The following is a 57,671-nucleotide window of genomic DNA, read 5'->3' on the forward strand; positions in this document are numbered from 1 at the left end:
CGGCCTGACACTGCCTTCCTTCGTTGAGCTTGGCTTCTCATAGCGATGACAAGCGTAACTTCGCCTGCCTTGCTTTTGAAGCACGTCACACTCCAAGACGTAAAGCGCAGAGCTGAGCCGATGTGGATGATTACTGCTCCCTGGGGAGGTCGATTGCGATGTGACAGGCTTCTGGAGAAGCCTTCTACGTTCTCAACCGCCCGTGCTCTTCTGCGCCCTCAGTTCGACGTCGGCTCCACCTTCACATCCGTCACGGAGGGAAGGCCGGCGCCCTTGTCCGTGGCAGGCTTCTTGGCGGCATGAGCAGACTCTTTGCGTGCCTTCCACCATTCAAACACAATCGGCAGGATGGACACCACGATGATGAGGATGATCGTCGCTTCGAAGTTCTTTTTGATGATGGGAATGTTCCCCAAAAAGAAGCCCGCGAGCGTGAGGCTCACCACCCACACAATCGCACCCATGATGTTGAAATAGGCAAAGGAGGCATACCGCATGCGGCCGATGCCAGCCACGAAGGGAGCGAACGTACGCACGATGGGCACGAAGCGCGCGAGCACGATGGCCTTGCCACCATGCTTTTCATAGAAAGCCTGTGCCTTCAGCAGGTAGTCCTTACGAAGGAAGAGGCCGTTGTCCTTGGTGAACACCGCCGGGCCCATGCGCCGGCCAATGGCGTAGTTCACCGCATCGCCCAGGATGCCCGCCACGCACATGAGGGGAATCACATACCAGAGGTTCAGTTCATTGCCGATGGCTTCATTCGCAGCTACGGCGCCCACGGCGAAAAGGAGGGAGTCACCGGGCAGGAAAGGAGTCACGACCAGGCCGGTCTCGCAGAAAATGATGAGGAACAGCAGACCATAGATCCACACGCCATGCTGACGGATGAAGTCCGGCAGGCTCTCATCGAGATGCATGACGAAGTGGAGGAAGTCCTTGATCATTTCCATAGGCGGGGCGGACTCTACACCCTGAGGGAGGGTGGGAAACTGAAAATTGCGTCGCTCAAACCCTCTGGCTGAAGGCCGTCAGGACGGGCTCAAACTCCTCGTGCCGGTCCGGGTGGTACTGGTGGCACTGAAAGCCCAATTTCCTGCCCGTCTGGATGTTGTCCGGCAGGTCATCGATGTAGAGCGTGCGCTCTGGCTCCAGGCCGAAGGTCTTGATGGCCTCCTGAAAGATGGGTTCGTGAGGCTTCATGCACCGGGCCTCATGGGAATAGATGCCCCCTGCAAAAAGCCCGAACACGTCGAATTTCTCAAACAGCCATGTCTTGTGCAGGCCGCTGGTGTTGGAGAGCAGGTAGAGCGGTACCTGTCCTGTGAGCTGCTTCACCCGCGCGATCATCGGCTCATTCGCCGTGAAGATGTCGCCCCAGATTTCCACGAACTCCGCACGCGTCCCGCGGAATCCAATGCGCTTCACGCTTTGTGCGATGAAGTCGTCATCCGCAATGCGTCCGCTCTCCAGGGCATCCTTGAAGGGAGCGAGCAGAGCCAGCACCTCCTGACTGGTTGCGTCACTCTGCGCGGCGAATTTCTGGGCGGCGTGCGTGAAGTCGAAACGTACCAGCACGTTACCGATGTCGAAGAGCAGGGCCTGCGGCATGTCGTTGCTAAAATTCAAGCGGGTCGGGAATGGTCCAGCACCACATGCGCGATGCGCATGGCCGCGTCCGGCATGCTGTGGGCGAGCATGTTCGCTTTCATGCGGCGGGCTTCGGCGCGGTTGTGCTCCAGCATCTTCGCCGCTTCACGGCCTGTCTCCTCGGGAGTGCGCGTGGTCACCCCGCAGCCGTGGCTGGTGAGCAGTTCCGCATTTCCCTCCTCCTGACCAGGTACTACATAGTCGATGATGGCCGGGCAGGTGGCCGCGAGTGATTCATGCAGGATGGCACCCCCTGCCTTGCAAATCACGAAGTCATGCGTCTGCAGCAGCTTGGGAATCTGGTTCGTCCATCCCATGACTTCGATGTCCGCCTTTGGCAGGGAATCAGTGAAGCTGCGTACCACGTGGTGCAGGCGCGAGGCATGCTTGCCCACCGGCAGCGTCAGCCTCACTCCGGCAGCGACGAGCGGTCGCAGGGATTCGAGCGTTCTGGCGACGTGAGCTACTCCGGTGGAGGGCAGGTACAGCATGCGCCCGTGGGCGGAAATGCACTCTTCCGGCTTCGGTGGTGTCAGGAAATCCAGGCTGACTGGAAAACCGGTGATGTGAACCTTCTCCGGTTCCGCGCCCAGTTTCACTGCACTGTCCTTGGAGGCCTCATCAGCCACGCAGTAGCCATCACTGGGGGCGATCAGCCACAGGGGATGGATGCTGATGGAGTCCGTGACCACCGTGTACACCGGCGGCACACGGTGCCCCATGGTCTTGATCTGCCCCAGCAGCTTCGAGTAAATGGGGTAGGTGCAGACGATGGCACGCGGCTGGTGCTTCTTCAGCAGTTCCCCGATGGCATTGCGCAGTCCGGCGGTGATGTCCGGTTTGCTGTCAAATTTCATCCCGCCACTGTTCCGGTAGAACCACGCCCATGCCTTTGGAGCACGTGTGATCAGCATCTGGTAGTTCTGCTTCATCAGGGGCGCGAAGACTGGATGCGCCTCATCAAAGACATCCACCACCAGGTGTTCTTCCTGGGGAGCGAGACGTTCCAGCGCGTTGCGCACATTGCGCGCCGCCGTGTTGTGTCCGTCGCCGAAGCCTGCCGTGAGTAGAAGTATCACCGTGAGTAAGGGAAATAGCCGTGCCGCAGAAGAGTGCGAAGGAAAAATGACAAATTAGACACGGCTCCCCAGTCCCTCCCTAAATCGGGATGAATCTTGTCATGAATCGGTTTTGGCTTGTGTCTTCCCGGTCAGAATCTTGAATCAGGCATGGTCATCGGCATCACGGGAGCATCGGGATTCATTGGCAAGGCGCTGGCCCTCGCGGCGAAGGAGCGCGGGCACAAGGTCGTGGCCTTCACCAGAAAGAAGAACGGTGGCCTGCCCAATTTCGATGAGACCCGCGTGATTGTACCCACGGGGGATAAACCCGCGCTCGACCCCTCCGGTCTCGATGCCCTTGTGCACCTCGCCGGCGAGAGCGTGTACGGCTACTGGACTACCGCGAAAAAGCAGCGCATCCGTGACAGCCGTGTGGACCTCACCCGCCGCGTGGTGGATGCGCTCCAGGCTTGCAAAGAGGACGGCCCCAAGGTCTTCCTCTGCGCCAGTGGCACCGGAGCCTATGGTGACCGGGGCGATGAAATCCTCACCGAGTCTTCCAAGCGCGGCTGGGGATTTCTCGCGGATGTCTGTGCGGAATGGGAACGTGAAGCTGCCCGTGCGGCCACCTTTGGCACGCGTGTCGTGTATCTGCGCACTGGCATGGTGCTGGGGCAGGGTGGAGGTGCATGGCCAGTCCTGCGCCGTGTCTTCAGCCTGCGCTTGGGTTCCCGGCTGGGTGATGGCCGGCAGTGGGTGCCCTGGATTCACCTTGATGATGAGGTGGGCCTCATCCTCGAGGCCATCGAAAACCTTGGCTACAGCGGCCCGGTGAACCTCGCAGCGCCCAATCCGGTGACGAATGCGGAGATGACCCGTACCATCGCGAACCTGCTGAATACCTCCACCTTCATCCCCGTGCCCGGATTCGCCTTGAAGCTGGTGATGGGAGAGTTCGGCAGCGTGGCGCTGGAGAGTGCCCGGGCGAAGCCTGAGGTAGCCTTGAAGAATGGCTACGAGTTCAAGTACACCGACCTCGAGCACGCTCTCGCCATGTGCGTCTGAGGAAGTAGTCCGCAGAGCCTCGGCGGCCGCGCGTCTCGTGAGCATACTGCCGGGAGAAGGCAGAGGCGTTGATAAAACGGACCATCCAGGTGCTGTCGTATTCTGGGTATTGCGAATGCGATACCAGCACTCACCCACCGCCGAGGCTCGGCGGACTACTTTCTTCAGGTTGCCCGCATGCACATTTTCGTGTTCGATGGAGCCGTCATCCGCCTGACCCACCCGTCAGCTTCCTTTCTCCCGCATGTCCGCCGCCCAGACCACCATTGGCCTCGTCTATGATTTCGATCAGACGCTCAGCCCCGGCTACATGACGGATGACGTCGTTTTCCCGAATTACGGCATCAGCGTCGAGCAGTTCTGGAAGCGTAGCCAGGCACTCGTGGACAAAGAGGGCTACGACAATGAGCTCGCCTACCTGAAGACCATGCTGGACCTGCTCACGCCGGACCGGCCTACCAATGCTGAGCTGCGTGCACTGGGTCCGAAGCTGCGCCTCTACCCCGGTCTCCCTGAGATGTTCACCGAGCTGGAGGCCCTGCTTGGTCCCGACCATCGGGCTCTGGGCGTGCGCCTGGAGCATTACATCATCAGCTCAGGACTTCGCGAATTACTGGAGGGCAGTGTGCTCCGTCCGCATGTGAAGGCCGTGTTCGGTTGTGAGTTCGCGCAGGATCGCGAGGGCCGCATCAGCTTCCCGAAGCGCGTCATCGGCCATACCACGAAGACGCAATTCCTCTTCCGCATCAACAAGGGCATGCTGGAGCCGCATGAGGATGTGAATGATCACATGCCCTCAGACATGCGCCCCATCCCCTTCCAGCACATGATCTATCTGGGAGATGGCCCCACGGATGTGCCGTGCTTCACCCTCATGCGCCGGTACGGTGGCAATGCCATCGCTGTCTACAGCCCGGGAGACAATACCCGGAAGAGCTTCCGCAAATGCTGGCAGCTCAGCGCGCACGCGGATCGCGTGAAACACATCGCGCCTGCTGATTACCGCGCCGGGAGCCATCTGCGCCTCATGCTGGAGGAAATGATCTCCGAAATCGCCGATGGCATCGTGCGCCGGAAACGTGCGGAGGTAGACAGCTCCATGGTGAGTGCGCCGGGGTTTTAGAGCCCTGAGAGCATGCGACCCGTGCATTCAGCAACGCAGCGCCGGCTTTGTTGCAAAATGCGGTCATTCTGAAGCTAAAGCATGCCTCATGAGTTCCTCTTGCAGTGACAATCAACTTGCGAGAATCCCCCCTTCATATCATCCTGAAGGCTGGGCGTAGCTGGCGTAAGCCGCACGCTTAATCCCCCTTCCTTACAACCCCCAATGCCAAGCCTTCGCAAGCTGGGCGGCTTCATGTCGCTCGCAGGATCTTTGTTGTTTTCCATAACCAGCGTTTCCACGCTGACGGCGCAGACAAATACCTATACCGGCGCTACAAGCGCTTGGAGTGTGGGTACCAATTGGAGCTTGGGCGAGCCAACGGCAGCGCATGATGTGGTGCTTCCAGGCGTTGTTCCTGCAAGTGGAGGAACGATCACGCTTGCTGCGGGAGAGCTGGCGAACAGCCTTTCGTTTCTGAATTCTTACACGCTCACGGGCGGGAACCTCACGCTCACCACAGGAAATATCAGCGTGGATCCCACTTTCACTGGGACCATCAGTTCCGTACTGCAGGGTTCCGTGGGGCTTGCCAAGGATGGAAATGGGATCCTCGTGCTTGGGGGTGCGAATACCTTCACCGGTACGGTGAATATCAATGCCGGTACTCTCTCCATTTCAAACAACAACAACCTTGGGGCCGCCAGCAACGGCATCAATTTCACGGGAAGTGGCACCCTTGATGTCACTGCCGCAGTGACTGCCGGTCGTGCCATGTTCATCGACGCCGGCATTGTGGGCACGATGAATATCACCACGGGCGTTGTCTTCCGCATTGATGGGGTGGTCAGCGGAGGGGGCACTCTTTCGAAGAATACTTCCGGGACCCTCGTACTGGGCAATGCGGCGAACACCCTGAGCGTCATTACCAGTGCCGGTGGGAACCTCCTTCTCGAAAGCAGTGGATCGCTGGGTGATGCCTCCACCACGGTCAACATCAACGGCGGCACGATTGGTGCGGATGACAGTGGTATCAATACCTACACGGTAGGGACCTTGAACATCGGCGGGAATGTCCAGTTCGGGATCACGGCCTCAGGATTCACGGGGTCTCAGATCTTCAGCGGCACGGCGGTGGACTTGGGTGGAGCGGCCCGCACCCTGACCACCGACGAGGACGTGGTTTTCACCGGCATCGTGTCCAATGGCAGCATCGTGAAGGCGGGTGATGACTTCCTGCAGTTCAATAACAACCAAAACAGTTTCAACGGCCTGACTTTCAGCAACAACTCGTCTGTCTACCTCGGTGGCGATGATGTGCTTGGTTCAGGCATCATCACTTGGGCGGTGAGTGACGGACGTCTTCGGTCCAATGATGGCACGGCACGCATCCTGACGAACAACCTGGTTCTCAATGCCAATGCGATCTTCGGCGCAGCAAGCACCGGCAACCTGACGATTGGAAAGGTTGGTGGCACGGTGGACTTTGGGACAGGCACGCGCACCATCAACGTGGACTCGGTCACCACCACCTTCCTCAGCGCGGTGGTCAATGGCACGGGCATGAGCAAATCCGGCTCTGGCACGGCCGTGTTCCTTGCGAGCAATACCATCACGGGTAACGTCTCGATTGGTACGGGCAACATCACGGTGCGTGGTTCCACGGGCAAGCTGTCCACTGGTACGGGAGTTGTCACCGTGGGTGACAATAACGGCAATGATGAAAGCCTCACCATTGGTGATGCCGGAGACTCGCTGAGCGGCACGGTGGATCGTCTGTCGGATGGCACCACCCTCCGCTTCAATGGCAGCACTTCTGCCACGTTCAATGGTCCGGGGAATTCCATCACGGAAGTCATCGACGTACTCGATTTCGCCGCCGGCGTGGGCATCCTCACACTCAACCCTGCCGTGGGTGGTGAAATTCAGCTGAATGTCAACAATGCGACCGCCTCGCTCACCCGGTCCAACAACAACGCGATGGGCGTGATTCGTGGCACGGGACTCGGCCAGACAGGAGCGAACAGTACGCGTGTGATCTTCGCGGTCGCTCCGACCATGCTCGGCTTGGGAGGTACGGGAGCCAACACGAGCATCATCCCGTACTTGATTGGCGGTGACAGCACGACTGATGCTCCGGACACCTTCCTGACCTACGACGCTGTGAATGGAGTCAAGCCCCTGGCGGACTCGGACTACAGTGCCACGGTGACGGGCAGCCATGGCCAGAACGTCAGCGTGGGCGCCCTTGCAGAAACCATCACCGGAGATGCGTCCATCAACGCCCTGCGGTTGACGGCTGGAGGCTCGATTGCCATGAATGCTGGAGCCGATGTGGTGCTTCGTAGTGGCGCGCTCTTGTCGACGACGACCACGACCATCAGCGGACCTGGCACCCTGACCCTGGGTGAGTCTCTGGTGAATGGCACAGGACAGGGACGTCAGGGGGTGATTTTCGCCTCTGCAAATGCGACACCCATTCTCCTCACCATCAATGCCAACGTTGGTACTGCGGGTGGTTTGATCGTGGGAGACGCTGGGAGCACGGGCCACACCATCGTGCTGGGTGGAGACAACAAGATCATTGGCGGCATTGTCCTGAACGGTGGTACCCTCCGGGCAGGCAGCGCAGGAGCGCTGAATGACAACTACTTCAACGACCTGGTTCTGCGTGCCGGCAACAGCACCACGGGTGGAGCGCTTTCGACAACCCTTCAGGTGTTCGGCAACAACATCTCCGTCATCTTTGGGGGCAACGATCGTCTTCAGGGAAGCACCCGTATCCAGAACGGAGCTGCGACCGCCGGTACCATCACCATCCTGGCCAATGTGGGCAACAGCGATGGCAATGACGGGGTGCTCGAAAATGGAAGCGGTGGCGGGGTGCTGAACGTGGCGAAGCGTGGCGCCTTCCGCGTGCAACTGGAGTCGAACAATTCCTACACCGGCAGTACCGAGATATTCTCGGGCGAGCTTCGCGTGACGGGCTCTGGAGGGCGACTCAGTGGCACCACTTCGCTCAACATCCGTGGCGGCGGTAGCTTCTATACTTATAAGCAAAGCGACCAGAACGTGGATCGCGTCAACGATGGCGCTGCGGTGAACATGCACCAAGGCAGCTTCCTGGTGGACCAGAATCAAAGCGCATTCAACCTGGCAGAGACCTTGGGGGCGCTGAACATCCTCAACGGGGATAACACCATCCAGGTGGAAGCCTCTGTAGCGGCACAAACTTCGACGCTGACGTTTGCTTCGCTCAATGTTTCCTCGGGGGCCGTTGTGAACTTTACCAACGCTGCCCTGGCTGGTGACATCGGCATTGGTGAGGCGGACGACAACCGTGTGATCTTCACTGCGGACCCGGCGGTCACACTGGGCGGGATTATGGGTGGTAACGTCTACCACACGAAGAACTTCAACACCGGTACCACGCAGGACGTGGTGAACTTTGCCGGCTACGACATCGACACGGACGGCACCGGCACCGCCGATGTGGAGACAGGCGTGTATGCCTTTGCCGCCTATAATACAGGCGAGGAAAACACGTGGACCAGCACCACGGTGGCCAACCCAACTGCGGATGTGACGCTCACGGCAAGCCGGACCATCGAGGCCATTCGTCTCGGCGGTGGCATTGATATCACCATGAGCGCAGGACAGGTGCTCAACCTCACGACCGGTGGCCTGATCCACAATGGCACTGACAGCTCGATCTCCGGAGGCACACTCACGGCGGGTGGCTCTGCCGATGGCGAACTTTTCATCCGTACCGAGGACAACCTGAACACCACCACTCTCACGATTTCATCGGTCATTGCGGACAATGGAAGCGGCTCTGTGTCCCTTACAAAGACGGGTCCGGATAATCTGGTGCTCTCCGGGGCGAATACCTATACTGGACGTACCACCCTTTCCGGCGGCACAGTGAGCTTCACCGCGGACAGCGCATTCGGAACGGCTCCCACTTCCGCCACCGCCGGTCACCTGAGGTTGTACGGAGTGACGCTGGCGCAAACGGCCGACACAGGAACCATCACGATCGACGGAAACCGTGGGCTGGAGCTTGGAGGCACCACGAACATCATCAGTACTGCTGCGGGTTCAAACCTGGTGTACAACACCATGGGCATCACCAGCAATGGTGACGCCAGCCTCACACTTCAGGGCGACATTGACATGGCCATCGGTGGCAACACCACGATTGGTGGCAGTTTCACCATTCAGGACGGCGGTTCGGTCATTTCTCTGGGCGGCACGACCAATTCGATTGGCGGCAGCCTTATCGTAGGTCAGGCGCAGGGCACAACCACGTTCAACTATGGAGTGGCGGGAGGTACTCTGATCGTGGGAGCGAACAGCCCGAACACGTCGGTGCTTGAAGTGGGCACCCGCACCTCCGGCACGCTTAACACAAGCACTGGCATCCTGAACCTTGCAGGGTCCGATACCTTCATCGCCAATGTGGATCGTGTGCGCATTGGTGTGCTGACAGTGGATATCTTTCCAGACGCCGGTACCCGGGGTGTGGTGACATTTGGTACCAACGCGCATATCACGGCGGGTACTGAAGTGATCATGAGCGACAGCCAGAATGACGGGCTTCAGGGAACGCCCAGTACCATGACCTTCGGCAACGGTACGAGCAGCCTGACTTCACGGACCATCACCGTCGGTGCGCGCAAGGGGAATGCGACGATCTCCATCGCTGCAGGTGGCACCTTGAACCTGGGTGGCTTTGGAGAGCGCATGCTGGATCTCTTTATCGCGCGTCAACTCGCCACACAGACCGGCGTCACGAACAGCGGCACGCTGGACTTCTCCCAGGGCACTTTAATCGCCAGCATTGACGAGTTCGTCATCGCCGACAAATCCGGCCCCACCAGTGTGGCCGGCAGTGGTGGGGCGGGTGGTGCCACAGGTACAGTCACCTTGGGCAACAGCGCTCATAACGTGGTCGCCAATTCGCTTACCATGGCCCGCATCACGCAGGCTGCCTCGGGGGCTTTGGCTCAAGCAACGTATAACCAGGGTGGCGGCTCGACCATCATCCTGGGCAACATCCTCCTTGGTTCGCATGACGATGCGGCCAATGGCGCTGCCCGCGGCACGCTGAATATCACGGGTGGAGTCTTCACTGTGGGTGGGAACATTTTCAAGGCCGGCGCCGCCCGCAGTTCTGCCGTCATCATTGTGAATGGAGGCACACTCGACTTGCAGAACCAGGCTCATGGAGACACCACAGCGGGCACCTTCACTGGCAGCCAGCTGATCTTCCGCGCGGGCTCGATTGTCGATGGGGCATCTGTCACTCTCGATGGTGTGCGTGTGACTACCGCCACGGACGTGGGCAGCCATGAGGACGCGTTGATCCTGCGAGATGTGACGCTGGATGTGGATGTCTTCCTCACCAATGCCACCGCAGGCCTGGGGGGCATTCTCTATGAAGCCAATGGAAACGGCGCTGGCGGTATCATCAACGGGGATGTCGATTTGGGTACCGTGAGCCGTGACATCAATGTTGGAAACAGCACGGGAGCCAACGCAGACCTTACGATGGCCGGTCGCATCACCAACAGCGGCTCCATCAACAAGCAAGGCACCGGTACCTTGGTGCTCTCGAACGGAACCAACAACTACCAGGGCACCACCACCGTGAGCGCGGGGGTCCTGCAGGTGGGCCTCGCAGGTGTGGGCACCACGGGCACCGGGACCACGACCGTCACCACCACGGGCACTCTGGCGGGCACCGGCACAGTCACTGGTTCGGCGGCAACGCATGTGATTCAGGGTACGCTGCGTCCGGGTGACTTGAGCGGGGCTGGCATCGGCAATCTGAAGTTCGAAGGCAACCTCACGTTGGAAAGCACGGCGACCTCCTTCTTCCAGCTCGGCAGCCCAACGACCCCGGGCACTACCTACGACCGTATCACCGGCCTGAGCGCCAATGACACGATCATCGTGGACGGCACCATCAGTGCCGCAGAACTGAACGACAGCTTCTTTGGCGGCTACACGGGAGGAGCAGGGGATACCTGGCAGCTTCTCATGGACTGGACGACGATCAACCTCGCCGGCTTCAACGTGGGTACCAACCTGCGCACAGGCGCGGATGGCGTGAATGAGGGGGACCTGGACTTGCCGACCTTGAGTGCAGGCCTGTTCTGGGATGTCAGCAACTTCGGCAACAATGGGACGGTCAGCATTGTGCCGGAACCCGGGCGTGCGCTCCTGCTGCTGCTGGGTGTCGCTGGTCTGCTGATGCGCCGCCGTCGGCCCGGCCGACTGGCCTGAGGCCCCGACCCCCAAGAATCCATGTAAGCGGGCACTTGCACTGGCTGGCAGGTGCACTTAGGGAGTCGCGCGCCCGCCTGCCTGTGCGGCGTGCATTCCCCTGATTCTGTTTTTTCCAGTCGCTCTTTGATGTTCCAAGCCAAGCATTTTCATTTCCTCGGCATCTGTGGCACCGCCATGGGCTCCACGGCTGCCGCGCTACGCAAACAAGGCCACAAGATCACCGGCTCCGACAATGCGGTGTATCCTCCCATGTCCACCATGCTTGAGCAGTGTGGCATCGAGCTGATGAGTGGGTACAAGCCTGAGAATCTTCCTGCCGCCGCGGATGAGTATGTGGTGGGCAATGCCATTTCCCGGGGCAATCCGGAGGTGGAGGCGCTGCTGGAGCGCAAGCTTCCCTACACCTCCATGGCCGAGCTGCTCCGCCGTGAGGTGATGCAGGGCAAGCGCAACTTTGTAGTCACCGGCACGCACGGGAAGACCACCACCACCTCCATCCTCGCGTGGCTTCTGGAGGCGAATGGAAAAAATCCCGGCTACCTCATCGGTGGCGTGCCTGCGAATTTCGAAGTGGGCGCGCGATTCACGGATTCCGAGTACTTCGTCATCGAAGGGGACGAATACGACACCGCCTTCTTCGACAAGCGTTCCAAGTTCCTGCACTACCTTCCGGAGGCGGTGATTGTGAACAACATCGAGTTCGATCACGCGGACATCTTCAATACGCTGGATGACATCCTGCTCTCCTTCTCCCGTCTGCTGCGCATCGTGCCGCGCAACGGGAAGGTGTTTGTGAACGGCGACGAAGCGACCTGCCGCAGTCTCATCAAGGATTGCCCCGCGCCGATTGCCACCGTGGGCACGGGAGAGGGAAATGACATCAAGCTGCGCGTGACTGCCGGCACTCCTGAGTACACCGACTTTGAATTGAATGGTGTGCCCTTCCGCCTGCCGATGGTGGGTGAATTTAATGCACGCAATGCTGCCATGGCCGTGTGCGTGGCGAGTTTTGCAGGACTCACGGATGAAGAGATTCGCTCGGCACTCCTGACGTTCGGCGGCATCAAGAGACGCCAGACGGAGCGTGGCAAGGTGCGTGGCATCACCATCATCGATGACTTCGGGCACCATCCCACGGCCATTCGCGAGACGCTGCGTGGCCTGCGCCAGCGTTACACCGGCGCGCGTCTCTGGGCGCTTTTTGAGCCACGGTCGAATACCAGCCGTCGCAATGCCCTGCAACCTGACCTTATCGAGGCGCTCAAGGAAGCGGACGGCAGCATCGTCGCTGCGGTGAACCAGCCTGAGAAAGTTCCCCCGGGTCAGCTTCTGGATGTGGACGCCGTGGTCGCCGCCGTCTGTGCCGCAGGCCGGCAGGCCTACCACGAGCCAAACGTGGACGCCATCATCGCGCGCCTGAAGCCGCTCGCCCAAGAGGGAGATGTGGTCATCGTCTTCTCCAATGGTGGCTTCGATGGCATTCACCAGAAGCTGCTGGACAGACTGTAACCCGCGTATTGAGAGTCCATGGAACGCTGGCAGACGAACTAAAAGCACGCGCCTTCCGTATCCTCCATGGCCTCCTCCAATCCCTACGACCATCGCTCTCACGACTACCGCCTTCTGGTGAAGCGATGGAAGGCTTTCTGCAAAGACGCGAAGCTGAAGCTGCAGCCCTTTGCGTGCTCGGCGGAGGAGCACATCTACTTCATCGAAACCGCGCGTGAGCTCGCGGCGCAGGGTGAGCCGTGGATTTACATCTCCGCCGGGGTGCATGGCGATGAGTCAGCGCCACCGTGGGGACTGCTGGAGTGGGCAGAGGCACATGTGGACCTGCTGCGCAGGCATCCCTTCCTCATCTTTCCGGTGCTGAACCCCACCGGACTCATCCTGAACACGCGGGCGGACTATGCGGGCATGGACCTCAACCGGAACTTCAACCACCCCTCCGAGCCAGTCGTCGCCTCCTGGCGCAAGGTCATCAAGGGCCGGAAGCTTGCCATCGGACTCTGCCTGCATGAGGACTACGATGGACAGGGATGCTATCTCTACGAACTCAACGGCAGCAAACACATTCTGGGAGAGCGCATCCTCGCGGACACCTCCGTGTTGATCCCCAAAGACTGCCGGAAGCGTATTGATGGTCGGGCGGCCAAGGCCGGGCTCATCCGGCGAAAGGTGATACCGGAAATGACTGGCCAGCCTGAGGCGATTGTGTTGCACTTACACGGTGCCCCAATCACCCTCACGTTTGAGTCCCCCTCCGAGTTCTGCATCGTGGAGCGCATCGCGGTGCAGAAGCGGTTCATCGAATCCTCCCTGAAGCATGCGCTTGGTCTCACGTAGGACAGCCGATGTCGCCCACTGCTTCCCGCGTCTCCTTGCGGCGCTGACCCTCGCCGCGTGCATGGCCCTGTGCAGTTGTGCCATGGCCACTTCGAAAAAAACTGTGAAACCCTCTCTCGGAAAGGACACCTGGCAGAGCTACGACGGCAAGGTCATGCCGTGGAGTGACAAACCCGTCCAGGGGCAGAAGAAGCCCAAGGCCGTGGTCATTACCGTGCATGGTCTCAGCGGGGCCGCCATGGACTTCTGGATGCTGGAGGACGAGTGGCCGCGTCGCAACGTGGCTGTGTGTGGCATGCAATTGCGCGGCCAGGGGAATGACCCGGTGAAGCGCGACCGGGGAAATGTCTCCAGCGCGAAGGTGTGGCAAAAGGACCTCGTGACCTTCCACCAACTGGTGAGGGAGCGGTATCCCGGAGTGCCCGTGTTCTGGTACTCGGAAAGTCTGGGCACGCTCATCGCCCTGCACGCCATCACCAGCCAGATGCCGGATTCAAGCCAGTGGCCCGCTGGCATTGTGATGTCCTCGCCTGCTGCTGGTCTGCGGCTGCGGCCCAAGGGGCTGCGAGCCACCATGCTGAATACCGCCATTGCCACCATGCCGTTCATCCGCGTGAATCTGGAGAGACTCGGCGGTGTCAATGACAAGGACATTCGCGTGACGCACGACACCACGCATGGCGCGCAGATGGCCATCACCTCGCACTACGTGTCCCACTTCAGCCTGCGGCTTCTGGGGGAAGTCGATCTCATGATGCGCACCGTGCCCGCTGCCGCACCCCAGGTGCAGGTGCCCGTGCTCATGCTTGCCAGTCCGAATGACGTGATCGCGAGTGAAGAGCAGATTCGCGCCTTCTTCGAGATTCTTGGCAGCCATGACAAGACCATCCACTGGTATCTAGAGTCCTACCATCTGCTCCTGCACGACACACAGCGCCAACAGGTGCTGAAGGACGCGACAGAGTGGGTGGAGAGCCGGGCGGGGAGCGCGAGACCTTAGGGCGGTTTAAACAAAATCGTGGCCTTCGATCAGGGGTGACTTGCCGCACCGCGACCAGCAGTCGCAGCCGCAGCAGTACCAAGACTTACTGCCGTGGCGGATGGTTCAGGCCGTGGTTGTGGCTGCGAGCGCTGGTCGCGGTTGGGGTGGCGCGCCCCAAGACGAAAATGGCTACACTGTAACTTAAACCGCTCTAGTGTCCTGTCAGATTAGTGTTTTGAATAAGTGGCGATGGGCGTATGTTCTGGCATGGCTAGAACGGGACGTCCTGTCATCCACATCGTACTTTCGGACAGCGAGAGAGATTTTCTTGAGCTTCTTTGCCGCAAGCGGAGTGCCCCTATCACCGAGGTCAAACGTGCCAAGTCCATTTTGCTGATGGCCGAAGGGCTTGCCAACAAGGCCATCGCACGGCGTGTTGGGTTTTGTCCTGCGACTGTGGGCACCTTGCGCTCACGCTTTGACCAGGTGCGCTTGGAAGGTATCAGTGATCTGCCGCGCAGTGGACCTCCGCGCAAGATTGGGGATGATAAAGTCGAGGCGTTGATTGCAAAAACGCTCCACACCAAACCCAAGGGGGCCACGCATTGGAGCACTCGTAAGATGGCAGGCAAGATGGGCATTTCCCATGACAGTGTCTCACGCATCTGGAGAGCTTTTGGACTCAAACCCCACCGGGCCGATTCCTTCCAGATTTCCACCGATCCCCACTACGTTGACAAAGTCCGGGATGTGGTCGGGCTCTACATGAGCCCTCCGGAAAACGCTCTGGTGCTCTGTGTTGATGAGAAGAGCCAGATTCAAGCTCTTGAACGTTCCCAGCCTGTGTTGCCCATGCGCCCAGGCAAACCCGAAGGGCACACCCCGGAGTATTACCGCCATGGTACCACGTCGCTATTCGCTGCACTGGATGTAAAGAGCGGCAAGGTGATTGCAAAATGCTACCCAAGACACCGGGCCAAAGAGTTTATGGCCTTCCTTATCAACATCGAAAATCATGTCGCCGCAGAGGTCTGCGCAGGCAAGGAGGTGCACCTGATTTTGGATAACTACGCAACCCACAAATCGGCCAGTGTCATGAAGTGGCTCATCAAACGACCGCATTGGCATCTTCACTTCACGCCTACGCACGCGTCCTGGCTCAACCAAGTCGAACGCTTCTTCGCCCTGATTACCAACGAAGCGATTCGACGCGGCAACTTCCTCAGTGTGCAAAAGCTCGTTGCCGCCATCCAAAGCTACCTGGATGAACACAATGCCCAGCCTAAGCCCTTTGTTTGGACGGCAGGGGCAGACAGAATCCTCGAAAACACGGCCAACTTCTGTAAGTCAATAGTCTGACAGGACACTAGTATTTGGTAAGTAGTAGGCAGTGAGTAGTTCTGACTGTCGTCCGCACGGGCAGACCTTCTACTTACTAACTACTACTTACTTCCTGCTACGTGCCGGATGCAGGAGTTGGGCGGCCTCACATCGGCACGCCGAGCTTCTGATTCTCCACCCAGCGCACGGCGTAGCGGACCACGGCGGCACCGTTTTCCAGCTTCAGGCGGTCGCGGATGTGGGCGCGGTGCACTTCCACGGTCTTCGGGCTGATGTTCAGTGCTTCGGCGATGCCTTCGGTGCTCTTGCCTTCACCGAGGAGTTGGAAGACTTCGAATTCGCGGTCGCTCAGGCCTTGCACGCCATCGGCGGAGCGCCCGGAGGATTTGCCGGAGAAGGCGTCCATCACGTACTCACTCATCGCGGGGCTCAGGTAGCGGCCGCCATTGAGCACGGTGCGCATGGCGTGCAGCAGGGTGGCGCCGTCCGCATCCTTCATCACATAGCCACGGGCACCGGCCTTGAGCACGCGCTGGGCGTAGAAGCCCTCGTCATGCATGGAGATCACGAGGATGGCCAGGTCAGGGTAGAGCGTGAGCGCGTCCTTGATGAGTTCTAAACCGTTGCGGCCGGGCATCGAGATATCCACGGCCAGCAGATCCGGCTTGTCCTTCTCCAGCGCACGGAGGGCGTCCTGGGTATTGGAAGCGGTGCTGCAACACACGAGGTCAGGCTGGCTGTCAACGAGTTGCTGCAGGCCTTCGCGCAGCATGGTGTGGTCATCCACCATGGCGATTCGGCGTTTCTGGGTTGTCTGGTTGGCGTCTGTGGTGCTCATGGCGTGGAGGGAGTGTCAGGGTTGCAACTGGAGTGGGGAGCGATGCAGGTGGCCACAGTGCCGTCAACACCATCGCTGCGGGGCTGGATCTGGATCATGGCGCCGATCGCTGCCGCCCTGTACTTCTGAATTTTAAGGCCCATCCCCTGATTATTAGGGCCTGGCCCCTGAAAAGATTTCCCATCGTTGGTCACTTCGATGCGGACGAATTCTGCGTTCATCTCAAGCCGGACCTCAATGCTGGTCGGATTTCCGTGTCGCACGGCATTGTTCAAAAACTCCTGGCTGATACGATAAAGATGCACGGCTGCACTCGGGCTTTCCACCATCACTGAATTCGGACAATAAAAGAAGCACGGAATATCATAAAGCGATTCTGTGGCTTTGACCAGCTTGTTCATGCCCACCATAAATCCTTCCCCAATCAGGTCCACGGGGGAAAGGCCTCGGGCAATTCCCCGACAGAGCTTGGTGGATTCACTCATCAAAAAACAGATTTCCGAGGCTTGCGCGGCCAGCGGCGACTCATTGTTCTTCAAGTGGTTGGCAATGAACTCAGACTTGAACTTGATGGCGGCGAGCCGCTGACAGAGGTCATCGTGAATGTCGTTCCCGATGCGGCGGCGCTCGCGTTCGCTGATGTTCAGAATCTCCTGCTCCAGCTCTTTGCGCTCCGTCACATCCCGTGAAAGGCCAGCCATTTTGGTGAGCCCACCGCGTTCATCTCGAACGGGAAACATACGAAGCTCTACCCAGCGGATTTTGCCATCGGCCCGCCGGATGCGGAACTCGCACTGCACCTCCGGCGCACCCTCCAGCAGGGGATCGGAGACATGCCACAGGGTATCGTGGTACTCTTCAAGTACGGAGCGCTTCCATGCCTCATACGAGTCCCGCATGAGTTCCGCCGGGTCCCTGCCAAAGAGCCGGGCGTAAGCCGGACTCACGTAGACCACCTTCTTGTCCGGCGTCGTGAGGAAAAACACGTCCTCGATGTTGTCTGCAATCTGGTCGAGGCGATTGCCGCTTTCCTTGAGCACACGGAAGATTTCCGAGAACTCGTCTGTCTTGCTGTTGAAGGCAGGTTTTGCTCCGACCGCCTGGAGCAGGGTGGTGTCATCAGTCTGAAACAGGTGGTTCATGCGGCTCCGCAGGAATCGACTCAAGAGCCACCACAGGATGCCACAGCCCACCACCTGCACCGCGCCGGTAAGCAGGGCGTGCTCGAACACCAGGTCCCGTTCATGCTTGAGGGACGCAGTCAGATCGTGCTGCACGATAGCGGCGCGATGGTGGCCCTCTTCGTTCCCGGCAGGCACGGGCTGCACCGCCCACACATGGGAGCCATCCCCGTTGGAGTGGTGGGGATTCCCATCTTGCAGGGCTTTCTCCATCAAGGCAATCGCGCCATCTGGAAGCACCTGGCGATAGGGCTTGTTTGTCCATTCAGGATTGGTGCTGCAGACCAGGGAGCCATTCTCGTCAACGAACACCGCCCAGCGAACGGCTTTGAAGCTGTTCGCGATTCGGCGGTTCATCTCCTGATGATCAGGAAGTTTCAGAACAGAGGCGTCCGCCAGTACGGAGGCCACGGCGGAGGCGTCGTGCATGACGCGCTCCTCGGCCTCTGCCAGCTCACTTTGAAGGTGCAGCCATGTACTGATGCCCGTCCATAGAAGACCAAACGCCAGAACGATGAGCGGGATGGCGTGGCGGAGAGGGAGTGGAGAGCGAAGCAGGGGGAGCTTCATGGAACGGATAACACCACATCCCCCCCAATACGCAAGCAGGGATTTTCGCAATCGAAGCAGGGAATTCCAGTGCGACGGTGAGCGGTGCGATGGTAGGACGGTGCGACTGTGCCACGGTGAAAAAGTCGCGCAGGGAGAGGTGCCACTGAGCGTCCTACCTCACGAAGGCCCTATGAATTTCATTGAGCTCTTGAGCACGCCAGAGCGCCGCACTGTCCTACCGTCCCACCGTCGAACTGCTTACTGCTGCACCGGCTTCTGCCACGCGCCCTGGGTCTGCGTCTTGCGCTTGAAGATGCGATCTCCGGCGCAGACGAAGAGCCACTCATGATTGGGGCCAGCGAATTCCACGCTCACTATCTTGGCGCCCTGGAAGGGGAGGGCGACAGTTCCCGAGTGGCGCCCCGTGGCGTCGAACACCTGGATGCCCAGTTCCGAGGTCACATAGTAGCGGCCAGCTGCGTCCGTGGTGCTGCCATCGCCCAGTGCTTCACCTTTGGCGTTGTTGGGGGAGACCTGCATCGTCATGTTGGGTGCGCCACCCACGAGTTTCCCATCAGGCTGAATCTGCCAGCTCCACACGTTCTTGCCGCCGTGCTCGGAGACGGCGAGTGTGGTCTGGTCTGCTGACAAGGTGATGCCATTCGGCCGCAGCACATGGCCTTCATCTGCCACAAAGGTCTTCCCATCCGGTGCGATGCCGTGAATGCGCTTCGTGCCAGTCTCGGTGAAGTACACAAAGCCCTTCTTGGTGACGATGAGGTCATTCGGCTTCACGTCCTTCATGAGTTCCTTCACCGTGCCGTCTTTCTCAAAGACGACCACGCGCGAGGCCTTGTTCTGGCAGGCGTAGATGCGTCCATCTGGGCCGAGTGCGAGGCCGCTGATGCCGGGTTGCTCATCGATCATGAGCGTCACCTTGCCGTCGAGTCCCAGCTTGTAGATGCCCTTGCCCACACGCACATCCGTGAAGAGAAGACTGCCGTCTTCCGTGGCACAGAGACCATCGGTGAAGGTTTGGCCGGTCACGGCTTCTTTCCAATCTTCACCCTCGATGAGGATGGCATGCGTGGAGGTGTCTTGAGCGGTGACGTTCCCGACAATGGCGAGGGCGAGGAGGGCGATGATCGATCTCATGATTTCGTGGGTTGCTTTAACATCTCTTTTCTGGCGAGCACAAAGGCATCTGTGGCCTGTTGTTCTCTGGTCTCCTGTCGGCGAATCCATGCTTCCGCTCCCCAGGTCATCAATGCCAGAAAGGAAAAGGTTGGCATCATGAGGAGAGAAAGCACGTATGCCAAATTGCTTGGAACGAGATAGAGCATCGCTCCGATGCCGGCGAAAACGAAATGCAGACCTGAAGCGGGAAAGCGAAGCTTGCTGGCAAGTGCCAGAACTACCCAGTGCAGAGGAATGAAGAGGATGAACCCGACCAAACCCAGCACGAAACAGCCCAGGGCTTCCCAGCCTTCGTCATTCATGGGCACATGATCTGGAGATGCGAACCAGGCGTCTCGCACAGAGAAGACCACCCCCAACACAAGCAGCACTGCCTGCAATGCAAACGGTGGGAAGGCGATCCTTGAGAGCATGGAGACTTGCTGGATGTCTACTTCCTCGCATCTCCCCACAGCCACTTCATGGCCTCGGGAAAGATGGCGCCGCCGTGCTTTGAATTGTGCTGGCCATCGCCGAGCTCAAACTTCACGTCGTACTTCATGTACGTGAGCGCGGCATACATCATCTTGTTTGCCAGTGGCCAGTTGCCGTAGGGATTGTCGAGATCGTTCTCACCGTCCTGCAGGTAGATGCGGATGGGCTTCCGCTCATGCACGCGAATGAGGTAGGGATACGCGTGGCCACCTGCGAGATCCACGTAGCTGCCGATGGTGGAGAAGACTTTGCGGAACTTGTCCGGCCGTTCCCACGCCACCGTGAAGGCACAGATGGCGCCGCTGCTCGCGCCGCCGATGGCCCAGCCTTCCGGATTCTCCGTGAGCTTGTAATCCTTCTGCACCTGGGGCAGCACTTCCTCCAGCAGGAAGCGCGTGTAGGCATTCCCCAGCGTGTTGTACTCCTTGCCGCGATTACTCACGCGCCAGGCATTCTCAGGTTTGTAGCTTCCGTTGTGTCCTGGATTGATGAAGACACCAATCGTCACCGGCATGTCTCCGCTGGCGATGAGGTTGTCGAACACAACCGGCACGCGCCAGTTCCCGGTGGTCTTCACGTAGTCATGTCCGTCCTGAAACACCATGAGGTTTGCAGGTTTCTCGGGCGTGTATTGCGCGGGAACATAGATCCACCAGTCGCGCGTGGTGCCCGGGAAAACCTTCGAGTCTGCGATGGGTGTCATGGCAATCACCTTGCCCTTGGGCACAGAGGGATTTTCCTGGGAGAGGGGACCCAGCTTGTAGTCGTCCATGGCGGACGCGCTGACGCAAAGGACGAGTGCGAAAAACGAAGTGAGCAATGACGGACGCATGGTGGAGTGATGGGACAGGGCAACGAGTCGTGCGATGGGAATGTTTCGTAGTGGGGGACGGAATCGCCTGTTTGGGAAATGACCAGCTACCCGGATGGCGGCGCGCTTCCTTGGGGAGCCTGCGCCTGCGCCACGGCTTCCCGGCATGGGGCACCGCACGTCCTTGCTGACGCAAATGACACAAACGTGCGCATGCAGCATACAATCCGACACGCGACGATAAGGAATGATCCGTGCGCTGGCGCGGATCGTGCAGGCTCCTTGTTTGCAAAAATCCCCCCGAATTCATGTCTCGTAAGACCCCCACCTTCAATCTACTCATCGATCGCTACCGACCACAACTGGAACGCCTGGCCACCGGCGCGCAGGGAATGCAAAAGGTCGTGCCGCAGGCGCGTGCGATGCTGTTGATTTCCCATGGACTCACCTGGAAGCAGGTGGCGCAGGCAACTGGCCTCAGTGTCTGCCGGGTGGAGCATTTCCGCCGGCGCTTCGTCTGCCTCGGACCTCCCGGCTTGATTGATGCAGAGCCGCTGAAGCGCACGGTGCCACGTCGTGGAGCTCGTGAGGATCAGCGGCAGAGAGCCGCGTAGCGCCAGGAAGAGCAGAGACTACTTCGCCGCATCGCGCCAGATCCAGCGCAGCGTTTCCGGCAGGAGCATCGCACCATGCTTGCCATTGTGCGTGCCTTCGCCGAGTTCGAACATGTAGTCCCAGCCTGCGAACTTCAATGCCGCAGCCATGTCCTGGTTTGCCAGCGGCCAGTTGCCAAACTGGTTGTCGAGGTCGTTCTTCCCATCCTGCAGGAACACACGGATGGCGCGGCGCTTTTCCAGCAGGGCCTTCTGCTCAGGGGTCGTGTAGGTGCCACCGGAAACCTTGAGTGCGGTTTTGCGAATGAGAGCCGGGTAGATGTATCCGCCGCGGATGTTGGTGAAGCTGCCGATGTGGCTCACCACCTTGCTGAAGGCCTCGGGCCTTTCCCATGCCACCGTGAAGGCGCAGATGCCGCCGCTGCTGTTCCCGCAGATGGCACGCTCTTCCGCCTTGTCCGTCAGCTTGTACTTCTTCGCGACCTCGGGAAGGATCTCCTCAAGCAGGAATCTGGCGTAGGTGCCATCGGGTGTATCATACTCAAAGCTGCGATTGCTGCGCGGCTTCCCATTGTCCAGCTGCGTGGGAAAGCTTCCGGGGCTGATGAAGATGCCGATAGTCACCGGCATCTGTTTCGAATGGATGAGATTGTCGAATGCCCAGATGGCATTGTGCGGGCCGGCAAACTTGGGGTCCTCCGGCTTCGCCTTGCCACCATCTTGAAACACCATCACCGCAGCGGGATTGCTGCCATCATACTGGGCGGGCACATAGATCCACCAGTCGCGCACCGTGCCCTCGTAGATTTTTGACTGCCACGGTTCCATGGCCACCACCTTGCCGTGGGGCACGCCTTCCTTGGGAAGGGAATCCGGCGTCAGCACATACTGGTCATCCTGCGGAGCAGCGAACAAGTGGGAGGAGGTGAGACAAAGGGCCAGTGAGGCGACGCGGATGAGGTGCATGAATGGAGATGAAAAAAATTGGAAATCCACAACGGTCCTTTCATCGGGAGTCTTGCGCTCAACTGATTTCCCAAGATGAGCGCAGGTCAGCAGGCTCCCTTGAATCCTCGCTGAGCGTTGGCACAAGAGGAACGGAGAGTGAGGAGATGGGAACAAGGAGGGACAGGTAATGGAGAGGAGCCCGGCCATGACGCTGGTGCTCAGCAGGAGTCGCCGCGGTGCATGCGTGTAGTCTTTCGCCGTACGAAGCAGTCCGTTCTTTACTTGACCTCCATGTCGTAAAAACCTAGCCTCGCGCGATGCAGTACCACGTCTCGCGAAATGGCCATCAGCTGGGGAAAGTATCAGAGGCGGATCTGAGGGCTGGCTTCGCTGAGGGACATTTCCTCGCCACCGATTTGGTGTGGCGCGATGGCATGGCGCAGTGGACACCGCTGGGCGAAGTGTTGAAGACTCCCGCAACGGGGCCGTCCCTGGTGAAGTCGGGCTCGAGTTCAGGAGCGCCCGCGATCCGCGCTGCTTCTGCTACCGGCAACAATACGCTGCCGGCGGGTGCTGCGCCCGCCTCGGGGCTGGCTCTGACCTCGTTGATATCCGGCATCACGTCGATTGTGCTCTGCGGCCTTGGTGGCATTGCCACACTGACCGCCATCATCACCGGGCACATGGCCCTTTCGCGGATCAACAAGGCCGGGGGCATTTCCCCCCGCAAGGGCATGGCCGTGACCGGACTGATTCTGGGTTATGTGTCCATTGTCACCGCCATCTTTGGCATCGCGATTACCGCTTCCATGGCTATTCCTGTGTTCGCGAAGATTCAGGAGAAGGGAATCATCACGAAGCAGATCAGCCTTGCCAGACAGGCGCAGGTGGCCTGTCAGATCTACGCTGCGGATAATGGCGGGAAGTATCCTGCGACTTTGGAGGAGCTGGTCGGGCAGGGCATTCTGACTCCGGAAATCATGAAAGAGCTGGACTCCCTCAAGCCGCCCGGCTGGGTCGGTGAGCCTGGGTTTGAATACCTTGGTGAAGGGAAGAACGACACGGCACTGGCGGAAACGGAAATCCTGGTGAGCCGCGCAGAGTCCCGGCGAGGGGAAAGAATCGTGGGTCGCCATGACGGCAGTGTCATGCTGGAGAAACGAGACGAGTAAGTCACCCGCGCGCGTTTTCCATGCAGTACCACGTCGGCAGAGATGGCCAGCAGTTCGGCCAGTTCACGGAAGAAGAGATTCGCCAGGGACTGGAGGGCGGTCGTTTCCTGCCTTCGGACCTGGTATGGCGTGATGGCATGCCGCAGTGGAAGCCCTTGATTGAAGTCTTTGGCTTTGCAGCAGCTGCGGCGCTCAGTGCTCCGATGGTGTCATCTCATCCAGCAGGGGTGCCGGTGACGGGTGGCTATCCTCAACCGCCCAACTACCAGAATGTCGGCGTCGGCATCATGCCCATGTCCGGCATGTGCGTTGCCAGCATGGTGCTGGGCATCATCTCCCTGATTTCTTTTCTCGGATGTCCGGTGGCGGTCATCCTCGGCGTCCCCGGTGTCATATGCGGACACATGGGTCTGGCTGAGATTCGTCGCTCAGGCAACAACATGCAGGGCCGGGGCATGGGCATCGCCGGCCTGATCATGAACTACCTCGCGATCGCGCTTGGCGTAGCCGTCACGTTGTTCGTGGTCGTCGTGATTGGCATTGGAGCCACGAGCGCGGCAGCCGGGGGTGCGGTGCCATCTCCTCCGTGAAGGGGACCTGCTGAGGAGCGGCCCATTCAACGAGACCGCAACGCGTTGGGTAAGTTCGCGTTCAAAGACCTGTTTCCAACTCATCGTGGGATCACTCCACGACCCGAGCGCAGGTCAGAGCATCGGGGGCAGTGATGCTCGCTCTTGCCTGGCAAGACGCCTTTGCGCGAAGCGGTAACCTGCAACCTGTGGGCTGCGGTCGCCCTCGTGTTTCACTCTTCCACGTTCAATTCCTGCCCACCCACTCCGGCTACTTCGCCACGTTTTCTTTCGGCTTGTAGTCGGGGTACTTCGCCTTGAGCTGGTCGCGCAGGGCCTGGGCCTTCTCGGTCTCACCGATTTTCTCCAGCACGCGCGCGGCTTTGTAGGCGGCTTCCGGGGTGATCTCGGGGTCCACGAAGAACTGGCTGATGACGATGTAGTTTCCGGCGGAGTCCTTCCAGCTGGCCTTGGCCTTCTCCTCTTCGCCATTCTTGGAGTAGGCATCGCCCTGGGCATCTGCGATGTCGCCGCGCAGGATTTGCAGGCGGGCATTGAGCCTGCCTTCCTTCACCTTCTGCAGAGCCTCCCCCACGTGCTGCATGGCCAGGTCGAACTGACCGAGCTGCAGCAGTGCAGAGGCCTTGTACAGCAGCGCCTCTGCCCAGCCCGCGTTGTCGGCCGCTGTTTGTGCGAGGTAGTTGTCGAAGTATTTCACGGCGTCCTCGTACTTGCCGTTGTTGAGTTCTGCCCTGCCGAGGTAGTTCCACACGGGGGCATCCGTGTTCTTGGGTTCATCCGGCGTACTGGCCTTGTACAGGTAGCGGGCGCTGGCGCGGTAGTTGCCGCGTTCGAAGTAACGCTGGCCGAGGGTGCGCAGGATGGTCGGGGAAACGGAGGCATCCTTGCGGGATTCAAGGTAGGTATCCACTTCCTTCGCCAGACCATCGAGGTCCTCACGCGCTGCCTGGATGGCAATGAGGAGCTGGCTGGCCTTGTCCAGGTATTCATCCCGGTTGGCGGCAATCGCCTTGCGCAGTGGTTCCAGGCCCTTCTCGTAGAGGTTGCCCTCCTTCAGGTCGAAGTACCCGCGTCCGATGAAGTAGTAGGCCTCGGCTGCCGCGCCGGATTTGGGGAACTTGGCCACGAGCGCTTCGTAGTCCGCAATCATGCCCTTGATGTCGCGGGTCTGCATCTTGATGCGGGCGCTCTGGAAGAGGGCCATCTCCACCGCCGGGCTGTTGGGGTGCTGCTTGATGATGGTATTGAAATCAGCCAGCGCCCGCTCATTCGATCCCACCGCCTGGTAGGCCACGCCGCGTTGCGCGAGAGCCACCGGCACATTCGGGTCGTTCGGGTAGTCGTTGAGGAAAAGGCCCAGCGTATTGATGGCGTCATTGCTCTTCTTGGACTCCGCCTCGGCGAAGCCCTTCTTGTAGATCACGCTGCTGCGCACCTCCTTGGGCACGCGCTTCACATCCACGCCCACGAAGGCGTCTGCCGCCTTCTGGTAATCCTGGCGGGAGAACCACCAGTCGGCGCGAATCAGGCGCGCCATCATCAGGTAGTCATGCTTGGCGTACTTGGGCGCATAGCGCTCCTCGAAGCGTTCGGTGAAGAGGGGCAGGTCCTTGTCATCGAGCTGGAAGAAGCAGAGCAGCTTCTGGTATCCGGCTTCGAGGGACTCCGGCGTGTCCGGGTGATCCTTCTCCAGCAGGAGGAAGACCTCCACCGCCTGGCGGTACATCTGCTTCTTCTTGTAGGTGGTGCCCACAATGAGCAATTGCTTGGGCCGGAGTTCATCCGGGAGGAGCAGGGTGGAGTGCTTGGTGTAGGTCTCAATGACCGCATCCAGATTTCCGCTGACGTAGTTCGCCTGCATCGTGCCAAAGACCGCCATCGCCTTCAGTTCCGAGGGGAGGTCCTTGCTGGCCAGTGCCTTCTCAAATTGCTTGAGCGCCTCATCGCCCTTCTTCATGTCATTGAGGAGAAGTCCGTAGCGCACCATGGTCTCGGCCTGCGCCTTCTCGTCCTTGCTGCTATCGAGGATTTGCTTGTAGGCCGCGGCGGCTTCTTCCTTGCGCCCGGCCTGCACGGCGAGGGCGGCCACCTCTTGAAGCGAGATATCAATCTCCTTCTGCAGATTGGGATTCTTGGATGCCGCGACAATCTTGAAGCTCGCGAGCGCCTTGTCCGCCTGACCGGAGTATTTCAGGCTCAGACCTTTGTTAAAAGAGGCCGCCGTGCGCACTTCCGCATTCGTGGAGAGGCGCTCGGTGATTTCGAACCAGCTCGCTGCCTTCAGAAACTCGCGGGCTTCATACGCATACATACCGAGACGATAAGCAGCAGAGGAGCCGCTCTCCGTCCTGGGATGGTTCACCATCACCTCGTTGTAGGCGGCGATGGCCTCGTTGCGCTGGTTGGTCTTGCGCAGGCACTCCGCCAGGCGGAACCGTGCCTCGGCCACGTGGCGGCCATTGGGATACTGCTTCACATAGTCCGCGTAGGGCTTCAGCGCGATCTTGAAGTCCTGCTGGGTGAAGGCAAGCGTGGCGTAGTCGAAGAGGTCTTCATCCGGGCCAGCGGGCCGGTTCGGGTCCACGACCGGCTGGGCGCGTACGGGTGCGGGGGCCGGTGACGCACCATTTTCGTCCACCGGGACGGCTCTGGGAGCCGGAGGTTCCTCTACAGGGATGGCGCGGGGTGCCCGCTGTTGTGCCAGCGCCATGGTCGCCGGAAGGCCGAGTGCGGCCACCAGGCAAAGGGTCCATTGGCGGAGGTTGGGGTTCATCACCAGCCTTGTTGAAAATTCCATGAAGCGTTCGAATCAGTTCGTTGGTGCCGCAGGTACGGGCACCGATGCGGGAGCCGCGGGGGCACTCTCGTCTTCAGGTGGTCGGGTAGCAAAGGATACGTTCCAGATGCCGGCTTTTCGGCAGACATCCATGACTTTGATGGTGTGCTCGTAGGTGCTGCCCTTGTCCCCGCGGTAGATGACCGCCTGGTCCTTGTGCACGCTGGCAATGAGCTTCAGCTTGGCCAGCAGTTGCTCCTCCGTCATCGTCGCGCCTTCCACCACGATGCTGCCGTCCTTCTTCACATTCACCACGATTTCGCCCACCTGCTTGTCGTTGTTGATTTTGCCTTCTTCAGCAGCGGGCACCTTGATGTCCATCTCCGTCTCCCGCTGGGAGAGGTTCATCGTGATGATGAAGAACAGCAGCAGGAGCAGGAGCACGTCAATCAGCGGCGCGAGCTGCAGCGGAATGGGCTCGATTTTGCTGACATTACGAAACTTCATGGGGGAGAGGAAAGGATAGCGGAAAAAGGCGGAGCTGTGAAGCCGGCTGTTGCTTCACTTTTTCCTACATGGCTTCTCCGTGAGAGGCGGCCGGCATGCGGGATGCCACGGCACGGGCGGCACGCTTGTACTGGGCGGCGAGCAGGGCCATGAGATGCGTGCTGGCGGATTCCAGCTCGGAGACCAGACGTTGCGCTTTGCCACGCATGAAGGCGTAGATGATGAGCGCCGGAATGCCGATGATGAGGCCTGCCGCCGTGCAGTACAGCGCCTCATACACACCCGTGGCCACCCCGGCTGCCTGACCCCCTGCAAATTGCGTACTGGAGATCTGGTTGAAGGAAGTGATGAGGCCAAACACCGTCCCCAGCAGTCCCATCATGGGAGAGATGGAGCCCACGTCCCCGAGATAGGAGATGCGCTGGAGGATGAGGCTCGCCTGGCGGCTGCCCTCGGCCTCGGTCACCTCCCGCACTTCATCGAAGCTGGCGGTGGGATTCTTCGTGGCGAAGTCGAGCGCCTTTGCCGTCACCTTGGCCACGCACTCGTTGCGACGATTGCAGACTGCCAGCAGGCCGAGGTAGTCCTGCTTGCGGATGAGCGCGTCCGCCGAGTTCATGAAGGCATCGCTCACCACTGCATTCTGCCTGATGGTGAAGAGGTTGAAGAAGATGAGCATCAGGGTCACCAGGGACAGCACCACCATGGGCCAGAAGAGCAGGCCCATCTTGCGCTTCACCTCGCTGATGCCGTTCGCATCCCCATGGGCATGAGCCTGGGGAGCGCTCCCCGGAGGTGCCGCGCTGATGGTGGGGGCAGCGGCGGTGCCTCCGCCCGCAGGGGCAGTCTGGGCCGGAATCATGGCCGCAGCGCCGAAGACAAGCCATGCCGCGGTAACAATGAGAAGAAATGAGCGCATCGGGCGGGAAAGTAGGGGTTCGTGGGGGTTTTGCAAACCTTTCGGAGGAATGTAAAAAGCCGGGGGCTTGGGGGGAAGATGGGGAGACACGGAGGCACGGAGATAGGGCGATGCGGAGAGCTGGGCCCGCGCGCCGTCTGGCGCAGCGCAGTCAATCTCCGAGTCTCCCCCTCTCCCTATCTCCGTGTCTTCCTCAACACGCAGCACCCGTGCCGAAATGGGCTGTCTACGCGTACATTCTGAGTGTATTCTGCGTGCCGCAGAACGCTCGCTGCCCTCCCCCGCTCACCCGCTCCATGTCTCTCTCCCGGGAAAAGCCCGACCTCCAGAAGAAGCTGCACGACGTGCCGCACCAGCCCGGCGTGTACGTGATGCGCGACCGGCTGAACCGCCCCATCTACGTGGGGAAGGCCCGCGACCTGCGGAAGCGGCTCAGTAGCTACTTCGTCCCCTCCAATGTGCGCCGGGCCGACCTGAAGACGAAGGCGCTCATCGACAGCATCTGGGACTTCGAAATCCACCTGGTGCGCAACGAGGCGGAGTCGCTCCTGCTGGAAGGCCGCCTCATCAAGGACTTCCGCCCGCGCTACAACATCAGCTTCCGCGACGACAAGCGCTTCCTGCTGGTGAAGGTGCAGATGGCGGACCCCTTCCCCCGCTTCACCCTCACCCGGCTGAAGAAGGACGATGGCGCGCGGTACTTTGGCCCCTTCGCCCACAGCGGCGCGCTGCGCACCACGCTGAACTGGATGAACAAGCAGTTCGGCCTGCGCGTGTGCCGCCCCATGTCGCCGGATGAGAATGACTACCGGCACTGCAGCAATGACATCATCAAGAACTGCGCCGCCCCGTGCATTGGCCGCGTGAGTCCGGAGGAGTACCGCGCCCGCGTGGAGCAGGCCTGTGACTTCCTCGGGGGGAAGTCCCGCGACCTCGTTTCTGCGCTGGAGGAGGAAATGAAGAAGGCCGCGGAGCGACTCGACTTCGAGCGTGCCGCGGAGTTGCGCGACATGATTGAGGACTTCAAGAAGACACTCAAGCCCACTCGCAGCTTCGAGCGCGGCGCACGCGCCAAGGTGGTGAGCACCCTCGACCCCATGGCGGATGTGTCCGAGCTGCAGGAGTACCTGCGCCTCGACCGACCCCCGCTCGTGATGGAGTGCTTCGACATTGCGAACATCGGCACCGCCCACTGCGTGGCCAGCATGGTCCGCTTCAAGAACGGCGTGCCGGACAATGCGAACTACCGCCGCTACCGCATCCGCATCGTGAGCGGGCAGAACGACTTCGCCGCGATGAGCGAAGTGGTGCGCAGGCGGTATTCACGGATTCTGTTGGAAGGACGTGAGCGCATGGGCGCGGAAGAGGCGGACTTGAGTCAGGAAGACCCGCTGGAAGCGATGCGCAGGTTGGAGGAAGATGTGGCCGCGCAGGAAGAGGAAGATGCTTCCGAGGACGCAGATGCATTGACGGACAACGAAGGGGACGAGGCTTCAGACGTGTCCACCGAGTCCACTGCGTCGACTCAGTCCACGGACGCGCCCGAGAGCGCGAGCAAGCGGAGTCGCCGCAGCACCAACGCCAAGGGCAACGCCAGCGCCAAGACCAAGTTCGTGCGCCTGCCCGACCTCGTCATCATCGACGGCGGGAAAGGCCAGCTCTCCAGCGCCATGGAGGAACTCCAGCGCCTCGGCCTGCATGAGCTGCCCGTCGTGGGCCTCGCGAAGGAAGAAGAAGAAATCTACCGCCCCGGCGTCGACCAACCCCTGCGCATCCCCCACGACCGCGGTGCGTTGAAACTCCTGCAACGCATCCGCGACGAAGCTCACCGCTGGGCCAACGGCTACCACCAGCTCCTGCTCCGCAGACGTGTGGAGGAAAGTATTCTCGATGACTGCCCCGGCGTCAGCCAGACCAGGAAGGCGAATATCCTGCGCGTGTTCGGCTCCGTCGCCAGACTCCGCCGCGCCACCGTGGAAGAAGTCGCCAAGGTCCCCGGCATTGGGAAGGGTCTCGCGGAGGAGATAGTGCGGTTCTTGAAGGAGCGGGAGGGGTAGGAGCTGCCGGTGCGACGGTGAGCGTTGAGCAGTGCGACGGTGGGAGCTGCGGGTGGTGGGTGCAGGGGTTGGGAACGGAGGGAGTGGGTGTGGTTCCGTGCAGTGAGTTCAACACAGAGCCACAGAGCCACGGAGACGCAGAGGAACTTCGGAGACTGAGGACTGCGTGCGTGGAAACTCCAGGAGGTTAGGCGTCCTCGCCTGACAGTGGGCGTTAGGCGTCCCGCCTGACCATCTGTGGCGCTACCTCGCATGGCAGGATCAACCCATGCGTCAGCCCGCAGGGAACAGGTATGCCTCGTGCCCGAAAGGAGTGACATGTTTCCTGATACACCACGAACAACAACCGTCGCCCATGCCTGTGGTGGGCTCGAATCATGGCTGAGCGGGGTGTCATTCGTAGGGAGGCTTCTTTGCCCCTGCTGCCTCTGCTGCGGATGGCACGACGTCACGCAAAGGAGCGCGGCGTTTCTCTCATGCAGCACTCCATCCGTCAGGGCCGGAGGCCTGACGACCACTGTCAGGCGGGACGCCTAACCTCCAGCATCTCCCAACAACAAAGAAGGGCGTGGTGTTGCCACCACGCCCTTGTATTTGTTATTCCACCGACTGGTCCAACCAAAAACCAGCGCAGTAATTGTTGTTTTGTTCCTTAGAAGAACATGCGGAGACCGACCAGGCCGGTCCAACCGTCGTAATCGCCACCGTCGCCGCCGCCGTCCATGTTGTTGTACTCGACGCCCGTCATAAGCTTGAGCTTGTGGCCGTAGAGGTAGTAGTTCAGGCCGAGGTACACGGCGTTGTACTCTTCGCCGCGTCCACCGTCCGTGAGGTCGGAGGCAAGGCGCTCATAGCGGCTCTGAAGGCGGAGGCCGTCGTTGTCGCCATGGGCGTACTGGTAGCGCAGCACGAGCTGCAGGCTGTCTGCGATGAAGACCGCAGGGGTCACCATGAAACCCCACACATCACCCACGCTGCCGCGACCGGTCGCGCCAAGAAGGTCGGTGTAGACGCTCCAGCGGCCCTGCTCGATGTTCGAGTTGAGGGAGAAGGCGTGCTCATAGGAGGCAGGGCCTTCGGTGTTCTCTTCGGAGGAGCTGTACATGTAGTCGAATTTCACCAGCGCCTTCTCGGTGCCGATGGCGGATGCGAGGTCATAGCCCACGCTGGCCTGGATCACAGCACCACCGTCGAAGCCGCCGAACTCAGGATCGTATTCACCCGCGAAGCCGGCGATGGCATACACGAAGTTGTCGATCTTGCCGTTCGCCCAGATACCGGTGAGTTCCGCAGGGCGGATTTGGTTCACCAGCAGACCGCGCTCGAATACGAGGATTTCCTTGGAGGAGGTGAAGTATTCGTGCGTGAAGAACTTGGCCTTCGTCTTACCGACGCTGAGGTTGAACTTGTCGTTCGGAGCCCAGGTGAGGAAGAGGTCGTAGATGTCGCGGTAGAAGCCGTCACCCAGCTCAGGGTTCGCGCCTTCTTCCAGTTCGAAGTTCGGGTTCACGTCGATCTGACCTTCGAGCTTGAACTGACGAAGGATCTTCGACTTGAAGCCAAGGCGCCAGCGGCGCACTTCGATGTCACCCCAGCGCAATTCTTCCGGACGGTCGCCGCTGTCGAAGTCGCCCTGGTCGGAATCACCCCAGGCGTACTGGAGCTGGATACGACCCTGCAACGCGAACTCCTGGATATAGGGATTGTCCTCGTTCTTGTAGAGGGTGGCGAGGCCCCAAATCTTGTCATAGATGGAGCGGGTGTCTTCCTTCTGCACAGCGGCTTCCAGGTTCTTACCTGAGCTGGCGACCACTTCGCCGGCCTGAACGCTGGCGCAGAGACCCGCTGAGCACAGGATCGTTGCGATATTCAATTTCATGTGTGTGTGTGGAGTCGTTGAGTTTGTCTGTGCCAGACTGCGCATCCGCTGATTGGCACGCGCCCATGTTGCGTATTGGCTTAGCTTGGTCGAGCCGGGGTGTGTAACGATTCCGACACATCCCCAACGGTGAGAGGGGTGTGTTGTCTGGTGAGGCCGCGTTTCAAAAGCTTGCCCTTGCCCTGTCCAATCCGTAAGATTGTGACGATTCTGTAACTATGGAACATGCATTGCGACCCTCACGGCGGGAGTTTATGCGGCAGACTGCACTGGCTGTCGGCACACTCGCTGGTGTATCACACCTTCCTGCGGAGGAAACCATCACCCTTCCGTTTGAAAACGGCGAACGCCGCCTGGTGAAGTTTCCCCAGAAGCGCCCGCTCATCCTGCTCACGCAACGTCCGCCCCAGCTTGAGACACCTTTCTCGGTGTTTCGCGAAGGGGTGCTCACGCCGAATGACGCCTTCTTCGTCCGGTACCACCTGCAGAACATCCCGCGGAAGATTGATGTGAAGACCTTCCGCCTGGAGGTGAAGGGCCTGGTGAAATCTCCACTGGCACTTTCATTGGATGAACTCAAGACGCAGTTCGAGAACACGGAAGTCGTCGCGGTGAACCAGTGCTCCGGCAACAGCCGCGGCTTCTTCAAGCCACGCGTCGGCGGTGGCCAGCTCGCCCATGGCGCCATGGGAAATGCGCGCTGGCGCGGCGTCCGGCTCAAGGACGTGCTGAACAAGGCAGGCCTGCAGGAAGGTGCGAAGCAGGTGGTGTGCAACGGACTCGATACCGCACCACTCCCGCAGACGCCTGACTTCATCAAGGCGCTCGAGGTGGATCACGCACTCGATGGCGAAATCCTGCTGGCGTGGGAGATGAATGGCGAACCGCTGCCGCTGCTGAATGGCTATCCCTTGCGTCTCGTGGTGCCGGGATACTTCGGCACCTATTGGATCAAGCACCTCAATGAACTCACCGTGGTGAAGGATGCCTTCGATGGCTTCTTCATGGCGGCAGGGTATCGCATCCCCGCCACACCGGGTGGTTGTATTGAGCCGGGCACCACACCTGCGAGCACAGTGCCCATCACGCAGTTCACCATCCGCTCCTTCATCACCAGCCATGAAACAGGCGCGAAGGTGGAGAAGGGGAGGGCCATACAGCTCAGTGGCATCGCGTTTGATGCGGGCCGTGGCATCACGGATGTCACCGTGTCTGATGATGGCGGCAAGACGTGGCGCACCGCGGTCCTGGGCAAGGATCATGGACGCTATTCCTTCCGCCCCTGGACCTTCGACTGGGCGCCCTCGCAAAACGGCGAGGTGGAACTGAAGTGCCGCGCGACGAATCGCCTCGGCGAAACACAACCGCTGGAGCCACTCTGGAATCCTGCGGGCTACATGCGCAATGTCGTGGAGACCACCCGCGTGAGCGTGGGCTGAGTCCATCGCTCTGTTCCCTTGCACACCTTTTTCTATTTTTCTCTATGAAGCAACTTCTACCCCTGCTCGCGGTAGCTGCGTTGATGGCATCGCCAGCGATGTCCCAGGACTCCGGCAACATCCCCGATTCGGAGTGGCCTGCAGAAACGAATGTCTACAAGCCAGGCCAGGGTGCGGAGCTGGCGCAGGCCCTGTGCATGAACTGCCACTCCACCGAGTACGTCTCCACCCAGCCACCCATGCCCCGCAAGTTCTGGGAGGCTACGGTGAAAAAGATGAAGGACAAGTACGCCGCTCCCCTGCCAGAGGACATGACCGTGCTCGTGGATTATCTCACGGCGACGTATGGGGTGAAGTGAGCGCAGAAAGTGGCTTCGGCTTCAGGCGAATCAGGAGCGGTGTGATGCTGTCCGTGCAGCATCACACCAAGGTGCACACCCCTTTCACCTACGGGAACGAAGCGTTCCCGCTCCTTGAGCCTGTGCCATGTCCGCGTTCCATAGACACCCTTGCCGGATGAACCTTTCCAGGTAGTCCGACGCCTTTATATAGAGACTCGGTTTCACCTTCTTTTGGTATTACCTCGCCAGCTCGTCCTGCGACAGCACCTTGAAGCCGCACTTGCTCAGTGACTCGCTGCCCACTTCCGGGTCATCCACATGCAGCGCCAGGAGTGGCTTGCCGCTATTGGGCCGGACCATCAGTGGGTAGGAGTGGTGGATGTTGATTTCCGCCGCCAGAAGTCCGCTGAGCGCGTGGCCCAGGTCATGCACGCCCTGCTTGAGCTCCACCACCACAATGGGCTTGCTGGCACAGGAGTGCCCCGCAGCGGTGAATACCTCCTCTGCACGCGCCGGGTCCGTTACGATCACGCGCACCAGCGTGAGGTCCACACTGTCCTGCACACTGAGTCCGAGCACTTCGATCTGATGTTCGTTGAGCAGCTTCACCAGGGAGAGCAGTGCGCCCACGCGGTTGTGGAGGAAGACGGAGAGCTGCCGCACCGGCGACTTCGCATGGGTCGTCTCGGCGGAAAAAGGAGGCACGTCTAGGGAGGAACTCATAGAGCCGGAGGATGGTGTTGAGGTGAGGTGGTCTGGTCGCGGAGGTGACGTGCCGGTGAAGAAGCTCCATCCGCAGGAGTGAGCGCCGGGATATCGTATGGGAAGCAGCCGACGCGTTCCATGCTTGGTAAATTTATTGTGACCGTGTGTCCGGGAGAAAGGGTCAACCCGCGGGTCCCATGGTGGGACGCATCTCTTCCATGCGGGCGACACGCAGCGGCAGGGAGATCATGGGTTTGCCGTTCCGCTTGATTTCAAAGCGGTACACCCCGGGTTCCTCAAAACGCAGGCGCTGCAGGTTGAGCACCAGATTGCGGGTGACAAAGGGCACCGAGTTGGGTGGCAGCACCACATCCATGGTCGCGGAGAAAGGAGGCATCACCGCCTGGCCCACTTCATCCTCGAGCTGGATGCTCAGGTTGTGGCGGCCCACATCATCCGGGTAGAACATGAGGCGCACGGCCAGGGAACACTGGGGATGCTCCACGGGAAACTCCTGCGCGCACAGCGTGTCGAATGCTCCCAGCACGCACAACTTGCCCTGGTAGTCAGCGGCTGAGTCGCAAAGGGTCGCGAGAAGGAGTTGCATGAATCTGGCAACCGATACGCTGGTGGGCCGCTGGGCGCGAAGCAAATCTCTACTCTCTTCCGAAGAGCTTGCGGAAAAACCCGCCGACCGTGCGCCTTTCTTGCTGGGGAGGCGGCGGTGGTTGGAACTCCTGCCTCGGCACGTCCACTCCATCCGGCCTGGAAGCTTCGCCATCCGTCTGCTCGTCTTCGTCAGAGATGGCAATGGCCTTGGGAGCATCCTTCGAATGAGCCAGCAGCACCAGCGGATCGTCAGGCGGAGCGTTGTTGTAAACGTTCTCAAATACTTCGCTCACGATGGGAGCTGCGATGCGCCCACCGCCCACCGTTTCTCCGGGAGCACCCTCGTACACCACCGCGAAGGCGTACATCGGATCGTTCGCCGGGAGGAATCCGGTGAACCAAGCCAGTTGCCGCTCATCGTTCTCATCGGTTCTGGGATTGTCCGCCACCCACTGGGCAGTTCCGGTCTTGCCCGCCACCTGGATGTTGATTTTGCTGTCGAGCTGGGCATTCCGACCCGTGCCACCCGACGCGTTGACCACCGCAATCATGCCCTTCACCACCGTTTCACGAGCCGCAGGGTCGAGCGCGATGCGGCGCCTCACCGTGACGGGGAAGGGCTGAAGCACGCGGTCCTGCGGGTCCTGCACCTGCTTCACCAGACGCGCCTGGGGCATCACATTGCCGTCCGCGATGCCGCACATGGACTGCGCCACCTGCAGCGGGGTCACCAGCGTGCGTCCCTGGCCGATGGACAGGTTGGCAATGTCGCCGCCCTGCATGCGGTGGCCGTACTTCTGCATCATCCACGCATCCGTGGGGACAAAGCCCGTAGGCTCACCTTCCAGAGGGATGCCGGTCTTTTCTCCAAAGCCGAACCGCTGGGCCATGTCCGTGATGGGCTGGGCGCCGATTTGAAGTGCTGCCTGGTAGAACCACGTGTTGGTCGAGCGCTTGATGGCGGTCACCACATTGATGGAACCTTCGGGCTCCTTGCTCCAGTTGCGAAACTCCTGATTGCCAATCCAGAGGCTGGTTCCCGAATAATAGGCGGTACGAGGCGTGATTTCCCCAGTTTCCAGCGCTGCCTGGGACACGATGATTTTGAAGGTCGACGCTGGAGGAAGGGTCGACTGGTAGGCGCGGGCGAACAGCGGTTCGCGCTTGTCCATCTTCAGGCGGGCGTAGTTCACATCCGTGATGCCCGGGCAGAAGAGATTCGGGTCATACATGGGGAAGGAACCCATGGCGAGCACGTCGCCGGTCTTCACGTCCATGATGACCATCGCGCCGCTGCGGGTGTGCTTGGCCAGCGCATTCTCCACGTACTTCTGGAAGTTGAAGTCGAGGGAGGTCACCACGTTGTTACCCGGCATGGGGCGGCGCTGCACTTCCTCCGCATCCTTCGAGCCATCCGGATTGAAGAGCACCGAGGTCACGCCCGGGCGGCCCTGCAAGTCCTTGTCGAACGTCTTCTCCAGGCCGCTGCGACCTTCGATTTCTTCAAAGAGCGGGTCACCATCCTGAATGGGGCCGGTGGGAAGCTGCCGCACACGGCCGGTGTATCCAATGATGTGAGGAGCACAGGCACCCTTCGGGTAGTAGCGCATGTACGCTGCCTGGAGCACCACGCCGCTGCCGGGGCGCAGCAGGTCGAAGAGGCGGAGCTGCTGGTCCCCATTGACCTCCTCCAGGATGTTGTCCTGGTAGGTGAAGACCAGAGGCAGCCAGCGGCGGTTCTTGTAGTGGCTGAGCAGCCGGTCATCCGGCATCGTCCATGCCTTGCCGAGCGCGGCATTCACCTTGCGCAGGCGGGTGTGGGCAAACTCAAGAATCTCGCGGTCCGCTGCCTTCTCTCCAAGGAAGGGGAAGCTCAGCGCCAGGTACTGCACCACCCGCGTCTGGGCGAGGGGCACGCCGTTGCGGTCCACAATCTGGCCGCGCGGTGCGGGCACGTTCAGCATGAGCGTGCGGGCCTCCTTATCGGTGCGCCAGGTCGCCTTCAGCTCCTTCTTGGCGCTGGATTCCGCAGGGGGTGGTTCGGCGGGCAGTGCCTTTAGCGTGAGCTGCTGCTGGGCGACCACTTGGGAAACTGGACCCGAAATCAGGGCCAGCAGGGCAAGGGGAAATTTGAGACGGGGGCCACGCATGGACTGGACAAGGGCAGAGGGATAGCTTGCGGTGAAAGAACCGCTTCGTCAAGAAGTGGCACGTCTCTCACACCGTCGCTGGATGGGCCTTCAGGGTCAAATCGGACGAAAGTCCCACCAGGCACCCCGGCCTCAATTCCGCACCCGGCGGCGGCGGCGCGTCATGTACATGAGACCGGCAGTGCCTATCAGCAGGGCGCTGCTCTGGTCGTAGCCGGGGGCATTGCCCAGGCTGGCAAAGCTAGCCTGGGAGAGGATCCACACACTGGAAACCACGAACCCAATCACGAGGGGGAAACCCCAGCCGGATTTTCCAGAGTCTTGAGAATGCTTGGCGGTGGACGTGCTCATACTCTCTTGCGGTTGAGAGTAAATATTCATTCAAATTCTCACAAGTGCAAATCCAAATTGTGAAAATTAGATTATCACCCGTTAAATTAGTGCAAATATGAAACGTTTTCTGGTTAAATGTCTCATATTTGAGAGTGCCCCGGTGATTCTCCATGGTGCTAAGGAATAATTTATCCTGAAATCCGGGAGAGGGTACCAAAAAGAGACCTGAAGCGTTGCTTCAAAAGGCAATGTGACATTTTGTTCACCCTCGGTGGGTTGCCCCTGCGAAGCCTTCCCGCATTGGTGATTGCATGCTGGCCTGTGGCCAGTTTGCCAACACAACACCAGATACCAAAGCATGAAATCCACTATCATCACTTCGCTGCTCGCCATCGCCATGACGGCGGGTCTCCAGGCCCAGAGCGTCCTGCGCATTCGCGGCTCGGACACCTTGGGCGCCAAGCTTGTTCCGCAGTGGGCGGAAGGCTTCAAGAAGCAGGGCGGCAGTGTCAGCTTCGACATCGCGGCGGAAGGTTCCACGACTGCTTTCACCAACCTCTCGGCTGGCACCGCCGAAATCGGCATGTCCTCCCGCAAGGTGAAGGACGACGAGCGCACCTTCGCCAAGACCAAGGGCGTGTTCCTCCAGGAGTACAATGTGGCTTGGGACATGATCGCGGTCGTGGTGAACAAGAGCAATCCTGTACAGACCCTGACCAAGAAGCAGGTCGCTGGCATCTTCACCGGCGCCATCAAGGACTGGAGCGAAGTCGGCGGCACCCCCGGCCCCATCTCCGTGTACACCCGCAACACCTCCTCCGGCACCTACAAGGACTGGCAGACCCTCGCCATGGGTGGCAAGGACTACGCTTCCAGCAGCCAGAAGATGGCCGGCAACGAGCAGATCGCCCAGGAAGTGGCCAGCAACAAGAACGGCATCGGCTACGTGGGCTACGCCTACATCAAGGCCAAGGGCATCAAGGTGGCTGAAGTGGACGGCCACGCTCCCTCCGTGGAGTCCGTGAAGAAGTATCCCTACAGCCGCCCCACGTTCCTCTACGTGAACGGCAAGCCGGACGGCAACATCAAGGCCTTCATCGACTTCGTGCAGAGCCCCGCCGGTGACAAGATCTCCGAGGTGGTCGGATTCATCCCGGTCTCCCAGGTGAAGTAATTCACTGGGTTATCTGACAAACGTTTCACCCGCAACCCGACGGGAGACAGTGGACAACACTTCTTCCGTCGGGTTTTCTGTCCCGCCTAAACGCCGCAGCAACTCCCCTGCATGAGCACCGAAAAAAGCGTCAGCCGCGAGATTGAATCCGACCTCATCAAGCCGCCCGGTTTCCTGGGGCTGCGCATGGATCGCCAGAAGGTCATCCGGGCCTTCTTCAGCACCTGCGCGACGGTCACCATCATCACCCTGGTGCTCATCATGTGGTCCCTCATTTCGGAGGGGCCCATCAAAGTGGGCAAGGCATTCGGCTTCCTGCCCTATCCCACGCTCAAGGGCGGCTTCCTTGATACCTACCGCCACGAGCTCTCAGTGTATCGCAAGGCGGGTCTTGAGTTCTGCGACCATGTCCAGAAGCCACTCACGGAACACGAGGAACTCCTCAGCCGTTTGAAGCGCGCACTTGGCGCCGACCTCAACACCGTTTCCAAACCTTCCCGCGACCGCCGCGATGCCGCTCTGCTCGCGAAGACCCACGTGGAAGAGAAGGCCGCCCTCCAGCGCGAGGCCCTCGAAGAAGCGCTGGAAAAAACCGAGCCCGCCACGCCGCCGGAGAAAATCGCTGAGCTGCGCAAGAGCGTGACGGATGCCACGCACATCGCCGTGGCCACGGAGACCATCTCCGATATCTTCAACAAGGAGGAGAAGGAAAAGCTCATCGCCGAGCTGAACTCCCTCCAGCCTGACCAGGAGGATTTCCCTCCCTTCATCCAGTCCCTGCTCGCCGAATCCGCCAAGAAGGACGCCGAGGCGAAGGAGAAGTTCGCCGCCTTTGTGAGCGCGGTGGATGAATTCGAAGCTGCTTCCGAACCCGTCGTGGAAGTGCATGACTCCATGAAGGAGCTTGCACTGGCCACCAAGGAAAAGGCCGTGCAGCAGCACATGGCGGAAGATGCAAGGACCCAGCTCCTGGAGGCCGCCGCCACCGCGAAGACTCCCGAGCAGAAGGCTGCCTTCGAGAAGGATGCCGCGGAAACGGACACCACGGAAATCGATTACAAGTCCGCCATCGAGCCGATTGTGGCCAAACTGCCTGACTATGAGAAGCTGGTGCAGCCATACATCGAGGCCATCAAGAAAGCTTCCGCCGCACTTCCCGCCAAGCCGGAAACGAAAGAGGCCCACGACCTGATGGAGCACTTCCGCAAGGACTTCCCCAAGCACCTCAAGACCGTGGAGGCCTCCGTGCCGCGCATGAAGGAGTGGAGCTGGGAAAAGCCCGTGCCCATGACGCAGGCGCTCACGTCCTTCCTCTTCGGAGGTGACTGGATTACGAACAGCTCCTGGCAGGACTTCTACGGCGTGCTGCCCCTCCTCACGGGTTCGCTGGTGATTGCTCTCACCGCATTGGTCATCGCCCTGCCCTTCAGCGTGGGTGCGGCCATCTATGTGAATCAGTTCGCCTCGCTGCGTGAGCAGGAGATTGTGAAGCCGCTCATCGAGTTCATCCAGGCCATCCCATCCGTGGTGCTGGGTTTCATCGGTATCTCGGTGCTGGGTGACTTGATCAAATCCACCAGCGGCATTCCCTGGCTTTCCTGGATTCCCGGCTTCCCCGTGCAGGAACGCCTGAACATGTTCAATGCCGGTGTGCTGCTCGCGCTCATGGCCATTCCCACAATGTTCTCCCTCGCCGAGGACGCCATAAACAACGTGCCACGTGCCTTCAGTGAAGCCAGTGAAGCGCTCGGCGCCACGAAGCTGCAGACCGTCTTCCGGGTCATCGTACCGGCTTCCATCTCCGGCATTCTCGCAGCGATGCTGTTGGGCCTTGGCCGTATCGTCGGCGAGACCATGGTGGTGCTGCTGGTCGCGGGTAACCGCATCGCGATTCCCGACTTCTCAGATGGCATCGGCACCGTCTTCCAACCTGCACACACGCTCACGGGCATCATTGCGCAGGAACTGGGTGAAGTCTCCCGCGGCAGCTCCCACTGGCAGGCCCTCTTCATGGTGGGCATCCTGCTCTTCATCATCTCCCTTTTCATCAACTGGGCTTCCCGCCTCGTCGTGAAGAAATTCCAGCTCCCCAAGATCTAGTCTCATGCACGCCCCCGCGAATCCATCGACCTCCGGCGTCATTCCAAATCCGTTCGCCAGGCCCAAGACCAACAAGGAGCTCTATGAGTTCCTGTGGAAGCAGGTCCTGCGCGCGGCCACGTATGCCATCCTCGTGGCGGTGTTCTTCATCTTCGGGCACATCCTGATCAAGGGTGCGCCGGTGGTGTTTGGACAGTTCCGCACCACATCGAGCTTCCCTTATGTGGCAAATGACTTCCTGACCAAGCTGCCCGAGACGCTTCACGTCCTCGAAGACAAGCAAGGCAACAAGTACGAGACGGACCCCAAGGGCTCTGACGTCATCAAGGCCAAGCTCGGTGACAACCTGCGCTCGGAGAAGACCATCTCCTACTCCGGCGGTGGTATTCTCGGTCCGATTGTCGGCACTGTGCTGCTGGTCGCGGTCTGCATCGTGGTGGCCCTGTTCCTCGGCATCTCCTCAGCGGTGTACCTGAGTGAGTATGCCAAGCATGGCCGGTTCATCGAGATAGTTCGTTTGGCCATCCTGAATCTTTCCGGCGTGCCTTCCGTGGTGTTCGGTCTCTTCGGCCTCGGCATCTTTGTCTTGAGTGCGCCTGTCTTTACGGATGTGCCCCTGGATCGCTCGCTGCTGGTCATACCGCTCGGCTTCACGAAGCTCAGCTTCCAGGGCTGGGATGCCTGTGTGATGAGCGGCGCCTTCACGCTAGCCTTTGTCATTCTCCCGGTGATTATCACCGCCAGCGAGGAGTGCCTCCGCGCGGTGCCGCAAGGTTTCCGTGAGACCTCCCTCGCGCTGGGCGCCACACGCTGGCAGACCATTTGGAAGAGCGTGCTGCCCTTTGCCATGCCGGGCATCCTCACTTCCAGCATCCTCGGCATCGCCCGTGCCGCTGGCGAGACCGCGCCCATCATGTTCACCGCCGCTCTGGCCTTCAAGGACAAGCTGCCCTGGCAGAATGACGGCGCCTGGCCCCTGGTCGAGAATCCGGGCTGGATGGGGGAAGTCGTCAATGGCTCGAGTCAGGGCGTTGCCTCCCTCACGGAGTCCGTGCAGGCCTTGCCCTATCACATCTACACCATCGCCGCGCGCATCCCGCAGAGTGAGTACTCAGAGCGCGCCCAATATGGGTCGGTGTTCGTCTTTCTGGTGATCGTGCTCGCATTTGCCACTGCGAGCGTGTTGCTCCGTCGCAAACTCCGCGCCAAATACAAATGGTAGCCGCCCCCCCACAACCCCGTACCTCCTCTGTGGATCTGCCCCCCGCGCCCAGCGAGCCCCAGGAACACGCCGAAGCTGTGTCGACCACACAGCAGGAAGGCATCATCTCCGTGCGTGGCATGGACTTCATGTATGGCGCCAAGCAAGCGCTCTTCGGCGTCAACATGGAGATTCCTGCGAACCAGGTGACCGCCTTCATCGGACCTTCCGGTTGCGGCAAGTCCACCCTCCTGCGTTGCTTCAATCGCATCAATGACCGCATCCCCGGCGCCCACATCGGCAAGGGCAAGGTCATCATCAAGGGCAAGAACATCTATGATGCGGATGTGGATACCACCCAACTCCGCCGCCAGGTGGGCATGGTCTTCCAGAAGTACAATCCCTTCCCCAAGAGCATCTACGAGAACGTGGTCTACGGACTCCGCATCGCCGGGGAAAAGCGGAAGAAGGTGCTCGATGAGGCCTGCGAACGCGCCCTGCGTGAAGCTGCCCTCTGGGACGAAACCAAGGACCGTCTGAAGACCAATGCCTTCGGCATGTCCGGTGGCCAGATGCAGCGCCTCTGCATCGCCCGCGCCGTGGCCGTGAAGCCGGACATCCTCCTCATGGATGAGCCCTGCTCCGCGCTCGACCCCATCGCCACCCTGAAGGTGGAGGAACTCATCGTCGCCCTGCGCAAGGAATACACCGTGGTCATCGTCACGCACAACATGCAGCAGGCCCGCCGCGTGGCTGACCTCACCGCCTTCATGTACCTCGGCCAGCTCATCGAGTTCGCCGACACCACCACCATCTTCAGCAACCCGCAGCAGAAGAAGACCGAGGACTACATCCGCGGCCAGTTCAGCTGAGGAAGGGTCGATGGTTGAGAGTTGATAGTCGATAGCCTGAGAACTGAAGCTCGAAGCCTCCCACAATCGCGCTCATCAGCGAACACCTCCGGGTCACGGCCCTTGTCCCATTTCCCCTGTCCTTATCCCTTCCCCATGTCCACCGCTACTGCCCCAGCCCTCAATCTCGCCAAAGGCACGCAAGCGTCCACCACGGGAGGACCGCAGGTGAAGATCAACGGAGTCGACTTCTGCTACGGCTCGAAGCAGACTCTCTTCGATATCTCCCTGGATATTGCCAACAAGGAGGTGACCGCCTTCATCGGGCCTTCCGGTTGCGGCAAGTCCACCCTGCTGCGTTGCATCAACCGCATCAACGACCTGATTGATGGCGCTCGCATCACGAAGGGAAACATCACCCTCGGTGGCCTGGACATCAATCACCCGCATCTCGATGTCATCGCCCTGCGCCGCAAGGTGGGCATGGTCTTCCAGAAGTACAATCCCTTCCCCCGCAGCATCTACGAGAACGTCGCCTATGGACTCCAGGTGGCTGGTGAGAAGGACAAGAAGGTCATCGCCGAAACCGTCGAGCGCAGCCTCCGCTCTGCCACGCTCTGGGATGAAGTGAAGGACCGCCTGCATGAAAGCGCCCTCGGCCTCTCCGGTGGTCAGCAGCAGCGCCTCTGCATCGCCCGCACCCTTTCCGTGAAGCCGCAAGTCGTCCTCATGGACGAGCCCTGCGCCGCTCTGGATCCCATCGCCACCGCGAAGATTGAGGAACTCATCACCCAGCTCAAGGAGCAGTACACGATTGTCATCGTGACGCACAACATGGAGCAGGCCGTCCGCGTCAGCGACCGCACCGCCTTCTTCTACCTCGGCAAGCTGATTGAGTTCAACGACACCATGAAACTCTTCACCGCCCCTGAGAAGGAAGAGACGGAGCGGTATTTGAGCGGACGGATGGGGTAGGTGGGAAGAGAGGTGAATTGTCCATAAGGAAGCTCCGAGGCGGAGCCTCGGAAGTACAGAACGCTTCGAAGCGTTTGTGAGAACTCTTTCACTCCCCCGCCAGCAACAGCTCCGGCGTGTCATCTCCCGCTGCTTTCCCCTTCGCGACTTTCGTCTCTTCTTCACCCACCGCACCCGCTTCGGTGCCAGCATTCTCATTAGCCACGGCGACGTCTTCCGGCGTCGGAAGTTTCACGCGGCGCAATTCGGCGGCATTCGGAAGGTCATCCAGGGTGCGGATGCCGAAGTGGTCGAGGAAGAGGTCGGTGGTGCAATACAGCAGCGGGCGACCGGGGAGGTCGGCGCGGCCTTCGATTTTCAGAAGGTTGCGGTCAAGGAGCTGCTGCACCATGGCGTCCACAGAGACACCGCGCACGGCTTCAATCGCGGACTTCGTAATCGGTTGGCGGTAGGCCACGATGGCCAGGGTCTCCAGGGCGGGACCGCTGAGACGCTGGGGTTTCTTGCCGGGATACAGCGCGCGGCACCATTCGCCGAAGCTGCCCAAGGCGCACAATCTCCAGCCAGCGCTGCGTTCCACGATGGTGAAGCTGCGCTCGTCCTTCTCGTAGTGGTCCGCCAGGGCATCCAGCGCGGCGCGGACGTCTTCGTCCTTCACGGATTCCAGAGCGGCCTTTTCCTCGTCGAGCTCGGGGACATTTTCCTTGCCGGCATCCTTCGCCTCTTTGATCTCTTCCTTGGCCTCGCGCACGGTGCTCTGGATGGCGCGTACGATGTCCGTCACCGTCAGGGGCTCCTGACTGGCGAAAAGGAGAGCTTCAACGATGCGGCTGAGTTCCATGGCGATGCGATGCGGATGGGCACTTTGAGGGAAAAGCCAGAAGGGGCAAGGAAAAAGGGGAGTAGCGCGTTTGCGATTGCTGAGCGGTGGCTGAGCAGTTGTTGAGCGATGGTTCTTGAGAATCGCGGAGCGTGGCACGAAAAAGCGGCAGGAGGTGAGTCCTGCCGCTTTGGAGAGATGGGGCTGAGGCTGAAAGGCTTCTGGAGAAGCCTTCTACGTTGGGCCAGTCGTCCTTAGTTCGAGGCGATGACCGTACCGGCGTTCGCAGTCGGGGGAGTCCAGTTATCCACAATCTGGACGGTGGTACCTCTCGGCGCGTTGTCGAAGATGAAGTGGGCGCTCTCAATCGGCATGCGCACGCAGCCGTGGGAGGCGGGGTAGCCGGGGAGCTCACCCTCGTGCATGCCGATGGGCAGGTCGCCGATGCGCATCCAGCCGGGCAGGGGGCACTTGTAGATGGTGGAAATCTTCCCGCTGCGAATCTTCTCCGTGATGGTGAAGGTGCCGCGCTTCGTCATGCGAGGGCCGCGACCGCTGGAAATGGGAGTTTCGAAGGCGATGGCACCGTCCTTCAGCATGTAAGCGCGCTGCTGGCCGATGACGATCACGATGCGCAGGTCGCTGTGCTGGCGGGCCATCACTTCCTTGTACACACGGGGGGCGTCCTGCACCAGTTTCTGGGACTTCACCGGCAGGGCATCACCGGGCCGGGTGTCGCCACCGAAGAAGGAGGCAAGGCGGGAATTCGTGGGGCGGGTGATGGGGTCGGCGGCTTGGGCGGAGGTGGCGGTGCCGAAGACCATGGCGAGCATGGCGGCGCTGAGCACGGCTTCCTTCAGTCCGCGGCCCTCGACTTCGGCGGCGTCCAGCAGGATGCAACTGCTCTGGCCAAGGCCGGTGCTTTCCTGCCAGGAGGCTCCGGGGATGGTGCGGCGCACTTCTTCAATGCTGGGACCATCGGCCAGCCAGATGCCCAGGAAGGAAATCTTCGCGACGCCCTCTTCCAGCTTCACGGTCAGGAGAGGCACGGCCTCACCCTTGAACCCAGCGGCAGCGATGGTGCTGACCTCGCGCACAGCCTCCGAGAAGATGCGGGCCAGTTCCTCCGGCGTGCCGAGGAAGTGCTCATGGAGCATGGCGTGGCCGACTTCACGAATCACCCCAGCCCAGTCGAAGTAGCTCATGGCCGGACGGGCCTCGATGAGGGGCAGGTGGCTCTCCGGCTCAGGGGAGATGCTCAGGAGCTGCAGGGTGCTGTCGTCGTCCAGGTCGCCGTCATAGGAGACGTCGTTGTTGTGCATCACGAAGGTCGCGGCACGGGTGGCGGCGAGCTCCTGGAAGACATTGAAGAGCTCCGTGGTATTGCCGACGCGCTGTTCTTGGCTGGCGAGGACCAGCTCGTCACCCTCCGTAGGCAGAAGGGTGCGGGGCACCAGGATGGAAAGAGATGCGGTAGGAGTGGCGACGGCATGCATGGCGATGGCGGGAGTGGAATTTTTAAGAAATGCTGATGATAGTCAGGCTGAAACGGAAACGGGGAAGGGTTGGGGTTGCGGCGGAGAAAATGAGATTTGATATGCTTGGAGAGTGCATGTCAGGCCGGAGCCGGTTGTGACGCGAGCGTGGGCAGGCGCAGGCGTTTCCGGTCCGGGAGGCCGCTGGCTATCTGTTGCAGCAGGGACTTGGCCTGCAAGGGGGAAGTGTGCGGAAAAACGGAGAGAATCCTCGCCAGAAGTCCGGCGGCACGCGGCGCGGCGAAGCTGCTCCCGGTGGCCTCACGGCGGATGCCCCCCTTCCACGGCACATTCACCTGCACCCCCAGCGCGGCGAATTCCACCAGGGTGCCGGGAGGATTCCGGAAAATCATGTCCCGCTGCGGGGTATCCAGCATGTTCACCGTGATCACGCTGGTGAAATCCCCGGGCCACTCGGGCTTGCGGAAGTCATCGTTATTGCACGCGGCCACCACGTGGATGCCCGCCAGATAGGCATCGTCCACCCAGTCCTTGAACATGAGGATTTGCGACTTCAGCCGTGCGCCGAAGCTGCAGTTCAGGATGTGATAGCCACGCTCCAGGGCGAGCCGTGCGCCGAAGCAGATCATTTCGCTCTGCGACTGGTTCTTCGCATCCAGCACGCGGAAGCTGCCAATCTCCGCCTCCGGAGCCATCTCATGAATGATGCTGGCGACCGCCGTGCCGTGGCCGAAGAGGTCCGTGCGATTTCCCGGCTGTGCTTCGAGGATGCCCATGCTCTCCTCCATGCACAGGTCATCGGCGATTTTTACATCCTTCAGGTCGGGATGGTCCCACTCCACACCCGAGTCCAGCACAGCCACGCGGATGCCTCGCCCGCGTCCGTTGCGCATGGCGGCGGCAGCTTGCTCAGGCGTGATCCATCTGGAAGAGGGGCCGGACATGCTCGGTCAATCAATCCTCTTCCAGGCCGATGGCGGCACAGAGCAGTTTGTGGTCGAGCAGGCGCCCCATGAGACGTGAAAGCAGGTTCAGCTCCTCCACCGCCTCGGGGGTGAAACCACCGGGCTCAGGGCAGCCGAGGGTGTCCTTGAACTGATAGGCCGCGAGCACGCCGCGCATCTTCCCCGCGATGAAGAAGGGCACAAGCACGCGGCTGCACATGATGACACCCAGCCGCTCCTCCAGCGTGCTGGCCCCGGCGCGATTCTGCGAGAGGTTGTTCTCACAAAACGGCTGCTGCGTGGCGAGAATCATGCCGGAGAGTCCGGTATCCACGGGCACCTTGAGATTGTTCAGCCGATCTGAGTGCGGGCCCTGGTTGTAGGCGCAGAGGAGGAACTTCTGCTCCTTGTCGGCGAGCCAGACCACGCCTTCATGCGCCCCGGCATCGCGGAGGCAATCGGCGAAGAGCCGCACCATGAGTGGGTCCAGGAATTCCGAGAACGTCGCAGGACGGATGTGTGCAGCAAAGTTCCCCACCCGCTCCTCGATGGCCTGCGCATGCGGCGCGACTCGCGGGTCCGGCAGCCAGCGCATGGACGTGGTGTTTCCCAAATCAGCGTAGGAAGACATGGCGCGAGTTTAGCGCGAGCAACCCCATGCCGCAACAAGTGCGACGTCACATCGTGAATGGTCACACTTGAGGAATGGCCGCAAAAGAACGCAAAAAACGCAAAGAGGGACGCTGAGGTCTGCAAGCCCTGGGAGCGCTGGACTCTGGTCGGCGGAGGTGCGTGAACGCTCCATGACATCGCCATAGGCCCAAGGGGGGGAACGAGGCGTTCCCCCTCCTTGGGCCTGCGGTCGCACGCACAAAAGGGCTACTACCCCTCCTGTGTTTGTCGGCTCTTCTCAGGCTATCAACTATCAACCCAAAACCATCAACCAATCACGACTCCAGCGCGAGGTCCTTGGGTGTCTCGTCGCCCTCCTCCTCCGCATCATCTGACTTCTGCTTCATCCCCGCGGCGAGCTGCATGTGCGGGGGAATCGTCGCGGCGAGCTCATCAATCTTGTCCGAGGGACGCACCACCACGATCTCACCGAGCACGCGCTCCTGCTCCACTTCCAGGAAGTGCAGCTTCATGAGCTCCAGCATGGCGAGGAAGGTCACAATCACCTCGCTGCGGCTCGTGGCGGCGCTGAAGAGTTCATCAAAACGCACGCGCCCACCCACGGGCACGATTTCCAGGAGGTGATCAATCTTGTCGCTGACGGTCCACCGGTCATCCACGATCTCTCGCAGCGTGTGCGTATCCTCAAACTTCCGCAGCACCTTCTGGAAGGCCCGGATGAGGTCGAAGATGCCCACCTCGGCGATGCTTTCCTCGGGCGTGGTGAGGTCGGGGATTTCTGGCGTGGCGGTGAAGAGTTCGGCACCCTTGCTCTCGCGCTGGCCAAGGAATTGGGCGGCGTCCTTGAACTTCTTGTACTCCACCAGCTGGCGGATGAGCTCCCAGCGCGGGTCGTCTTCCTCCGCCTGTTCATCCGGCGGCTGCAGGTCCTTGGGCAGGAGCTCGCGGCTCTTCAGGTACATGAGGTTGGCCGCCATCACGATGAACTCACTGGCCAGCTCGATGTTCAGGGCCTTGAAGGTATCGATGTAATTCAGGTACTGGCTGGTGATGCGCTCGATGGAGACGTCATAGATGTCGATCTCATCCTTCTTGATGAGGTACAGCAGCAGGTCGAGGGGGCCTTCAAAGACCTCCAGCTTCACCTTGTAATCATTGTCCGTGGGTTCCACCGGGGGAGATAGCGGGCTGGGGGAGGGACTGCAAGCGGGAAAGGGGGAGGGGTGGGGCGGGCACTGATGGGGTAGAGTCGAAATGTTGGGCCATCCTGTATTGCTCCCGGAGGGAGCGCGGAATGGTAGCCCGTGGTGCCGGGAGCCTCAGCGACCACAACCACCGGATCTAGGGATGGAGTTTCCCAGCGTCCCGGAGGGCACGCCGGAAGAGGCTGACATGGTGACAGTACCCTTAAACAACCGCGCCACATCCTTCCGCCGTCACCTCCGGGACGGAACATCTTTGGTCTACGTGATCCGGTGGTTCCCGACCTGATTACAGGTCTCCACCACCGGCTGCCGTTCCACGCTCCCTCCGGGAGCAAGGGCCTCTCTGTGGATGTTCGCTACGCGTTCTACTTCCAGTGTACCCACCAATTGCCTCCAGATTCGCGGTCGACGGTCTCGTGGGATTCGAAGCCAATATGAACTTCCTCGCGCCCTTCGACAGGGTAGTTGTGAATGGTGAGAAGCTCCCTTAGTCGCGTATTCAGCAGGACGTCCCGCTGCAGCCGGTCCTTTTCATGGTCCGAACGGACGCAGATCCAATACACGAGATGCCTCGGATGAATGTCGTTTGCACCATAGTGAGTAACCCAGACTTTCTCCTTGGACGCCTCACTGGCAATCTTCTCAATCTCACGCTCAATCCGATTTGTGACCTGCGCGATGGGGGAGAGGCGGCCAAAAGGCATGAGGGCGAACAAGCGAGGCAACCTATTTAGTCTCCACCGTCTCCAGCAGTGGCGAGCTGAAGACGTCGCACGGGCAGATGACCTCCATCGCATAGGGCACCTTGTCCCCGTAGCGCTCCTTCAGAATCTTCTGCACGGCGGCGTGGGAGAGGTCGAGTTCCTTCAAGGTGCGGAGCTCTCCCAGCTTGATACCGGAGGCGCGGTCGTAACCTTTCCAGACGAGTTCCGAGCAGTAGATGCTTTCGTCCGACCACTCAAAGAGCCAGTCATAGTTCTTGCCCAGCATGGTGGTGACTTCCTTCTTGAGCGCCACCGTGTCCAGCTTGGACGGGTCCTTCAGCCGCTTGATAACATAGTGCTCTTTGTCCCCGCGCTTGATCCACTCGTCGAGCGGTGCCTTGCCCACGGGTTGCACCGCCTCGTACACGACCGGCTTCCCATCCTCGATGAAGATGACGCCCATGTGGGTGAACTCCGAGTGCGTCGCCGCTGCAATGGCGGCCGCCTGGCTCGTCAGCGAACGGTGGAAAATGATGTCGCCGTCGCGGACTGGGATGTCCGGGGAGTGAGGTGGCGTTTCCGCGAATGCGGCTGTGGACAGCGCGACTGCCAGTCCCAAGATGGTGGTGAAGAAAGTCACAGGTCTCCGGCCCATGGGAATTTCTACTCCTGATTGTGATTGGTGGCAACTGGGAGCGGAAGGCAATTGTGGAGGGGCGCTCAGGTGCAGAGTGGATGGTGCTTCGGGGGCTTGGGTGCGTGTTCGTTTCGCGGCGATTCATACACGTATCCCATGGTACTTAAGTGCCCGCCTGCCGTATTCTTCTTCCAAGGTGCCGAGGTTGAACGAGCGCGTTGAAATATGCGTGGGACGTCGCGGGTAGATGTTGCCCGCATGACACGCGCTGCCTTTCTCCTTTGCACCCTCGCGCTTCTGGTTGTCGGAGCTCGCCCTTCATCTGCGCAGGAAGCGGCACCCGCCTTCCGCGCTGGCGTTGCCGCGATCGACATCACCCCGCAGAAGTTCCCCGTCATCGTGAATGGAAACTTCACCGAACGACTCGCGCAGCAGGCCAATGACAAGCTGCATGCACGCGCCATCGCGATGGATGATGGCCGCACCAGGCTAGTGCTCTGCGTGGTGGACACATGCATGATGCCGCGCGAGGTCATCGATCAGGCGAAAGCTATCGTGGCGAAGGAGACCGGGTTGGCCATGTCCCACATGACTGTGTCTGCCACGCACACGCACAGTGCACCTGCGGCCATGGGCTGCCTCGGCAGCCGTGCGGACCCCGAGTACACAAAGTGGCTGCCGGGTAAGGTCGCGGAGGCGATGATGACGGCGCTCAAGAACTTGCAACCCGCGAAGGTCGGCTGGGCCTCGGTGGACGACTGGGAGCACACGCACAACCGCCGCTGGATCTACCGACCGGACCGCATCCAGAGCGACCCCTTCGGAAATCCCACGGTGCGTGCCATGATGCATCCGGGGTATGAAAGCCCCAATCATGTGGGCCCCTCCGGACCAGTGGATCCAGGACTCAGCGTGCTGGCCTTGCAAACGAAGGACGGCAAACCCCTCGCGCTCTTCGCGAACTATTCGCAGCACTACTTCGGCGCCTCGGCGGTGTCGGCGGATTACTACGGCGCCTTCTGCAAGCATGTGGCGAAGCTGCTGGGTCAGTCGTCCAGCGAAGGCCCCTTCGTTGCCATGATGTCGCAGGGCACCAGCGGCGACCTCATGTGGATGGACTACGGCAAGCCCAAGCAGAACATCTCCATGGATGCCTATGCAGAAGCGGTGGCGAAGCGGGCACTGGAGGCGTGGGGGAAGGTGGAGTTCCGCGACAGCGTGCCGCTCGGCATCGTGGAGAAGAAGATTCCGCTCACGTATCGTGTGCCGGATGAGGCCCGCCTGAAGTGGGCGCGTGAAACCATGGCAGTAGTGAAGGACCGGCTCCCCACGAGCAAGCCGGAGATCTATGCGAACGAGGCCATCCTGCTGCACGAGAAGCAGAAGACAGAACTCGTGCTGCAGGCGCTGCGCATCGGTGATCTCGGCATCACCACGCTGCCGAATGAAGTCTTCGCCCTCACCGGATTGAAGCTGAAGGCGCAGTCTCCTTTCACGTCGCATTTCAATATTGAGCTGGCCAATGGCGCGGAGGGATACATCCCACCGCCGGAGCAGCACAAGCTCGGTGGCTACACCACGTGGCCTGCGCGTACGGCGGGCCTGGAGGTGCAGGCGGAGCCGGTGATTGTGGAGACACTGCTGAAGGCTGCGGAGGAAGTGTCCGGCTTGAACCGGCGCGTCATGACGCAGGGCAGGGGAGCGTATGCGGAAGCGGTCCTTGCAGCGAACCCACTGGCATATTGGAGGCTGGATGAAGCGGTGATCCCGAAGGCCAGTGATGCCACAGGCTCGAAGGAACATGCCGCCGATATCGAAGATGGCGTGGCGCTCTATCTCGAAGGTCCCGAAGGTGAGGCCTTCTCAGGAAAAGACATCAATCGCGCCATGCACTTCGCTGGCGGCCGTGTGCATGGTGCAGTGAAGGAACTGGGAGATACCTACAGCGTGGAGTTCTGGTTCTGGAATGGACTACCGGAAGATGCCCGTCCAGTGACAGGCTACCTCTTCTCGCGCGGGCCGAATAAAGACCGCTCCTGTCCCGGTGATCACCTCGGCATCGGCGGCACGCATGCGGACGGGTCTCCGGGAAGGCTCATGTTCTACAACGGCGATGGCAAGCGCAAACTCCTTGCGGGTTCCACGCTTCTTTCCCAGAAGACCTGGCATCATGTAGTGCTCACGCGCTCGAAGAATCAGGTGCGTGTGTATCTCGATGGGAAGACCAAGCCCGAGATTGAAGGTGAGCTGGAATACACGCTGCCGCAGGGCGTGAAGGATGTCTTCCTCGGCGGACGCAGCGATGGCTTCGCGGGGTTGGAGGGCAAGATGGATGAAGTCGCTCTCTATAGCAGGGTGCTCACCGCCGATGAGGCGGCAGCGCACTACCGTGCCTCTGGACTCACACCGCCTCGTGCTCGCACGGAGACCTCAGCGCTTTCTCCAGAGGAATCCCTCAAGCGCATCCATGTGCCGAAGGGATTCGCTGTCGAGCTCGTCGCTGCGGAACCACTCGTATTGGACCCTGTGGCCTTCGATTGGGATGACCGTGGCCGCCTCTGGGTAGTGGAGATGGCGGACTATCCCCTCGGCATGGATGGCAATGGCAAGCCGGGCGGTCGTGTTTCCATCCTCGAAGACACCAACCAGGACGGCAAATACGACAAGCGCACACTCTTCGCGGAAGGACTGCGTTTCCCCACCGGCATCCTCACGTGGCGCGATGGCTGCCTCATCACGGCCGCACCGGAAGTGCTGCTGCTGCGCGACAAGGATGACGACGGCAAGATGGATGAGAGCAAGGCGCTGCTCACTGGATTCATGGAAGGCAATCAGCAACTTCGCGTGAATGGTCTCCGCTGGGGACTCGATGGCTGGGTGTACTGCGCGAATGGTGGACACACGGCGAACTATGGCAAGGACGTGAATGTCACCTCCACGCTCACGGGTGAGAAGGTGGCACTGGGCAGCCGCGACTTCCGCTTCAAGCCGGACACAGGTGAAATCGATCCGCTGAGTGGCCCCGCGCAGTTTGGTCGCACGCGGGATGCCTGGGGGCACTGGTTTGGTGTGCAGAACAGTTATCCCCTCTGGCACTATGCGTTGGAGGACCGTTACCTGCGGCGCAACCCTCACGTGGCACCGCCTTCGCCGAAGGTGATGCTCACGGAGCCCAATGCTCGTGTGTTTCCCGCCAGTGCGCAGGAGAAGCGCTTCCACAGCTTTGACCAGGCAGGTCGCTTCACTTCTGCGTGCGGCCCCACCATCTATGGAGACGATGCCTTGTTTGGCCGGCGTGGGGTGACGGATGCGTTTGTCTGCGAGCCCTTCCACAATGTAGTGCAGCATCTCGTGCTGGAGGACGACGGCGCGACCTTCAAGGCATCGCGCGATGCTTCCGAGAAGCTCGACTTCTTCGCCAGTGAGGATCGCTGGTGTCGTCCCGTGATGGTGCGCACAGGTCCGGATGGTTCGCTGTGGGTGGCGGACATGTATCGCTACATGATTGAGCATCCGCAGTGGCTGCCCACGCAGGGCAAGGAGGAACTGTTGGCGCATTACCGCGAAGGCGATGATCGCGGGCGCATGTATCGGGTGTTCGCGGGAACGAAGGCGCCGTCAGCCAATGCGGACCTGAGCAGGCTGGATGGTGCAGGTCTCATCTCCTTGCTAGCCAGTTCGAACAGCTGGCTGCGCGACAAGGCCCACATGATGTTGCTGTGGCGTGCGGACAAATCCGTGGTGCCGCAGCTCATTGGTTTCCTGCAAAATCATCCCAGCCCCTCCGCCCGTCTTCATGCGCTCTGGCTGCTGCACGGATTCGGTGCCTTGCAAAGCGCTCAGCTCATCGCTGCCCTGTCCGACCCAGTGCCAGGGATTCGTGAGAGTGCCTTGAGGCTCGCAGAGAAGACTCAAGACGCCGCGGTGATTCAAAAGGCCGCAGCCCTCGCGGGTGATTCCGACGCGAAGGTGCGCCTGCAACTGCTCAGCTCCCTCGGCGAGTGGAAACATCCTGCGGCCAGCGCTGCCTTGGTGAAACTGGCTCTGGCGAAGTCCGATGCCACACTGGAGCGCGCCGCACTGGCGGGCTCCGCCACCGCGCATCTGCCTGCGCTGGCAGATGCGGCATCGTCGAATCCCACCCTCATGGAGACGGTGGTGCGCACGGCGCTCGGAGCGGGAGATGCAGGCATCGTGCGCGACCTTGCGGCTCCCGTACTCGCGAAGGCAAAAACCAGCGACGAGCCCTCCCTTCGCAATGTGAGCACCCTTTTGCGAGCCTTGCGTGATGCGGGTAGTTCCCTGGACACACTGGCTGCAAAGCATCCTGAAGACGCTGCATGGCAAAGGCTGAAGGAGTCGAAGGGTGCGCTATTGCAGAAGGTGCGCGAGTTTGCGGCCAGTGGAGACGCAAGTCCTTCGGCTGCTCGTCTCATCGCGGCTTCCATCCTGTTGGCGGATGCCGGCGAAGGTAGTGGAGCCATTGAGTTGGTGGGGCGTTGGATGCAGATGCCTGCATCAGCAGAAACCTTCGGCGAGTGCGTCGCGTTGCTGGCCTCATCATCAGACCCGCGCATCCCAACGCTGTTGCTTGCGCAATGGAACGAACGCACACCGCGCCAGCGCGAAGCCGTACTGGATGCGTTGCTTGGCAGGGAAGGCTGGGCGCTGACGTTGTTAAAGGAGATCCAAGAAGGCCGCATCACCAGCAGCAGCCTCGATGCGCAGCGGCAGACGCGCCTTTTCAAGCATCCCGCGAAAGCGGTGAGCAAGCTCGCAGGTGAAGTCATCAAGGCACGCGATTCACGCCAGCAGGTGCTGGACAAGTTCCGCCCGGCGCTCTCGCTTACCGGTGACCCGGCAAAAGGAAAGCAGACATTCTCTCAAGCCTGCATCGCCTGTCATCAGCTCGAAGGCGTGGGCCTCGCCGTGGGACCGGACCTGCGCTCCGTGGTGCAGCATCCACCGGACAAGCTCTTCACTTCCATCCTGGATCCCAGCGCTATCATCGAGCCCGGCTTCACCGCTTATTTCTGCGACCTCAAGAGCGGCAGCCAGGTGTATGGTGCCATCGCCAGCGAGACCGGCAGCAGCGTTACCCTGCGCCTCGCGGACGGCAGCCTCAAACCCGTGCTGCGCTCGGAAATCAACAAACTGCAAAGCTCCAACCTGTCCCTCATGCCCGATGGCTTGGAGGCGTTGCTCACCCCGCAGTCGCTGGCGGATTTGATTGCGTATCTGCGGTTGCCGAAGTGAAGTAGCCACCACGCATCTTCCATCAATGCCCCTCTTCATCATCTCATGATCCGCCACACCGTCGTCTTCCGTTTGAAACACGCCACAGGCTCCGCCGAGGAGCGCGACTTCCTTGAGGCCGGACTGAAGCTCGCAGCCATTCCCGGTGTGGAGAAGTTTGAGGCGCTGAGGCAGGTCAGCGTGAAGAATCCCTACACCTTCGGCTTCTCCATGGAGTTCGCCTCGCAGGAAGCCTACAACTTCTACAGCAGCCACCCCGACCACGACCGCTTTGTGCAGGAGCGGTGGATTCCGGAGGTGGCGGAGTTCATGGAGATTGATTATGTGGCGGTTTCTTGAGTCTTACGCACAGACATTCTCGCGATCTTTTACTATCACCTCGACAACACCTGCCTCATCCAGCTTCTCAAGGAGTGCCATGGAACCTGACTTCATGGCAAATTGCCATTCCTCCCGGTAGATGGGTAGGATGGTGAGGAAATGAATTCGTTTTTCCGGGCTAATTTTGAGAGAACACCCTTCTTCATCACACAACAAGGGCACCGAGACGATGTTTGCGCAGAAGCCAACGTCAGGCGCAAACGCTTCAGGTTCTTCTCCGTCCGCAATGGTGTGTGCGTACCAAAGGTCGTATTGGTGTGCATGCGGAGCTCGGGCGGCGCGCGTTAGCTGCCGGATGGGCCAGTAGTTCCGTTCATCGGAGAAGCTCGCGTGGTTAATCGGCCAAGTGTCCGGCACCGCGAGTATTAATTCGACGTACCCGAAGTCCTCGCCGCCTTCCCGCACTTTCATAGGGCGGTCACTCATGCCGGAGGTGATGAGCACACGATAGGGACGCTCAGGAGTTGGAGCCACCACGTGGATATCAATGTGCACGAAGGACGACTTCTTCTCATGAAGAACGAATTCGATGGATCCCCAATAGCGTTTGATGTGAGCACTGATTGCTTCCAGATCGCGGGCAGATTCGAACCCGAGATGGGAATCCGGCACTGAATCAAGGGAATCTGGCTTGTCTGGAGCTTGGGACATCGCGGCCTGGTTGGGGCCACTTTCAAGGAGGACAGCGGCAAAGGCAAGGACCCCTGACGAGACAGGCTCCTAGCCCCCTCGCCACCGAGCTTGAGATTTCCCCAAAGGGTACTACTCTCCGCCTCCCATGGCTAAACCAGCACTCGGCAAAGGACTCGGAGCATTGATCGGCAAGGCTGCCGCTCAACCGCCTGCGTCTGCGCCCGCCTCCTTCACTCCGCAGCCCGCGCCGGGCGAGATCGTTCGCAAAGTTCCCCTCAGCGAGGTGGTGCCCAGTCCGCTGCAGCCGCGCAAGGAGTTCGCGCCCGAGCATCTCACGGAGCTGATGGATTCCATCCGCGAGCACGGCATCATCCAGCCGCTCATCGTGCGCCTCGTCCATGGCAAGCATGAACTCATCGCCGGTGAGCGCCGTTTCCGTGCGAGTCGGGAGCTGGGTCTGAGCGAAGTGCCCGTCATCGTGCGCACTGCGTCGGACAAGGATGTGCTGGAGATGGCGCTCATTGAGAACCTCCAGCGTGAGAACCTCAATCCCCTCGAAGAAGCACAGGCCTATGTGCGTCTCGCGAAGGAGTTCGGCCTCAAGCAGGAAGACATTGCCCAGCGCGTCGGCAAGAATCGCGCCACCGTGGCGAATGCCATCCGCCTTCTGGAATTGCCGGGTGGTGTGCAGAACTACCTCCGTGATGGCAAGCTGAGCACCGGTCATG

General features: G+C 60.4%; 46 protein-coding genes (1 of these 46 running past the window's edge). 21 read left to right on the forward strand and 25 right to left on the reverse strand.

The annotated features are described in order from the left end of the window. Positions 1-218: 218 nt before the first annotated feature. The 3 genes from DES53_RS00005 to DES53_RS00015 are packed head-to-tail and all read right to left on the reverse strand — an operon-like array spanning position 219 to position 2,729. Positions 219-953, reverse strand: a complete 735-nt coding sequence (locus DES53_RS00005) for a DedA family protein (RefSeq protein ID WP_113956159.1) — start codon at positions 951-953, stop codon at positions 219-221. A 55-nt stretch (positions 954-1,008) separates the two neighbouring features. Beyond that, complete coding sequence (locus DES53_RS00010) at positions 1,009-1,629, reverse strand: HAD family hydrolase (protein WP_147263097.1); 621 nt, start codon at positions 1,627-1,629, stop codon at positions 1,009-1,011. Next, positions 1,626-2,729, reverse strand: coding sequence for an MGDG synthase family glycosyltransferase (locus DES53_RS00015; RefSeq protein WP_113956161.1), 1,104 nt, complete (start codon positions 2,727-2,729; stop codon positions 1,626-1,628). The genes DES53_RS00010 and DES53_RS00015 overlap by 4 nt, the downstream gene beginning before the upstream one ends. A gap of 150 nt (positions 2,730-2,879) precedes the next feature. On the opposite strand from DES53_RS00015, the gene DES53_RS00020 reads away from it, so the two are divergent. From DES53_RS00020 to DES53_RS00050, 7 genes are all read left to right on the forward strand, one after another. Further along, entirely contained in the window at positions 2,880-3,776 is an 897-nt protein-coding gene (locus tag DES53_RS00020; RefSeq protein WP_113956162.1) for a TIGR01777 family oxidoreductase, read from the forward strand. 244 nt (positions 3,777-4,020) lie between these two features. After that, on the forward strand, positions 4,021-4,899 hold the full coding sequence (locus DES53_RS00025; RefSeq protein ID WP_113956163.1) for an HAD family hydrolase: 879 nt from the start codon (positions 4,021-4,023) through the stop codon (positions 4,897-4,899). Positions 4,900-5,103: 204 nt separating this feature from the next. Continuing rightward, the gene (locus DES53_RS00030; protein WP_113956164.1) at positions 5,104-11,169 is read left to right on the forward strand and encodes a beta strand repeat-containing protein; all 6,066 of its coding nucleotides are present in this window, start codon (positions 5,104-5,106) and stop codon (positions 11,167-11,169) included. 129 nt (positions 11,170-11,298) lie between these two features. Beyond that, the gene (gene mpl / locus DES53_RS00035; RefSeq protein WP_113956165.1) at positions 11,299-12,681 is read left to right on the forward strand and encodes a UDP-N-acetylmuramate:L-alanyl-gamma-D-glutamyl-meso-diaminopimelate ligase; all 1,383 of its coding nucleotides are present in this window, start codon (positions 11,299-11,301) and stop codon (positions 12,679-12,681) included. A gap of 66 nt (positions 12,682-12,747) precedes the next feature. After that, a complete protein-coding gene (locus DES53_RS00040) occupies positions 12,748-13,518 on the forward strand; it encodes a M14 family metallopeptidase (protein ID WP_113956166.1) in 771 nt (256 codons plus the stop codon). An 82-nt stretch (positions 13,519-13,600) separates the two neighbouring features. Continuing rightward, the gene (locus DES53_RS00045; protein ID WP_170156745.1) at positions 13,601-14,518 is read left to right on the forward strand and encodes a serine aminopeptidase domain-containing protein; all 918 of its coding nucleotides are present in this window, start codon (positions 13,601-13,603) and stop codon (positions 14,516-14,518) included. 249 nt (positions 14,519-14,767) lie between these two features. Next, entirely contained in the window at positions 14,768-15,859 is a 1,092-nt protein-coding gene (locus DES53_RS00050) for an IS630 family transposase (RefSeq protein ID WP_113956168.1), read from the forward strand. A 127-nt stretch (positions 15,860-15,986) separates the two neighbouring features. Here the strand turns inward: DES53_RS00050 and DES53_RS00055 are convergent, their stop codons facing one another. The 5 genes from DES53_RS00055 to DES53_RS00070 form a co-directional block, all read right to left on the reverse strand. Next, positions 15,987-16,679, reverse strand: coding sequence for a response regulator (locus tag DES53_RS00055; protein WP_113956169.1), 693 nt, complete (start codon positions 16,677-16,679; stop codon positions 15,987-15,989). Then, the gene (locus DES53_RS00060) at positions 16,676-18,430 is read right to left on the reverse strand and encodes a PAS domain-containing sensor histidine kinase (RefSeq protein WP_113956170.1); all 1,755 of its coding nucleotides are present in this window, start codon (positions 18,428-18,430) and stop codon (positions 16,676-16,678) included. The genes DES53_RS00055 and DES53_RS00060 overlap by 4 nt, the downstream gene beginning before the upstream one ends. 240 nt (positions 18,431-18,670) lie before the next feature. After that, on the reverse strand, positions 18,671-19,567 hold the full coding sequence (locus DES53_RS00065) for an SMP-30/gluconolactonase/LRE family protein (protein ID WP_170156746.1): 897 nt from the start codon (positions 19,565-19,567) through the stop codon (positions 18,671-18,673). Continuing rightward, positions 19,564-19,911 (reverse strand): hypothetical protein, encoded by a 348-nt coding sequence (locus DES53_RS32335; protein WP_147263099.1) that lies wholly within the window; start codon positions 19,909-19,911, stop codon positions 19,564-19,566. The genes DES53_RS00065 and DES53_RS32335 overlap by 4 nt, the downstream gene beginning before the upstream one ends. Before the next feature lie 128 nt (positions 19,912-20,039). Then, positions 20,040-20,915 (reverse strand): alpha/beta hydrolase, encoded by an 876-nt coding sequence (locus DES53_RS00070; RefSeq protein ID WP_113956172.1) that lies wholly within the window; start codon positions 20,913-20,915, stop codon positions 20,040-20,042. A 287-nt stretch (positions 20,916-21,202) separates the two neighbouring features. Here DES53_RS00070 and DES53_RS00075 point away from each other — a divergent pair, with 287 nt between their 5' ends. Continuing rightward, positions 21,203-21,508 carry a helix-turn-helix domain-containing protein gene (locus tag DES53_RS00075; protein ID WP_113956173.1) on the forward strand — a complete coding sequence of 102 codons (306 nt, stop codon included), beginning with the start codon at positions 21,203-21,205 and terminating at the stop codon, positions 21,506-21,508. A gap of 18 nt (positions 21,509-21,526) precedes the next feature. Here the strand turns inward: DES53_RS00075 and DES53_RS00080 are convergent, their stop codons facing one another. Next, a complete protein-coding gene (locus DES53_RS00080) occupies positions 21,527-22,474 on the reverse strand; it encodes an alpha/beta hydrolase (RefSeq protein ID WP_113956174.1) in 948 nt (315 codons plus the stop codon). Between the two features lie 299 nt (positions 22,475-22,773). On the opposite strand from DES53_RS00080, the gene DES53_RS00085 reads away from it, so the two are divergent. Both DES53_RS00085 and DES53_RS00090 read left to right on the forward strand, forming a co-directional pair. Beyond that, entirely contained in the window at positions 22,774-23,628 is an 855-nt protein-coding gene (locus DES53_RS00085; protein WP_113956175.1) for a GYF domain-containing protein, read from the forward strand. 20 nt (positions 23,629-23,648) lie between these two features. Further along, entirely contained in the window at positions 23,649-24,218 is a 570-nt protein-coding gene (locus DES53_RS00090) for a DUF4190 domain-containing protein (RefSeq protein WP_113956176.1), read from the forward strand. 250 nt (positions 24,219-24,468) lie between these two features. On the opposite strand, the gene DES53_RS00095 is transcribed toward DES53_RS00090, so the two are convergent. From DES53_RS00095 to DES53_RS00105, 3 genes are all read right to left on the reverse strand, one after another. Then, positions 24,469-27,015, reverse strand: coding sequence for a tetratricopeptide repeat protein (locus tag DES53_RS00095; RefSeq protein WP_113956177.1), 2,547 nt, complete (start codon positions 27,013-27,015; stop codon positions 24,469-24,471). Between the two features lie 12 nt (positions 27,016-27,027). Then, positions 27,028-27,501: an ExbD/TolR family protein gene (locus DES53_RS00100; protein WP_113956178.1), complete on the reverse strand. Its 474-nt coding sequence runs from the start codon at positions 27,499-27,501 to the stop codon at positions 27,028-27,030. A gap of 64 nt (positions 27,502-27,565) precedes the next feature. Beyond that, on the reverse strand, positions 27,566-28,420 hold the full coding sequence (locus tag DES53_RS00105; RefSeq protein ID WP_113956179.1) for a MotA/TolQ/ExbB proton channel family protein: 855 nt from the start codon (positions 28,418-28,420) through the stop codon (positions 27,566-27,568). A gap of 296 nt (positions 28,421-28,716) precedes the next feature. Between DES53_RS00105 and DES53_RS00110 the strand changes: the two genes are divergently transcribed. Then, positions 28,717-30,477: a UvrB/UvrC motif-containing protein gene (locus DES53_RS00110; protein WP_113957134.1), complete on the forward strand. Its 1,761-nt coding sequence runs from the start codon at positions 28,717-28,719 to the stop codon at positions 30,475-30,477. Positions 30,478-31,129: 652 nt separating this feature from the next. Here the strand turns inward: DES53_RS00110 and DES53_RS00115 are convergent. Next, positions 31,130-32,356 (reverse strand): porin, encoded by a 1,227-nt coding sequence (locus DES53_RS00115; protein ID WP_170156747.1) that lies wholly within the window; start codon positions 32,354-32,356, stop codon positions 31,130-31,132. Positions 32,357-32,610: 254 nt separating this feature from the next. Between DES53_RS00115 and sorA the strand changes: the two genes are divergently transcribed. Beyond that, positions 32,611-33,795, forward strand: a complete 1,185-nt coding sequence (gene sorA / locus DES53_RS00120; RefSeq protein WP_245958057.1) for a SorA family sulfite dehydrogenase catalytic subunit — start codon at positions 32,611-32,613, stop codon at positions 33,793-33,795. Positions 33,796-33,839: 44 nt separating this feature from the next. Continuing rightward, positions 33,840-34,154, forward strand: a complete 315-nt coding sequence (gene sorB / locus DES53_RS00125) for a SorB family sulfite dehydrogenase c-type cytochrome subunit (protein ID WP_113956182.1) — start codon at positions 33,840-33,842, stop codon at positions 34,152-34,154. Positions 34,155-34,373: 219 nt separating this feature from the next. On the opposite strand, the gene DES53_RS00130 is transcribed toward sorB, so the two are convergent. The 4 genes from DES53_RS00130 to DES53_RS00145 all read right to left on the reverse strand — a co-directional run bounded on the left by DES53_RS00130 (position 34,374) and on the right by DES53_RS00145 (position 37,951). Continuing rightward, complete coding sequence (locus DES53_RS00130; protein WP_113956183.1) at positions 34,374-34,859, reverse strand: acetolactate synthase; 486 nt, start codon at positions 34,857-34,859, stop codon at positions 34,374-34,376. A gap of 163 nt (positions 34,860-35,022) precedes the next feature. Further along, complete coding sequence (locus DES53_RS00135; protein ID WP_113956184.1) at positions 35,023-35,448, reverse strand: DUF6941 family protein; 426 nt, start codon at positions 35,446-35,448, stop codon at positions 35,023-35,025. A gap of 49 nt (positions 35,449-35,497) precedes the next feature. Further along, positions 35,498-37,600, reverse strand: a complete 2,103-nt coding sequence (gene mrdA / locus DES53_RS00140; protein WP_113956185.1) for a penicillin-binding protein 2 — start codon at positions 37,598-37,600, stop codon at positions 35,498-35,500. Between the two features lie 132 nt (positions 37,601-37,732). Next, the gene (locus DES53_RS00145) at positions 37,733-37,951 is read right to left on the reverse strand and encodes a hypothetical protein (RefSeq protein ID WP_113956186.1); all 219 of its coding nucleotides are present in this window, start codon (positions 37,949-37,951) and stop codon (positions 37,733-37,735) included. Between the two features lie 340 nt (positions 37,952-38,291). Here DES53_RS00145 and DES53_RS00150 point away from each other — a divergent pair, with 340 nt between their 5' ends. From DES53_RS00150 to pstB (DES53_RS00170), 5 genes are all read left to right on the forward strand, one after another. Beyond that, positions 38,292-39,107 (forward strand): phosphate ABC transporter substrate-binding protein, encoded by an 816-nt coding sequence (locus DES53_RS00150; protein WP_113956187.1) that lies wholly within the window; start codon positions 38,292-38,294, stop codon positions 39,105-39,107. Positions 39,108-39,218: 111 nt separating this feature from the next. Beyond that, positions 39,219-41,207: a phosphate ABC transporter permease subunit PstC gene (gene pstC, locus DES53_RS33385; RefSeq protein WP_211325399.1), complete on the forward strand. Its 1,989-nt coding sequence runs from the start codon at positions 39,219-39,221 to the stop codon at positions 41,205-41,207. Positions 41,208-41,211: 4 nt separating this feature from the next. Next, positions 41,212-42,429: a phosphate ABC transporter permease PstA gene (gene pstA / locus DES53_RS00160; protein WP_113956188.1), complete on the forward strand. Its 1,218-nt coding sequence runs from the start codon at positions 41,212-41,214 to the stop codon at positions 42,427-42,429. Beyond that, positions 42,423-43,280, forward strand: coding sequence for a phosphate ABC transporter ATP-binding protein PstB (gene pstB, locus DES53_RS00165; protein WP_113956189.1), 858 nt, complete (start codon positions 42,423-42,425; stop codon positions 43,278-43,280). Before pstA ends, pstB (DES53_RS00165) begins: the two co-directional genes overlap by 7 nt. 135 nt (positions 43,281-43,415) lie before the next feature. Further along, complete coding sequence (pstB, locus tag DES53_RS00170; protein WP_113956190.1) at positions 43,416-44,234, forward strand: phosphate ABC transporter ATP-binding protein PstB; 819 nt, start codon at positions 43,416-43,418, stop codon at positions 44,232-44,234. Between the two features lie 88 nt (positions 44,235-44,322). Here the strand turns inward: pstB (DES53_RS00170) and scpB are convergent, their stop codons facing one another. From scpB to DES53_RS00205, 7 genes are all read right to left on the reverse strand, one after another. Continuing rightward, the gene (scpB, locus tag DES53_RS00175) at positions 44,323-45,075 is read right to left on the reverse strand and encodes an SMC-Scp complex subunit ScpB (protein ID WP_113956191.1); all 753 of its coding nucleotides are present in this window, start codon (positions 45,073-45,075) and stop codon (positions 44,323-44,325) included. A gap of 233 nt (positions 45,076-45,308) precedes the next feature. Beyond that, positions 45,309-46,550: a L,D-transpeptidase gene (locus tag DES53_RS00180; RefSeq protein WP_113956192.1), complete on the reverse strand. Its 1,242-nt coding sequence runs from the start codon at positions 46,548-46,550 to the stop codon at positions 45,309-45,311. A gap of 119 nt (positions 46,551-46,669) precedes the next feature. Continuing rightward, positions 46,670-47,494 (reverse strand): S8 family serine peptidase, encoded by an 825-nt coding sequence (locus DES53_RS00185; protein WP_113956193.1) that lies wholly within the window; start codon positions 47,492-47,494, stop codon positions 46,670-46,672. A 10-nt stretch (positions 47,495-47,504) separates the two neighbouring features. Beyond that, a complete protein-coding gene (locus DES53_RS00190; RefSeq protein WP_113956194.1) occupies positions 47,505-48,125 on the reverse strand; it encodes a GAF domain-containing protein in 621 nt (206 codons plus the stop codon). 316 nt (positions 48,126-48,441) lie between these two features. After that, positions 48,442-49,299: a segregation and condensation protein A gene (locus tag DES53_RS00195; RefSeq protein ID WP_113956195.1), complete on the reverse strand. Its 858-nt coding sequence runs from the start codon at positions 49,297-49,299 to the stop codon at positions 48,442-48,444. A gap of 398 nt (positions 49,300-49,697) precedes the next feature. Further along, on the reverse strand, positions 49,698-50,036 hold the full coding sequence (locus DES53_RS00200) for a hypothetical protein (RefSeq protein WP_113956196.1): 339 nt from the start codon (positions 50,034-50,036) through the stop codon (positions 49,698-49,700). Positions 50,037-50,058: 22 nt separating this feature from the next. After that, complete coding sequence (locus tag DES53_RS00205; protein ID WP_113956197.1) at positions 50,059-50,691, reverse strand: YiiX family permuted papain-like enzyme; 633 nt, start codon at positions 50,689-50,691, stop codon at positions 50,059-50,061. 240 nt (positions 50,692-50,931) lie between these two features. Between DES53_RS00205 and DES53_RS00210 the strand changes: the two genes are divergently transcribed. Both DES53_RS00210 and DES53_RS00215 read left to right on the forward strand, forming a co-directional pair. Further along, positions 50,932-55,929, forward strand: coding sequence for a PVC-type heme-binding CxxCH protein (locus DES53_RS00210; protein ID WP_170156748.1), 4,998 nt, complete (start codon positions 50,932-50,934; stop codon positions 55,927-55,929). Between the two features lie 45 nt (positions 55,930-55,974). Further along, entirely contained in the window at positions 55,975-56,268 is a 294-nt protein-coding gene (locus tag DES53_RS00215) for a Dabb family protein (RefSeq protein WP_113956199.1), read from the forward strand. Positions 56,269-56,271: 3 nt separating this feature from the next. Here the strand turns inward: DES53_RS00215 and DES53_RS00220 are convergent, their stop codons facing one another. Beyond that, positions 56,272-56,961, reverse strand: coding sequence for a suppressor of fused domain protein (locus DES53_RS00220; protein ID WP_113956200.1), 690 nt, complete (start codon positions 56,959-56,961; stop codon positions 56,272-56,274). A gap of 127 nt (positions 56,962-57,088) precedes the next feature. On the opposite strand from DES53_RS00220, the gene DES53_RS00225 reads away from it, so the two are divergent. After that, on the forward strand, positions 57,089-57,671 hold the 5' portion of the coding sequence (locus DES53_RS00225) for a ParB/RepB/Spo0J family partition protein (RefSeq protein ID WP_113956201.1). 326 nt of this gene lie beyond the right edge of the window; 583 of the gene's 909 nt are visible here — the first part of the coding sequence; it begins with the start codon at positions 57,089-57,091; its stop codon lies beyond the right edge, outside the window.

The organism is Roseimicrobium gellanilyticum (genome assembly GCF_003315205.1).
In the GTDB taxonomy this organism is placed as follows: Bacteria; Verrucomicrobiota; Verrucomicrobiia; order Verrucomicrobiales; family Verrucomicrobiaceae; genus Roseimicrobium; species Roseimicrobium gellanilyticum.

What these genes read in the sequence shown, in the direction of transcription:
- DES53_RS00005 (WP_113956159.1), bottom strand. Translation starts at nt 953, where the DNA reads ATGGAAATGATCAAGGACTTCCTCCACTTCGTCATGCATCTCGATGAG.
- DES53_RS00020 (WP_113956162.1), top strand. Translation starts at nt 2,880, where the DNA reads ATGGTCATCGGCATCACGGGAGCATCGGGATTCATTGGCAAGGCGCTG.
- DES53_RS00025 (WP_113956163.1), top strand. Translation starts at nt 4,021, where the DNA reads ATGTCCGCCGCCCAGACCACCATTGGCCTCGTCTATGATTTCGATCAG.
- DES53_RS00030 (WP_113956164.1), top strand. Translation starts at nt 5,104, where the DNA reads ATGCCAAGCCTTCGCAAGCTGGGCGGCTTCATGTCGCTCGCAGGATCT.
- mpl (WP_113956165.1), top strand. Translation starts at nt 11,299, where the DNA reads ATGTTCCAAGCCAAGCATTTTCATTTCCTCGGCATCTGTGGCACCGCC.
- DES53_RS00040 (WP_113956166.1), top strand. Translation starts at nt 12,748, where the DNA reads ATGGCCTCCTCCAATCCCTACGACCATCGCTCTCACGACTACCGCCTT.
- DES53_RS00045 (WP_170156745.1), top strand. Translation starts at nt 13,601, where the DNA reads ATGGCCACTTCGAAAAAAACTGTGAAACCCTCTCTCGGAAAGGACACC.
- DES53_RS00050 (WP_113956168.1), top strand. Translation starts at nt 14,768, where the DNA reads ATGGCTAGAACGGGACGTCCTGTCATCCACATCGTACTTTCGGACAGC.
- DES53_RS00055 (WP_113956169.1), bottom strand. Translation starts at nt 16,679, where the DNA reads ATGAGCACCACAGACGCCAACCAGACAACCCAGAAACGCCGAATCGCC.
- DES53_RS00060 (WP_113956170.1), bottom strand. Translation starts at nt 18,430, where the DNA reads ATGAAGCTCCCCCTGCTTCGCTCTCCACTCCCTCTCCGCCACGCCATC.
- DES53_RS00065 (WP_170156746.1), bottom strand. Translation starts at nt 19,567, where the DNA reads ATGAGATCGATCATCGCCCTCCTCGCCCTCGCCATTGTCGGGAACGTC.
- DES53_RS32335 (WP_147263099.1), bottom strand. Translation starts at nt 19,911, where the DNA reads ATGAATGACGAAGGCTGGGAAGCCCTGGGCTGTTTCGTGCTGGGTTTG.
- DES53_RS00070 (WP_113956172.1), bottom strand. Translation starts at nt 20,915, where the DNA reads ATGCGTCCGTCATTGCTCACTTCGTTTTTCGCACTCGTCCTTTGCGTC.
- DES53_RS00075 (WP_113956173.1), top strand. Translation starts at nt 21,203, where the DNA reads ATGTCTCGTAAGACCCCCACCTTCAATCTACTCATCGATCGCTACCGA.
- DES53_RS00080 (WP_113956174.1), bottom strand. Translation starts at nt 22,474, where the DNA reads ATGCACCTCATCCGCGTCGCCTCACTGGCCCTTTGTCTCACCTCCTCC.
- DES53_RS00085 (WP_113956175.1), top strand. Translation starts at nt 22,774, where the DNA reads ATGCAGTACCACGTCTCGCGAAATGGCCATCAGCTGGGGAAAGTATCA.
- DES53_RS00090 (WP_113956176.1), top strand. Translation starts at nt 23,649, where the DNA reads ATGCAGTACCACGTCGGCAGAGATGGCCAGCAGTTCGGCCAGTTCACG.
- DES53_RS00095 (WP_113956177.1), bottom strand. Translation starts at nt 27,015, where the DNA reads ATGGAATTTTCAACAAGGCTGGTGATGAACCCCAACCTCCGCCAATGG.
- DES53_RS00100 (WP_113956178.1), bottom strand. Translation starts at nt 27,501, where the DNA reads ATGAAGTTTCGTAATGTCAGCAAAATCGAGCCCATTCCGCTGCAGCTC.
- DES53_RS00105 (WP_113956179.1), bottom strand. Translation starts at nt 28,420, where the DNA reads ATGCGCTCATTTCTTCTCATTGTTACCGCGGCATGGCTTGTCTTCGGC.
- DES53_RS00110 (WP_113957134.1), top strand. Translation starts at nt 28,717, where the DNA reads ATGTCTCTCTCCCGGGAAAAGCCCGACCTCCAGAAGAAGCTGCACGAC.
- DES53_RS00115 (WP_170156747.1), bottom strand. Translation starts at nt 32,356, where the DNA reads ATGAAATTGAATATCGCAACGATCCTGTGCTCAGCGGGTCTCTGCGCC.
- sorA (WP_245958057.1), top strand. Translation starts at nt 32,611, where the DNA reads ATGCGGCAGACTGCACTGGCTGTCGGCACACTCGCTGGTGTATCACAC.
- sorB (WP_113956182.1), top strand. Translation starts at nt 33,840, where the DNA reads ATGAAGCAACTTCTACCCCTGCTCGCGGTAGCTGCGTTGATGGCATCG.
- DES53_RS00130 (WP_113956183.1), bottom strand. Translation starts at nt 34,859, where the DNA reads ATGAGTTCCTCCCTAGACGTGCCTCCTTTTTCCGCCGAGACGACCCAT.
- DES53_RS00135 (WP_113956184.1), bottom strand. Translation starts at nt 35,448, where the DNA reads ATGCAACTCCTTCTCGCGACCCTTTGCGACTCAGCCGCTGACTACCAG.
- mrdA (WP_113956185.1), bottom strand. Translation starts at nt 37,600, where the DNA reads ATGCGTGGCCCCCGTCTCAAATTTCCCCTTGCCCTGCTGGCCCTGATT.
- DES53_RS00145 (WP_113956186.1), bottom strand. Translation starts at nt 37,951, where the DNA reads ATGAGCACGTCCACCGCCAAGCATTCTCAAGACTCTGGAAAATCCGGC.
- DES53_RS00150 (WP_113956187.1), top strand. Translation starts at nt 38,292, where the DNA reads ATGAAATCCACTATCATCACTTCGCTGCTCGCCATCGCCATGACGGCG.
- pstC (WP_211325399.1), top strand. Translation starts at nt 39,219, where the DNA reads ATGAGCACCGAAAAAAGCGTCAGCCGCGAGATTGAATCCGACCTCATC.
- pstA (WP_113956188.1), top strand. Translation starts at nt 41,212, where the DNA reads ATGCACGCCCCCGCGAATCCATCGACCTCCGGCGTCATTCCAAATCCG.
- pstB (WP_113956189.1), top strand. Translation starts at nt 42,423, where the DNA reads ATGGTAGCCGCCCCCCCACAACCCCGTACCTCCTCTGTGGATCTGCCC.
- pstB (WP_113956190.1), top strand. Translation starts at nt 43,416, where the DNA reads ATGTCCACCGCTACTGCCCCAGCCCTCAATCTCGCCAAAGGCACGCAA.
- scpB (WP_113956191.1), bottom strand. Translation starts at nt 45,075, where the DNA reads ATGGAACTCAGCCGCATCGTTGAAGCTCTCCTTTTCGCCAGTCAGGAG.
- DES53_RS00180 (WP_113956192.1), bottom strand. Translation starts at nt 46,550, where the DNA reads ATGCATGCCGTCGCCACTCCTACCGCATCTCTTTCCATCCTGGTGCCC.
- DES53_RS00185 (WP_113956193.1), bottom strand. Translation starts at nt 47,494, where the DNA reads ATGTCCGGCCCCTCTTCCAGATGGATCACGCCTGAGCAAGCTGCCGCC.
- DES53_RS00190 (WP_113956194.1), bottom strand. Translation starts at nt 48,125, where the DNA reads ATGTCTTCCTACGCTGATTTGGGAAACACCACGTCCATGCGCTGGCTG.
- DES53_RS00200 (WP_113956196.1), bottom strand. Translation starts at nt 50,036, where the DNA reads ATGCCTTTTGGCCGCCTCTCCCCCATCGCGCAGGTCACAAATCGGATT.
- DES53_RS00205 (WP_113956197.1), bottom strand. Translation starts at nt 50,691, where the DNA reads ATGGGCCGGAGACCTGTGACTTTCTTCACCACCATCTTGGGACTGGCA.
- DES53_RS00210 (WP_170156748.1), top strand. Translation starts at nt 50,932, where the DNA reads ATGACACGCGCTGCCTTTCTCCTTTGCACCCTCGCGCTTCTGGTTGTC.
- DES53_RS00215 (WP_113956199.1), top strand. Translation starts at nt 55,975, where the DNA reads ATGATCCGCCACACCGTCGTCTTCCGTTTGAAACACGCCACAGGCTCC.
- DES53_RS00220 (WP_113956200.1), bottom strand. Translation starts at nt 56,961, where the DNA reads ATGTCCCAAGCTCCAGACAAGCCAGATTCCCTTGATTCAGTGCCGGAT.